The sequence below is a fragment of the Paenarthrobacter sp. NPDC092416 genome, assembly GCF_044755025.1.
GTDB lineage: Bacteria > Actinomycetota > Actinomycetes > Actinomycetales > Micrococcaceae > Arthrobacter.
The window spans coordinates 57,672-115,342 of sequence record NZ_JBIVQG010000011.1 but is presented as its reverse complement, the minus strand read 5'-3'; the positions used below and the strand labels follow the sequence as shown (position 1 = coordinate 115,342).

Annotated in this window: 51 protein-coding genes (2 of these 51 cut by a window edge); 20 read left to right on the top strand and 31 right to left on the bottom strand. The window is 62.4% G+C overall.

Going from position 1 to position 57,671, the window contains the following annotated elements:
* The 3 genes in view from cydD to ACIQC5_RS18550 are tightly spaced (at most 27 nt apart) and all read right to left on the bottom strand, a layout consistent with a single transcriptional unit that may run on beyond the window.
* On the bottom strand, positions 1-425 hold the beginning of the coding sequence (cydD, locus tag ACIQC5_RS18560; RefSeq protein ID WP_400285702.1) for a thiol reductant ABC exporter subunit CydD. Its footprint begins 3,049 nt before the window's first position; only the first 425 of its 3,474 coding nucleotides appear in the window; its start codon is at positions 423-425; its stop codon lies beyond the left edge, outside the window.
* Between the two features lie 7 nt (positions 426-432).
* Positions 433-1,521 carry a cytochrome d ubiquinol oxidase subunit II gene (cydB, locus tag ACIQC5_RS18555; protein ID WP_400285698.1) on the bottom strand — a complete coding sequence of 363 codons (1,089 nt, stop codon included), beginning with the start codon at positions 1,519-1,521 and terminating at the stop codon, positions 433-435.
* A gap of 27 nt (positions 1,522-1,548) precedes the next feature.
* Positions 1,549-3,147: a cytochrome ubiquinol oxidase subunit I gene (locus tag ACIQC5_RS18550; RefSeq protein WP_400285695.1), complete on the bottom strand. Its 1,599-nt coding sequence runs from the start codon at positions 3,145-3,147 to the stop codon at positions 1,549-1,551.
* Between the two features lie 280 nt (positions 3,148-3,427).
* Here ACIQC5_RS18550 and ACIQC5_RS18545 point away from each other — a divergent pair, with 280 nt between their 5' ends.
* Both ACIQC5_RS18545 and ACIQC5_RS18540 read left to right on the top strand, forming a co-directional pair.
* Positions 3,428-3,814, top strand: coding sequence for a BlaI/MecI/CopY family transcriptional regulator (locus tag ACIQC5_RS18545; RefSeq protein ID WP_018778701.1), 387 nt, complete (start codon positions 3,428-3,430; stop codon positions 3,812-3,814).
* A gap of 5 nt (positions 3,815-3,819) precedes the next feature.
* Positions 3,820-4,836, top strand: coding sequence for a M56 family metallopeptidase (locus tag ACIQC5_RS18540; protein WP_400285693.1), 1,017 nt, complete (start codon positions 3,820-3,822; stop codon positions 4,834-4,836).
* Between the two features lie 7 nt (positions 4,837-4,843).
* Here the strand turns inward: ACIQC5_RS18540 and ACIQC5_RS18535 are convergent, their stop codons facing one another.
* Positions 4,844-5,389: a Chromate resistance protein ChrB gene (locus ACIQC5_RS18535; protein WP_400285691.1), complete on the bottom strand. Its 546-nt coding sequence runs from the start codon at positions 5,387-5,389 to the stop codon at positions 4,844-4,846.
* 22 nt (positions 5,390-5,411) lie between these two features.
* Between ACIQC5_RS18535 and ACIQC5_RS18530 the strand changes: the two genes are divergently transcribed.
* Positions 5,412-6,599, top strand: coding sequence for an MFS transporter (locus ACIQC5_RS18530; RefSeq protein WP_400285688.1), 1,188 nt, complete (start codon positions 5,412-5,414; stop codon positions 6,597-6,599).
* Here ACIQC5_RS18530 and ACIQC5_RS18525 read toward each other — a convergent pair.
* A complete protein-coding gene (locus ACIQC5_RS18525; protein ID WP_400285685.1) occupies positions 6,596-8,704 on the bottom strand; it encodes a type IIA DNA topoisomerase subunit B in 2,109 nt (702 codons plus the stop codon). The two genes, ACIQC5_RS18530 and ACIQC5_RS18525, sit on opposite strands and share 4 nt — an antisense overlap.
* 268 nt (positions 8,705-8,972) lie before the next feature.
* On the opposite strand from ACIQC5_RS18525, the gene ACIQC5_RS18520 reads away from it, so the two are divergent.
* On the top strand, positions 8,973-9,194 hold the full coding sequence (locus ACIQC5_RS18520) for a hypothetical protein (RefSeq protein ID WP_400285682.1): 222 nt from the start codon (positions 8,973-8,975) through the stop codon (positions 9,192-9,194).
* Between the two features lie 207 nt (positions 9,195-9,401).
* On the opposite strand, the gene ACIQC5_RS18515 is transcribed toward ACIQC5_RS18520, so the two are convergent.
* From ACIQC5_RS18515 to ACIQC5_RS18500, 4 genes are all read right to left on the bottom strand, one after another.
* Entirely contained in the window at positions 9,402-10,712 is a 1,311-nt protein-coding gene (locus ACIQC5_RS18515) for an RNA polymerase sigma factor (protein ID WP_400285679.1), read from the bottom strand.
* Between the two features lie 263 nt (positions 10,713-10,975).
* A complete protein-coding gene (locus ACIQC5_RS18510; RefSeq protein WP_400285677.1) occupies positions 10,976-12,262 on the bottom strand; it encodes a DUF4192 domain-containing protein in 1,287 nt (428 codons plus the stop codon).
* 82 nt (positions 12,263-12,344) lie between these two features.
* On the bottom strand, positions 12,345-13,712 hold the full coding sequence (locus ACIQC5_RS18505; RefSeq protein ID WP_400285674.1) for a nitrate/nitrite transporter: 1,368 nt from the start codon (positions 13,710-13,712) through the stop codon (positions 12,345-12,347).
* 35 nt (positions 13,713-13,747) lie between these two features.
* Complete coding sequence (locus tag ACIQC5_RS18500; protein ID WP_400285670.1) at positions 13,748-14,686, bottom strand: proteasome assembly chaperone family protein; 939 nt, start codon at positions 14,684-14,686, stop codon at positions 13,748-13,750.
* Between the two features lie 322 nt (positions 14,687-15,008).
* Between ACIQC5_RS18500 and ACIQC5_RS18495 the strand changes: the two genes are divergently transcribed.
* From ACIQC5_RS18495 to ACIQC5_RS18480, 4 genes are all read left to right on the top strand, one after another.
* Positions 15,009-16,532: a leucyl aminopeptidase gene (locus ACIQC5_RS18495; protein WP_400285667.1), complete on the top strand. Its 1,524-nt coding sequence runs from the start codon at positions 15,009-15,011 to the stop codon at positions 16,530-16,532.
* Between the two features lie 297 nt (positions 16,533-16,829).
* Positions 16,830-18,212 (top strand): dihydrolipoyl dehydrogenase, encoded by a 1,383-nt coding sequence (gene lpdA, locus ACIQC5_RS18490; protein WP_400285664.1) that lies wholly within the window; start codon positions 16,830-16,832, stop codon positions 18,210-18,212.
* Between the two features lie 114 nt (positions 18,213-18,326).
* The gene (gene sucB / locus ACIQC5_RS18485) at positions 18,327-20,060 is read left to right on the top strand and encodes a 2-oxoglutarate dehydrogenase, E2 component, dihydrolipoamide succinyltransferase (RefSeq protein ID WP_400285661.1); all 1,734 of its coding nucleotides are present in this window, start codon (positions 18,327-18,329) and stop codon (positions 20,058-20,060) included.
* Positions 20,061-20,217: 157 nt separating this feature from the next.
* Positions 20,218-20,571, top strand: coding sequence for a hypothetical protein (locus tag ACIQC5_RS18480; RefSeq protein ID WP_400285659.1), 354 nt, complete (start codon positions 20,218-20,220; stop codon positions 20,569-20,571).
* 28 nt (positions 20,572-20,599) lie between these two features.
* Here the strand turns inward: ACIQC5_RS18480 and ACIQC5_RS18475 are convergent, their stop codons facing one another.
* The gene (locus tag ACIQC5_RS18475; protein ID WP_400285656.1) at positions 20,600-20,989 is read right to left on the bottom strand and encodes a VOC family protein; all 390 of its coding nucleotides are present in this window, start codon (positions 20,987-20,989) and stop codon (positions 20,600-20,602) included.
* Positions 20,990-21,124: 135 nt separating this feature from the next.
* Here ACIQC5_RS18475 and ACIQC5_RS18470 point away from each other — a divergent pair, with 135 nt between their 5' ends.
* Positions 21,125-21,553, top strand: a complete 429-nt coding sequence (locus tag ACIQC5_RS18470) for an OsmC family protein (RefSeq protein WP_159709070.1) — start codon at positions 21,125-21,127, stop codon at positions 21,551-21,553.
* Positions 21,554-21,657: 104 nt separating this feature from the next.
* On the opposite strand, the gene ACIQC5_RS18465 is transcribed toward ACIQC5_RS18470, so the two are convergent.
* Positions 21,658-25,173, bottom strand: coding sequence for a S41 family peptidase (locus ACIQC5_RS18465; RefSeq protein ID WP_400285653.1), 3,516 nt, complete (start codon positions 25,171-25,173; stop codon positions 21,658-21,660).
* 85 nt (positions 25,174-25,258) lie between these two features.
* On the opposite strand from ACIQC5_RS18465, the gene ACIQC5_RS18460 reads away from it, so the two are divergent.
* Entirely contained in the window at positions 25,259-26,158 is a 900-nt protein-coding gene (locus ACIQC5_RS18460; RefSeq protein WP_400285650.1) for a TIGR01777 family oxidoreductase, read from the top strand.
* Here the strand turns inward: ACIQC5_RS18460 and ACIQC5_RS18455 are convergent.
* Positions 26,155-27,759, bottom strand: a complete 1,605-nt coding sequence (locus ACIQC5_RS18455; protein WP_400285647.1) for a serine/threonine-protein kinase — start codon at positions 27,757-27,759, stop codon at positions 26,155-26,157. The two genes, ACIQC5_RS18460 and ACIQC5_RS18455, sit on opposite strands and share 4 nt — an antisense overlap.
* Before the next feature lie 145 nt (positions 27,760-27,904).
* Between ACIQC5_RS18455 and lipB the strand changes: the two genes are divergently transcribed.
* From lipB to ACIQC5_RS18440, 3 genes are all read left to right on the top strand, one after another.
* Entirely contained in the window at positions 27,905-28,573 is a 669-nt protein-coding gene (gene lipB / locus ACIQC5_RS18450; protein WP_400285644.1) for a lipoyl(octanoyl) transferase LipB, read from the top strand.
* The gene (gene lipA, locus ACIQC5_RS18445) at positions 28,570-29,577 is read left to right on the top strand and encodes a lipoyl synthase (protein ID WP_400285642.1); all 1,008 of its coding nucleotides are present in this window, start codon (positions 28,570-28,572) and stop codon (positions 29,575-29,577) included. Before lipB ends, lipA begins: the two co-directional genes overlap by 4 nt.
* Positions 29,578-29,665: 88 nt before the next feature.
* Positions 29,666-30,427 carry a DUF4191 domain-containing protein gene (locus ACIQC5_RS18440; RefSeq protein WP_400285639.1) on the top strand — a complete coding sequence of 254 codons (762 nt, stop codon included), beginning with the start codon at positions 29,666-29,668 and terminating at the stop codon, positions 30,425-30,427.
* Between the two features lie 89 nt (positions 30,428-30,516).
* On the opposite strand, the gene ACIQC5_RS18435 is transcribed toward ACIQC5_RS18440, so the two are convergent.
* Entirely contained in the window at positions 30,517-30,954 is a 438-nt protein-coding gene (locus tag ACIQC5_RS18435; protein ID WP_400285636.1) for an RDD family protein, read from the bottom strand.
* A gap of 324 nt (positions 30,955-31,278) precedes the next feature.
* Here ACIQC5_RS18435 and glnA (ACIQC5_RS18430) point away from each other — a divergent pair, with 324 nt between their 5' ends.
* The gene (glnA, locus tag ACIQC5_RS18430) at positions 31,279-32,703 is read left to right on the top strand and encodes a type I glutamate--ammonia ligase (RefSeq protein ID WP_400285633.1); all 1,425 of its coding nucleotides are present in this window, start codon (positions 31,279-31,281) and stop codon (positions 32,701-32,703) included.
* Positions 32,704-33,323: 620 nt separating this feature from the next.
* On the opposite strand, the gene ACIQC5_RS18425 is transcribed toward glnA (ACIQC5_RS18430), so the two are convergent.
* Positions 33,324-33,539 carry an AsnC family protein gene (locus ACIQC5_RS18425; protein ID WP_400285631.1) on the bottom strand — a complete coding sequence of 72 codons (216 nt, stop codon included), beginning with the start codon at positions 33,537-33,539 and terminating at the stop codon, positions 33,324-33,326.
* Positions 33,540-33,597: 58 nt separating this feature from the next.
* Positions 33,598-34,116: a GNAT family N-acetyltransferase gene (locus ACIQC5_RS18420; RefSeq protein WP_400285628.1), complete on the bottom strand. Its 519-nt coding sequence runs from the start codon at positions 34,114-34,116 to the stop codon at positions 33,598-33,600.
* A gap of 112 nt (positions 34,117-34,228) precedes the next feature.
* Between ACIQC5_RS18420 and ACIQC5_RS18415 the strand changes: the two genes are divergently transcribed.
* Positions 34,229-35,734 carry an arylsulfatase gene (locus ACIQC5_RS18415; RefSeq protein WP_400285625.1) on the top strand — a complete coding sequence of 502 codons (1,506 nt, stop codon included), beginning with the start codon at positions 34,229-34,231 and terminating at the stop codon, positions 35,732-35,734.
* Between the two features lie 26 nt (positions 35,735-35,760).
* On the opposite strand, the gene ACIQC5_RS18410 is transcribed toward ACIQC5_RS18415, so the two are convergent.
* Positions 35,761-38,772 (bottom strand): bifunctional [glutamine synthetase] adenylyltransferase/[glutamine synthetase]-adenylyl-L-tyrosine phosphorylase, encoded by a 3,012-nt coding sequence (locus ACIQC5_RS18410; RefSeq protein ID WP_400285622.1) that lies wholly within the window; start codon positions 38,770-38,772, stop codon positions 35,761-35,763.
* Between the two features lie 9 nt (positions 38,773-38,781).
* Complete coding sequence (gene glnA / locus ACIQC5_RS18405) at positions 38,782-40,122, bottom strand: type I glutamate--ammonia ligase (protein ID WP_400285619.1); 1,341 nt, start codon at positions 40,120-40,122, stop codon at positions 38,782-38,784.
* Between the two features lie 189 nt (positions 40,123-40,311).
* Here glnA (ACIQC5_RS18405) and panB point away from each other — a divergent pair, with 189 nt between their 5' ends.
* Complete coding sequence (gene panB, locus ACIQC5_RS18400; protein WP_400285615.1) at positions 40,312-41,217, top strand: 3-methyl-2-oxobutanoate hydroxymethyltransferase; 906 nt, start codon at positions 40,312-40,314, stop codon at positions 41,215-41,217.
* A 26-nt stretch (positions 41,218-41,243) separates the two neighbouring features.
* Here panB and ACIQC5_RS18395 read toward each other — a convergent pair whose 3' ends face one another.
* Entirely contained in the window at positions 41,244-41,408 is a 165-nt protein-coding gene (locus ACIQC5_RS18395) for an SPOR domain-containing protein (RefSeq protein ID WP_400285612.1), read from the bottom strand.
* A 108-nt stretch (positions 41,409-41,516) separates the two neighbouring features.
* Between ACIQC5_RS18395 and map the strand changes: the two genes are divergently transcribed.
* The 3 genes from map to ACIQC5_RS18380 all read left to right on the top strand — a co-directional run bounded on the left by map (position 41,517) and on the right by ACIQC5_RS18380 (position 44,043).
* Positions 41,517-42,395: a type I methionyl aminopeptidase gene (gene map / locus ACIQC5_RS18390; protein WP_400285609.1), complete on the top strand. Its 879-nt coding sequence runs from the start codon at positions 41,517-41,519 to the stop codon at positions 42,393-42,395.
* Between the two features lie 72 nt (positions 42,396-42,467).
* The gene (gene ppgK / locus ACIQC5_RS18385; RefSeq protein ID WP_400285841.1) at positions 42,468-43,271 is read left to right on the top strand and encodes a polyphosphate--glucose phosphotransferase; all 804 of its coding nucleotides are present in this window, start codon (positions 42,468-42,470) and stop codon (positions 43,269-43,271) included.
* 10 nt (positions 43,272-43,281) lie between these two features.
* Positions 43,282-44,043, top strand: a complete 762-nt coding sequence (locus tag ACIQC5_RS18380; RefSeq protein WP_400285606.1) for an SDR family oxidoreductase — start codon at positions 43,282-43,284, stop codon at positions 44,041-44,043.
* A 63-nt stretch (positions 44,044-44,106) separates the two neighbouring features.
* On the opposite strand, the gene nrdR is transcribed toward ACIQC5_RS18380, so the two are convergent.
* The 3 genes from nrdR to ACIQC5_RS18365 form a co-directional block, all read right to left on the bottom strand.
* Complete coding sequence (gene nrdR, locus ACIQC5_RS18375) at positions 44,107-44,610, bottom strand: transcriptional regulator NrdR (RefSeq protein WP_400285603.1); 504 nt, start codon at positions 44,608-44,610, stop codon at positions 44,107-44,109.
* A gap of 166 nt (positions 44,611-44,776) precedes the next feature.
* The gene (gene hisD / locus ACIQC5_RS18370) at positions 44,777-46,150 is read right to left on the bottom strand and encodes a histidinol dehydrogenase (protein ID WP_400285600.1); all 1,374 of its coding nucleotides are present in this window, start codon (positions 46,148-46,150) and stop codon (positions 44,777-44,779) included.
* Between the two features lie 4 nt (positions 46,151-46,154).
* Positions 46,155-46,688: a hypothetical protein gene (locus ACIQC5_RS18365; RefSeq protein ID WP_400285597.1), complete on the bottom strand. Its 534-nt coding sequence runs from the start codon at positions 46,686-46,688 to the stop codon at positions 46,155-46,157.
* Positions 46,689-46,798: 110 nt separating this feature from the next.
* Here ACIQC5_RS18365 and ACIQC5_RS18360 point away from each other — a divergent pair, with 110 nt between their 5' ends.
* The gene (locus ACIQC5_RS18360) at positions 46,799-47,299 is read left to right on the top strand and encodes a flavin reductase family protein (protein WP_400285594.1); all 501 of its coding nucleotides are present in this window, start codon (positions 46,799-46,801) and stop codon (positions 47,297-47,299) included.
* A gap of 63 nt (positions 47,300-47,362) precedes the next feature.
* Here the strand turns inward: ACIQC5_RS18360 and dnaE are convergent, their stop codons facing one another.
* The 10 genes from dnaE to ACIQC5_RS18310 all read right to left on the bottom strand — a co-directional run.
* Positions 47,363-50,920 (bottom strand): DNA polymerase III subunit alpha, encoded by a 3,558-nt coding sequence (dnaE, locus tag ACIQC5_RS18355; protein WP_400285592.1) that lies wholly within the window; start codon positions 50,918-50,920, stop codon positions 47,363-47,365.
* Positions 50,921-50,954: 34 nt separating this feature from the next.
* Entirely contained in the window at positions 50,955-51,881 is a 927-nt protein-coding gene (locus tag ACIQC5_RS18350) for an RluA family pseudouridine synthase (RefSeq protein WP_400285589.1), read from the bottom strand.
* Positions 51,874-52,482 (bottom strand): signal peptidase II, encoded by a 609-nt coding sequence (lspA, locus tag ACIQC5_RS18345; protein ID WP_400285586.1) that lies wholly within the window; start codon positions 52,480-52,482, stop codon positions 51,874-51,876. The genes ACIQC5_RS18350 and lspA overlap by 8 nt, the downstream gene beginning before the upstream one ends.
* Before the next feature lie 96 nt (positions 52,483-52,578).
* Positions 52,579-53,274 (bottom strand): DivIVA domain-containing protein, encoded by a 696-nt coding sequence (locus ACIQC5_RS18340; RefSeq protein ID WP_400285583.1) that lies wholly within the window; start codon positions 53,272-53,274, stop codon positions 52,579-52,581.
* A gap of 159 nt (positions 53,275-53,433) precedes the next feature.
* Entirely contained in the window at positions 53,434-53,721 is a 288-nt protein-coding gene (locus ACIQC5_RS18335; RefSeq protein WP_400285580.1) for a YggT family protein, read from the bottom strand.
* Between the two features lie 108 nt (positions 53,722-53,829).
* Complete coding sequence (locus tag ACIQC5_RS18330) at positions 53,830-54,363, bottom strand: cell division protein SepF (RefSeq protein WP_400285577.1); 534 nt, start codon at positions 54,361-54,363, stop codon at positions 53,830-53,832.
* An 86-nt stretch (positions 54,364-54,449) separates the two neighbouring features.
* On the bottom strand, positions 54,450-55,205 hold the full coding sequence (locus tag ACIQC5_RS18325) for a YggS family pyridoxal phosphate-dependent enzyme (protein ID WP_400285574.1): 756 nt from the start codon (positions 55,203-55,205) through the stop codon (positions 54,450-54,452).
* Positions 55,198-55,911 (bottom strand): polyphenol oxidase family protein, encoded by a 714-nt coding sequence (locus ACIQC5_RS18320; protein WP_400285571.1) that lies wholly within the window; start codon positions 55,909-55,911, stop codon positions 55,198-55,200. The genes ACIQC5_RS18325 and ACIQC5_RS18320 overlap by 8 nt, the downstream gene beginning before the upstream one ends.
* Positions 55,912-55,938: 27 nt before the next feature.
* Entirely contained in the window at positions 55,939-57,150 is a 1,212-nt protein-coding gene (ftsZ, locus tag ACIQC5_RS18315) for a cell division protein FtsZ (protein ID WP_400285568.1), read from the bottom strand.
* Between the two features lie 217 nt (positions 57,151-57,367).
* Positions 57,368-57,671 carry the end of a cell division protein FtsQ/DivIB gene (locus ACIQC5_RS18310; protein ID WP_400285565.1) on the bottom strand. The gene runs 599 nt beyond the window's last position, so only the last 304 of its 903 coding nucleotides appear in the window; its start codon lies beyond the right edge, outside the window; its stop codon occupies positions 57,368-57,370.

Below are 57,671 nucleotides of genomic sequence, written 5' to 3'. Positions count from 1 at the left end.
AACAGCGGGACAGTGGCACAATTGACCAGCGCCGGCAGGTACAGCGTGTAGTAGTCGTCCAACGCGTCCAGGCCCCGCGTCGCAAGGATCGCCAGACCGCCCTCGCTCATCCCTTTGACGTGAGAGGCGCCTCCGTCAGCCAGTGACCGGTGCAGCAGCCGTGCGCGCAGCTCTTCCTTGACCCCTAAGGCAGCGCGTCGGGATGCTGTCCCTTGGCCCCACACCGTCAGGGAGCGCAGCACGGCGCCCACCGCACCCCAAACCAGTCCACTGCCCCAGTCTGCGTCACCCGCAGCCAAGCCGGCCAGCATCGTGGCCACCGCCTGCCCCATCAGCACCAGCGAAAGTGCCTTGAGTGCTGACAGGAGACCGAGGACGTAAAGCGCGGAACGCGTGGCCGGGCCGGCAGGGAACACGGGTTTCATGGAGTAGCTAGGCTCCCGGGGTTAGTGGCGGGTTGTTGGACGGTCCGTTGTCCTTGCCAACCAGGACCTTGGCGGCGATGGCTGGAAGGAACCCGTGGGCAGGCGGAATGTGAGCGGCACTGACCCTGCGCCGGAAGACCCAGTAGGTCCATGCCTGGTACGCGATCACCAGCGGCAGGCCCACCGAAGCAACGATGCTCATCAAGCCCAGCGTGTAATCGGAGGAGGAGGCGTTGGAGATCGTCAGGTTGAACGAAGGGTCCAGGGTAGACGGAATAACTACCGGGAATGCCGCACCGAAGATGGCCGCGGTAGCGCAAACCACGAAGCCGCCCAGGGCGCCAAACGCACGGCCCTCCGCGCCCGTCCTGGCCAACTGCCATGCCAGGGCCACTGCTGCGACACCTGCGGCCACCAGCACCCACGTCCAGGGTTTTCCGCTGAGGAACTGTACAGACACCATCCAGCCGAGCATCGGCAGGACGGCTACGGGCAGGAGACGCACGAACCAGCGCCGCGCCCGGTGCCGCACATCGCCGTCGGTCTTCAAGGCCAGGAAGGCAAGGGCATGGACCAACGCGAAAGCGACTACGCCGAAGCCACCCAGCAGGGCGTAACCGCTGAACCATGAGAACGGTCCGCCACTGCGGTCGCCGTTGGCATCAAGCGGCAGGCCCGTAGTGGTGAGGGCCAAAGCCGCACCGATGCCGAACGCGGCTACAAAAGAACCGATGGCGATGGCCCAGTCCCAGCCGTTGCGCCAGCGCTCCGTGTCAACCTTGCCCCGATACTCAAAAGCTACTGCCCGGAAGATCAGGGCCACCAAGACCAGCAGCAGCGGGAGGTAGAGCGCCGAAAACAAGGACGCGTACCAGAGCGGGAAGGCCGCGAAGGTGGCACCGGCAGCGGTGAGCAGCCAGACTTCATTGCCGTCCCACACGGGCCCAATGGTGTTCAGCAGTACGCGCCGGTCCGTGTTGTCCCGTGCGAACAGCTTCATGAGCATGCCGACTCCAAGGTCGAACCCCTCAAGGAAGAGGTACCCGGTCCACAGCACGGCGATGGCCACGAACCAGATGGTTGGCAATAGTTCCATTTTCGGTTCCCCTGCTTCTAATAGGTTCTAGTAGGCGAAGGCCAGGACGTCGTCGCCGGATTTGTCCGGTCCTGGCGTGCCGTCGTCGTTCTTGCCGTTTTTGTCATGCTTTTTGCCGTGGGAAAGCTCAGGCATGGCCGATGCGACGCCACCCCGGATGTACTTGACCAGCAGTTTGACTTCCACCACCAGCAGCAGTGCGTAGATGGCTGTCAGGACCACCAGCGAGGTCATGAGCTCACCGGCACTCACCCCTGGTGACACGGCCGCCGCAGTGAACATGAAGACCTGGTCGACGCCGTTCATGTCGGGGTTGGGGGCCACAACGAACGGCTGACGGCCCATCTCGGTGAAGATCCACCCGGCCGCATTCGCACCGAAGGGCGCAAGGATTCCAAAGACCGCCAAGCGCATGAGCCACTTGGACTCCGGAACAACGCCCTTGCGGGTGACCCAAAGGGCCAGGAGCGCGGCGAAGGCTGCGATGCCGCCAAAACCGATCATCATGCGGAAGCCCCAGTAGGTCACTTCCATGACGGGAACGTACTGGATTTCCTGGCCGGCGCGGTCGCCATAGAGGGGGTTGTCAGGGAGGTGCGTGCCGTACTTTTCCTTGTATTCGCCGAGGAGGCTGTTCACGCCTTTTACCTCGGTGGTGAAATCGCCCTTCGCGAGGAACGACAGGATTCCGGGCACTTCGATGACGGCGACGATGTCATCACAGTTCTTGGCGCCCAGGTTGCCAACGCTAAGCACTGAGAAGCCTGTGCCGTCATGGCAGGCGGCTTCCGCGGCGGCCATCTTCATGGGCTGTTGTTCGAACATCAGCTTGCCTTGCAGGTCACCGGTGAGTGCCGTTCCGGCAAAGGAAATCATCGCCACGACGGCACCGATGCGCAGGGACCGGATCCACACCTTGTAGTCGGCTTTGTCGCGGCCGGGAATCGCTGCCTCGCCCGGAACCATACGGCCATCCTTGCCGACGACGTCGATTCCATCGTGCCGGCGGCGCCACAGGTGGTACCACGCGATGCCCAGGAGGAACGCGCCAGCAACTCCCAGTGCGCCAAAGAGGGTGTGGGGCACGGCCACAAGGGCAGTGTTGTTGGTAAAGACGGCCCAGGCGTCAGTCATCACCGGGCGGCCATCAACCATTTCGACGCCCACAGGGTGCTGCATCCAGGAGTTGGCCACAATGATGAAGTAGGCCGAGAACACGGAGCCGATCACGGCGATCCACAGACAGGCCAAGTGGACTCCGCGCTTGAGTTGCTTCCAGCCGAAAATCCAGAGACCCAAGAACGTGGACTCCACGAAGAACGCCAGCAACGCTTCGAGTGCCAGCGGCGCGCCGAAAACATCGCCCACGAACCGGCTGTACTCGCTCCATGCCATTCCGAACTGGAACTCCTGCACGATGCCGGTAGCCACGCCCATGATGAAGTTGATGAGGAACAGTTTTCCCCAGAACTTGGTCATGCGGAGGTACTCGGGCTTTCCCGTGCGATACCAGATCGTTTGGATGACTGCCACCACCAGGCCCAAGCCAATAGTGAGCGGCACCATCATGAAGTGGTAGACCGTGGTGATTCCAAATTGCCAGCGTGCGATTTCCAGGGCGTCCATGGCTGTCCTTTGTCCGGCGGACCGAATGCGGCGTAACTTTTTTTCTACGTCACGTAGAAAACTACTCTTCTACACAGTGTAGAACAAAACGGCAGATACCTTTCCCCATTCTTCAAGTGGCGTTACACACCCGCAAGGCCCAACCGCGGCTACGGCGCGCCGAGAGTTCTACTTCACGTAGAATGGAGGACCGAAAAGCGGTAGATTGATGATGGAATATTGGATCGTCGCCCCCGACCGGCACTAACACCCGGCGGGAGCGGAAGGTAGGGACGTATCAATGGCAAGTCTTGGGGAACTGGAACGGGCAGTGATGGATCTGCTCTGGGCAGGCCAGGAGGCTGCAACTGCCAACACACTGCGTGATTTGCTGGCGCAGGATTCCCAGGCCGGCGACGGCACAGCCGGACACCAGGGCAAGGATCTGGCCGTCACCACGGTACTGACAGTCCTGTCGCGCCTGGAGAAGAAGGGGCTGGTGGAACGCGAACGCGGAACCCGCCCGCACCGCTACCAGGCCGTCTCGAGCCGCGCGGACCACACTGCCGAGCTCATGCATGAGGTATTGGGATCAGCTCCCGACCGCGAAGCCGTCTTGGCCCGCTTCATCGGTTCTGTCACGGAAAGCGAAGCCGCAACACTGCGCAAACTGCTCGGCTACAATTAGCCACTATGTTCTGGACCTCATACTTCCTGGCGGTCCTTGCATTGATACTGGCTTGGCCGGTACCCGTCCTTCTGTCCCGAGCCCAATGGCCCGCGCGCTCGCCCTTCACCGCCATGGTGCTGTGGCAGGCGATCGCCCTCGCAGGTGGCTTGTCCATGATCGGCGCCATGCTCGTCTATGGCCTCGAACCGGTGGGCGACAACCTCATCGCCGGCCTCAAGGCCCTGGCAGGAATGGTACTCTACAACGAGCCGACCACCGCATTGGGCTTTTGGCACCTCTTCGCGCTCTCCGCTGCGGCGCTGCTGACAGCGCACCTCGTGTTTACCCTGCTCCTGACCTACGTCAAGATCGAACGGCAGCGTAGCCGCCACCGCGAATTGCTCGCCTTGCTCGCCTCACCCTCCGACGACGGCCCTGGCACGGTGGTGATCAATCACGAGTCCCCGGTGGCGTACTGCCTGCCCGGCGGCGCGCGATCAGTCACTGTCCTCTCGGACGGCCTCATGGAAGCCCTCGAACCAGACGAGCTCCGGGCAGTTCTGATCCACGAAAATGCTCACCTGTCGCAGCGCCATGACCTGTTGCTTTGGGCCTTCGCTGCATGGCGGCAGGCCCTGCCATGGTTCCCCACTACACGCCTGGCGCAAACCGCCGTCAACTCCCTTATCGAAATGCTGGCCGATGACGTCGCCCTCCGAACCGAGAGCAAGGGCACGCTGATCAAGGCCATCGCGATCGTTGCCAGCGGCTCGTCAAGTCCGGGACTCGGCGCAGCGGCGTCCAGCGTCTCAGCCCTCAGCGGGGCGGCACTCAGTGGGGCGGGTGCCGTCGTCGAGGCTAACACGGTCAGCGCAACCGGCGGCGCCGATTCACCGCGCACGACGGCGTCACGCGTCAGTCGGTTGCTCTCGCCGAAGCCGCCACTCACCAAGGCAATGCGGGTCCTCGTACTGGCGGCCTCCGCGTTGTTACTGGCGGTGCCCACTGCCCTGCTGATCGTTCCGGGACTGCTGGGCTGACGCTTCCCTAAAGCAGGGTCGCGTCGTAGACCTCGGCTGCGTACTCTTCGAGCACTTCTGCGCACCGCGCCAAGTGCTCCGCCGCCGCTTGAGCCTGGGCGAGGTGAAGGACGTCCCGCGACTTCAGCTCCCGGTACCAGCGACGCAAGCGCTCCAGGCTCTGCTCTTCTTCTTCGAGTTCGGCAAAAGTGAACTTTTTCCGCGAGATCTCCTTGGCAATTTCCTGCTCGAACTTGCCACAGTCCGCCATGAACTCGGCCCACTCCTCGGTCCTTGCTGCCACGAAGGCTTCTCGAAAAGTCACCGCACCGTCGCCGCGCGGCGAGGCATCCACCGCAGTCCACGCGCCGGATCCCCTGGCAACGAGCACCCGCGCTCGCTCCAAACCTTCCTCGAAGGCAGGGTGGGCCGGCACGATCCAAGTACCCGGAGAGAGGGGCACAGCACCAGTTCGGCGCAACTCGCGCCACACTGCAACACGGTGCCGGGAGGGCTGCGAGGGCACTTGGACCAAGACCAGGACCCACCCCAAATGCTCATCAATCACATCCATCAATGTAGCAGCTGTTACATTGATGGATGTGAACCACCCAGAGTCCCCCACGCCTCATGTCGACAAGCACCGTTGGCCGCTCTATGCCGCCGGCTTCACCACCGCCTTCGGCGCTCACGCAGTCGCAGCGGGCCTCGGAGCAGAAAGCTCGGATATTGGGTTGACCCTGCTGGGGCTCGGCGTCCTCTTGGCGCTCTATGACGTCGCGGAGGTCTTTCTCAAGCCGGTCTTCGGCGCACTGAGTGACCGGATCGGACCAAAGCCAGTGATCGTGAGTGGCCTGCTTGCGTTCGCTGCCGCCTCGTTGCTGGGACTCTGGGCTGAGCAGCCGCTCATGCTGGCCGCCGCGCGCTTGGGTCAAGGCATGGCTGCGTCAGCCTTCTCCCCCGCCTCCTCCGCAACCGTGGCGCGCATGTCAGGCAAAAACACCGGACGCTATTTTGGCCGCTACGGGTCGTGGAAAGGCCTCGGGTACGCGATCGGTCCGCTGCTGGGCGCGATTGCGATCATCGCCGGCGGCTTCGCTATCCTGTTTGCCGTGCTCGCCGTGCTCGGTTTGGTTGTGGCCGCGTGGGTTGCCATCTCCGTGCCACGGTTGGCCCCTCTCCCGCGGCCGCGGTACACACTGATGGACGTGTGGCGCCAAAGCACCCAACGCTCATTCCTGGGCCCCACCGTGGTGCTCGCCGCCAGCACGGGAGCCCTCGGAGCTGCCGTCGGGTTCCTTCCGGCGTTGGCCGCCAGGGAGAATGCAGGCACGTTGGGAAGCGTCGCCGTGGTGACCGTGCTGGCCCTCGCGTCCTCCCTGATTCAGCCGCAGATTGGCAGATTGCGTGATGCGGGAGCCATCTCCGACCGGCCCGGGATGGTGGCCGGTCTCCTGTCCATCGCAGTTGGCGCGCTCATGGCCGGTCTCGTCCCCGGCGTTGTAGCTGTCTATGCCTCGGCCGTGCTTATCGGCATGGGAATTGGCGTAGCCACACCCCTGGCGTTCGCCCATTTGGCCGATTCGACCCCTGCCGAGCGACTGGGACGGACCATGGGCTCCGCCGAGCTCGGACGTGAACTTGGCGATGCAGGCGGACCATTGCTGGTGGGTGGCGTCGCCGTTGCGGCCGGACTACCGTGGGGCCTCGGCGCCCTCGCCCTGGTGGTGGGGGCGGCGGCCTTCGCGGCGCCCTGGTCGATGCAACCCGTGGAGCGTCGCTAGGCGTCGATCCGTTCGCGGTCCAGCGTTGCGGCACCGGCGATGATGAACTCCTTGCGGGGGGCAACATCCGAACCCATGAGGAGGTCAAAGACTTCCTCGGCACGCTGGGCACTCTCGATGCCCACCTTGCGCAGGGTGCGGTGGCGGGGGTCCATGGTGGTTTCGGCGAGCTGTTGGGCATCCATTTCACCAAGGCCCTTGTAGCGCTGGATCGGTTCCTTGTAGCGCTTTCCTTCCTTGGCGAGGTTTGCCAAGAGAACGTGGAGCTCGGCCTCTGAGTAGGTATAGATCATCTCGTTGGCCTTCTGGCCAGGGTTGATGACCTCCACTCGATGCAATGGCGGTACTGCTGCGAAGACGCGCCCGGCTTCCACCATGGGCCGCATGTAACGGAAGAAGAGCGTTAGCAGCAATGTCCGGATATGGGCACCATCAACGTCGGCGTCGGTCATGAGGATGACCTTGCCGTACCGCGCAGCATCGATGTCAAAGCTTCGTCCGGAACCGGCACCGACCACCTGGATGAGAGCAGCGCACTCGGCATTGGATAGCATGTCCCCCACCGAGGCCTTCTGGACATTCAGGATCTTGCCGCGAATCGGCAGCAGAGCCTGGAAATCGGAGGAGCGGGCCAACTTGGCAGTACCCAACGCCGAGTCACCTTCAACGATGAAGAGTTCGGACCGTGCGACGTCATCGGTGCGGCAATCGGCAAGCTTGGTAGGCATCGAGGATGTCTCCAACGCGTTCTTTCGGCGCTGCGTTTCCTTGTGCACGCGTGCCGAAATGCGCGACTTCATCTCGCTGACGATCTTTTCCAGCAAGAGCGCAGACTGGGCTTTGTCGTTCCGGTTGGCCGAACTCAGCCGGTCGGTGATTTCCTTCTCCACCACTTTGGCAACAATGGCGCGGACGGCCGATGTGCCCAGAATTTCCTTGGTCTGGCCTTCAAACTGCGGTTCCGCGAGACGTACCGTCAGGACCGCGGTCAGGCCGGCCAGGACGTCGTCCTTCTCGATCTTGTCATTGCCCGCTTTGAGCTTGCGCGCATTCGTTTCCACGGCCTTGCGGAAGGTCTTCAGCAAAGCAGCCTCGAAGCCGGACTGGTGCGTGCCGCCCTTGGGCGTAGCAATGATGTTGACGAAGCTTCGCATGGTGGTTTCGTAGCCGATTCCCCAGCGCAGGGCGATGTCCACCTCGCAGTCGCGTTCGACTTCAGCAATCTTGCTGTGCCCGTTTTCGTCCAGTACTGGAACGGTCTCCTTGAACTTCCCCGAGCCGTGGAGCCTCCACACGTCCGTTACTCCGGAATCGGCAGCGAGGAATTCGACGAACTCCGAAATGCCGCCGTCGTGGTGGAAAACCTCTTCGTGAGAGCCGTTCTCGCCCGGGGTGCCGGCGAGCCTGCGGTCATCGCGCACCGTGATCTTCAGGCCAGGGACAAGGAAGGAGGTCTGACGGGCCCGGGCAGCCAGGTCATCGTAGGAGAATTTGGCGTCAGGGGTGAAGATCTGGCGGTCCGCCCAGTAGCGGACACGGGTACCTGTCACTCCCCTTTTGGCCTTGCCGACAACGTCCAATACGGAGTCTTCAACGAAGGGCTCAAACGTGGCGTTGGGTCCCGGCTTCGCTCCGGCATCCACGAAGCGGCCGGGCTCCCCACGGCGGAATGACATCTGATACGTCTTGCTGCCACGGTCGACCTGGACATCCAGGCGGCTGGACAAGGCATTGACCACGGAGGCACCCACGCCATGGAGGCCGCCTGACGCCGTGTATGAACCGCCGCCGAACTTGCCGCCAGCGTGGAGCTTGGTGAAGACGACCTCGACGCCGGAGAGCCCGGTCTTCGGCTCGACGTCCACGGGGATACCACGGCCGTCGTCGTGAATTTCAACGGAATTGTCCGCGTGCAGGATGACCTTGATGTCATGCCCGAACCCGGCCAGGGCCTCATCCACGGCGTTGTCGATGATTTCCCACAGGCAATGCATCAGACCCCGGGAGTCGGTGGAACCGATGTACATGCCCGGGCGCTTGCGTACGGCTTCCAGCCCTTCAAGGACAGACAGGTGCCGGGCGTTGTATTCAGAACTCGGTGCCACTCGCGGTGCGCTCCTTCGGGGTATATCTCAAGGGTGTTTCCAGCAGTGTTCGGCTGTGCCATTTCCGTGGCGAATTCAAGGCAAACACTGCCCATACTAGGCTAGCGGCAGTACCCTGCCCGCGCCGGTTGCCACTCCAAGGCGCGGGTTTCCGGCGACGTTACGTTACGCACATGTGATACGCGGACAGCGAAAGTGATCCATCCTTGCCATGGTTCTGCTCCGAATACTGGTTATATGGATGTACAGAACTACTAAGGAGGCCGACATGACAACAGCAGTTGCAGACCGCACGCTCAACGCAGCTGACCGGTGCGATCGTTGCGGGGCTCAGGCGTATGTGCGCGTTGTACTCGAAACCTCCGGCGGTGAGCTGCTCTTCTGCGGCCACCACGCACGTGCAGTTGAGGCCACGCTCCGGCCGCTGACCTCCGACTGGCACGATGAGACCGAGCGCCTCAACGAGAAGGCACCCGTCCCTGTCGACTAGTCAGGACGGCCGCCCAAGACTGGGCACCACCACTTCGAGCAGCCAACAGGGCCCCTCCCACCGGGAGGGGCCCTGTTGCGTTTGCCGCCGAGCCTTACGCACGGCGCACCGGCGCAAACCCAGCACGGCGCAAACGCAGAACGGCCCAGCCGGATCATCCGACGGGGCCGTTCTCCGCCGTACGGGGAAATCGCCGTGCAGGAAATCCTAGTCCAGGTAGTCCCGCAGAACCTGTGAGCGGGACGGGTGCCGCAACTTGGACATGGTCTTGGATTCGATCTGGCGGATGCGCTCACGCGTCACACCGTAGACCTTGCCGATTTCGTCTAAAGTCTTCGGCTGTCCATCGGTCAAACCGAAGCGCATGGCCACCACTCCCGCCTCGCGTTCGGACAAGGTGTCCAGAACGGAGTGCAGCTGCTCCTGCAGGAGCGTGAAGCTCACGGCGTCAGCCGGAACTACGGCTTCGGAGTCCTCGATCAGGTCACCGAACTCGGAGTCTCCGTCTTCACCAAGAGGTGTGTGCAGAGAGATGGGCTCGCGGCCATACTTCTGGACCTCGACAACCTTTTCAGGCGTCATGTCCAGTTCCAGGGCCAGCTCTTCCGGCGTAGGTTCACGGCCAAGGTCCTGCAGCATCTGCCGCTGGACGCGGGCCAGCTTGTTGATGACTTCAACCATGTGCACGGGAATACGGATGGTACGGGCTTGGTCGGCCATGGCGCGCGTGATGGCCTGACGGATCCACCACGTGGCGTAGGTGGAGAACTTGAAGCCCTTGGTGTAGTCGAACTTCTCCACCGCGCGGATCAAGCCGAGGTTGCCTTCCTGGATGAGGTCCAGGAAGAGCATGCCACGGCCGGTGTAGCGCTTGGCCAAAGAAACGACGAGTCGCAGGTTTGCTTCCAGCAGGTGGTTCTTGGCCCGCTTGCCGTCGTGGATAACGAATTCAAGTTCGCGCTTGAGCTTCGGATCCATGGAACCGTCGTCAGCGTTGATCTTTTCTTCAGCGAAGAGGCCGGCCTCGATCCGAAGGGCGAGGTCAACTTCCTGCTCGGCATTCAGCAGGGCAACCTTGCCGATCTGCTTCAGGTAGTCCTTGACGGGGTCCGCGGTGGCACCGGCCGACATGACCTGCTGGACGGGGGCGTCGTCATCATCGGCGTCCGAGTAGACAAACCCTGAACCTGTGGTTGCGGGCTTGTCCTTGGCTGCGACCGCGCCTTCCTCGGTGTCGTCGTCGCTGACTTCGACTTCCTCAGCAGCTGCGGGGTCGAAGTCTTCGTCTTCGACATCCGCTTCATCGGTGTCATCAGTGGACGCGTTCGCGGCTTCGGCCGCGGCCTTTGCGCCGGGCTTGGGTCCGCGCTTCTTCGGTGCCGGCTTATCAGAGTCACCCTCTGAAGCCTTGCCGGCAGCACGTGTCGCCGCACGCTTTGCCGATGTGGCCGCCTTCTTTTCTTCGGCGGACAGTTCGGCCTGGGCGGCGGGTTCCTTCTCGACGGAAGACGGAGTCACAGAAAACCTTTCTAGCGGCGGTCTGTGGAATCACCATGCGGGCAACACCACTATGACCCTGTCAAGTCCGCGATCAATTTCAAATGCGATCGCCGCCCGCAGAGTCACTATGTAGAACTCCCGACGCCGCTGTAATGTTCCCGATTTCCGGGGCATTGCAGGCATTCAAACGCGGACCCAACCGGGTCTCGGCATCCATTGTCTCACGGTTTTCCGATTCACACGCCTGTTCAAGTGCAAAGCTACGCAATCCACCCTTGTAGCTATGTGATCAACCCCTTGGGTCCACGCCAGGCGGACTCCGGCCTCCGCGCCCACCCACAGAGTTTGCCCTGGCCCATGACGTCGATCAGTAGCTCGGCCAGGCGATACCCCGGAAGTGCCAAGCGTGCCCGCTGCAGGAAGGCGTGGGCATAGGACCCGCTGCCCTTGCACCAGGAGATCCATCCCTGGAGGGTGAGCGACGCCGCCGCCGCTTCCCCGACCTCACCGTCCACGCACAGCTTGCCGAGCACCGTCTGGAGGGCATCGACGCGGGGCCAGTCGGGAATGTGTGGGCTCATCCCCAGAAAGACATCTCCGTAAGTGAAGATGTCCCCGGCCCCACCAGGCGCGTCATATGTCTTACCGCCATCAGCGGGAGCATCCTCTGGATCCACGTCGGCGCACACGAAATCTGGAACGGAAAAGGAAGGTGGGCCTTCCCTGGGATCGTTGCCGGAGGCCTCAGTGAAGAGGCCAAAGACTGCTGCGCCCCGCGTGGCCGACTCAACTCCGGCAGCGGCCATGACCACAACCGCATCCCGCCAGACGGAAACGCCGAGTGATGCCCGGAGGAACCCAGCGAATTCAGCTCCGCAGCCATCAACGGCATTGACGTCCACTACTGTCCCGTCTATAGCCCGTTTCCAGGCATCCAGCACGACCATCAGGCAACCTTGGTCAGACCAGGCGTCGGCCATTTCGAGGGCAAAACGTGCCTCAGCTTCCAAGACTGCGGGATCTGGAACGGGGTGGGGGCTGCCCTCCGTAGCAGGAACCGGATCGCGTGGCGACCTGCCAAAGCTGCTCCCCCTGAACACCATTTCGGCGCTGAGGGGGCTGTTCTGGATCATTTCCACCGGCAAGCCGGGAAACGGGCAGCAAGCCCCGTCGGGGCAAAAGGCACTTCTCCAGTACTTGGAGCCAATGAGCCAAGCGTCCCTTACCGCGAGGTCGGCGGCGTCGAGGGCCTCCTGAAGGGCGACCAACAACGGCAAGGTCTTCTCTCCTACCGTTGCGTCCTCCCAGCCCCTGTCCGTGTACACGGCGAGGACCACGCCGTCGGCCGCGTCATCCTCCAACAGGTAGCTGCGAACGTGCGCAGCGAACCGTGAGAGGACCCGTTTTGATCTTGTATCCGGCAGATCCACCCGCAGTGTGGCGCCCAGTACCTTCCCCTGCATGGTGATGGCTACAAGGCTGTCTGTGGGCCAATAGCCCAGCACGTGCGGGATATAGCCCAGAATGTCTTCAGGTTGGTGGAGGGAGAGCATTTCGTTTGTGGTCATGCCTCAAGCTTGGGCAACACCATCCCGCGCGCACAGACACGAAAGTGCCTATGTGGATAACCCCCCGGATACCCGGGGGATGCTAGCGCCTGCCGGGCTGGTTTCCGGCGGCTTCGGCACGGCCGGCACGCCGCCGTTCGATCCGCTCGCGACGCTGCCTGGCAAGCGTCGCCACCAACGGAGGAACGTGGATCCCCTGCGCAGCCATCTGGCGCCGGACCTTGCGGCGCGTCAGCAGAATCAGCACAGTCCCCAGCCCGAGCAACACGAACTGAACACTCAACGCGATTCGGAACGGAGCCAGCCCATACAGCTCGCCACCTGAGAAACCGCTGGCGTTCAGGAGATCCAACACCAGCCCGATGAGGTAAATGGCCACCAACGCTGCGATGAATCCACCTACGTTGACGATTCCCGTAGCCGTACCGATCCGGTGTGAAGGATTGAACGTACGGGCAAAGTCGAAGCCGATCATGGAACCCGGACCGCCGATGGCCAGCACGATCACCAGAATCACCAGTAGCCACAACGGTGCGCGTGTGGGAAGAACAAGCACGGCAGCCCAAGCCAGCGCCGTCGCCAGCGTGATCAACAGGACCATGGCTGACCGGCGCATGGGGTGCTTTGACACAAAGCGCCCAAAGCCGGGGCCGGAAACAACGGCCGTGGCGACGAACAGTGCCATGAGGCCCGAGACGGTACCGGCGTCCAAGCCTTGCGCCGAGAGCAGGAACGGGTATCCCCACGTCATGGCAAAGAGGTTTCCACTGAATTGCACCGTGAAGTGGCTCCAGAGCCCCAAGCGGGTACCCGGCTGCTTCCACGCCCGGGCCAGCGATACACCAGTGGCCCGCAAGCCCTGCCCCGTTTGCCGCGGCGGATGTCCCGGCGGGGCGTCCCGCAGCAGCACAAGCACCAGCACGACGGCCAGCACCGACATGGCGGCCAGCGTCAGGAAAGCCGGCGTCCAGCCCGCACTATGCAAGAGCAAGGCAAAGGGAACGACACTGAAGAGTTGGCCCAGCTGTCCACACATACCCGTCAGTTGCGTCACGAGGGGTACTTTGGCCGGCGCAAACCACAGTGGGACCAAGCGGATGACCGAGATGAATGTCATGGCATCGCCGGCGCCGACCATGACCCTGCCGAGCACACCGCCAGGCACGCTGTCCGCGTAAGCCAATTGCAATTGCCCCAAGCCCATCAACACGGCGCCGCCGGCCACCATGGCCCTCGAACCGAACCGGTCCACCAACACACCCACGGGAATCTGGAGCCCTGCATAGACCAGCAGTTGAAGGACGGTGAAGAAGGAGATGGCAGCAGCACTTGCGTTGAAGCGCTCCGTTGCCTCAAGCCCGGCAACGCCAAACGAAGTACGTTGCGCGACCGCCACCAGATAGGCGAACACGCCGATCGTCCAGATGAGCCAAGCGCGGGGAGCATTCACTCCTCAATTATGCCTGCCACCCATTCAAAGCTGATTTATTGAGGCGAGTCTTTACGCGCAAGATATGCCTCGACGGCGGCACCGATGTCCTCGGCATTGGGGAGTTCGTCGTTCTCATCGGCGAGCAATGAACGGCGGACCACACCTTCTGATTTCTCGTCATAGCGGGACTCGAGGTTGGCGACCACCGCTTGGACCTCTTCCGAAGATTCGATCTGCTCGGCGATCTGGCGGCCTACATCCCGTCCGGCCTCGCGCAGCCTGTCGGTGGGCAGCATGAGCGACGTCGCGGCACCGAGGTACTCCAGCCCCGCCACGGCGGCCGGAGGGTATTCGGCTTCCGATAGATAGTGCGGAACATGAATGACGTAGCCGGCCACATGACGTTCCGCTTCAGTGAGTCGAAGCTCAAGGATGTGCCCGATTGCAGCTGGAACCTCCACCGTGGGCTTCCAACTGGATATCCCTTCAATGAGTTCCGGCCGGTTTCCATGCACCGTCACACCTACCGGCCTCGTATGCGGAACGGGCATGGGGATCGAATGGATCCAGGTCACCAGGTTCACGTCGAGCTTTTCCACGATCCCCACGACGGCACGCGAGAAGCGTTCCCACTGGAGGTCCGGCTCGAACCCGGCCAGCAGCAGGAAGGGCTGGCCGAGACCGTCTTTGAGCCTGTACAGAGCAAGCTTCGGTGCCTGATAGTCCTGCAGATGGTCTTCGACAAAGCTGATGTGCGGACGACGCGATCTGTAGTCGATCAGCTGGTCGGCATCGAACACTGCCACGACCTCGGCGTCGAGATCTTCGAGCAGTTCGGCGTTGATCTGCCGGACAACGTGGCCGGCGTCGGCAAATCCTGTGAACCCCATGACCATGTTGAGTCCGCGCAGTTCGGGACTGTGGAAGATTTCGATGTTGCTCGCATAGAGCGACTCGGGGTCCAGGAGTGAGCCGGATATCCGTTCAAACACGGCATGTACCTTTCGCGGTGGCAAAGTTCGGGGGTCCCGTCCGGTGGCGTGCACGGCGTCCCAAGACGCAATGACATGGTTCAGGAACTCTATTTATTGTTACAACGCTGCACCCACGGCCCACATTCCTGCCCCTGATGTGCCGCAGCTCTCATTTAATTGCTGACAGCGGCCATCGAGAGACTACGATCGAAACGGGCCGCCCCGGCGGCCCTAGAGACCAAGGCCGCCGTCGCAAGAGGACGTCGGGCGCGTACCCGGGGCAGGGCGCCAAACATGCGGCCCCGCCATGCAATGCAGAGAGAAGTGAGGAACAATCCTCGTGGTCAAGACTACTGACATCACCCTCGGCGTCATCGCCAAGGACCTGAAAAAGTCCCCCAGCGACGCCCTCGTCATCGGAGTGGCCCAAGGCACGGACGGGCCGGTGCTGCTCGCAAACCCGTTGAGCGCCAAGGCTGCCGAATCCGTATCGGGCACCTTGGAACTCCTCGGTGTCACGGGCGCGGCCGACCAGGCCCACCGCCTGCCGGGCCTCCCGGAAACGGGCTCGGGACTCCTGGTCCTTGCCGGCGTTGGAAAACTGTCCGACGGCGGCAACCTCACCGAAGAGGCGCTGCGCCGCGCGGCAGGATCTGCAGTCCGGCAGTTGGCCGGCCTGTCCTCAGTGACGCTGGCACTGCCTGCGACCACCGTGGCCGACGTCGCCGCTATCGCCGAAGGCGCAGCTTTTGGGTCGTACTCCTACACGGAGCACCGTTCAAGCAAGGACGGGCTCAAGACGCCTGTGGCCAAGGCAACCATCTTCACGTCAGTCGACGCCAAGGAGGCCCAGCCCGCACTTGACCGCGCCGCACTGTTGGGCCGGGCAGTCAACGCCACGCGCACGCTGGTGAACCAGCCGCCGAGCCACCTTTACCCCGAATCTTTCGCCGAGGCAGCCAAAGAGCTGTCAAAGGGCCTTCCGGTGAAGGTCACCGTGTGGGATGAAAAGCGGCTTGAAAAGGAAGGCTTCGGCGGGATTCTTGGTGTTGGCAAGGGCTCAACCCGCCAGCCCCGACTGGTGAAGGTCGAATACGCGCCGGCCAAGGCCACCAGGAAGATCGCACTCGTGGGCAAGGGCATCACCTTCGACACCGGTGGTATCTCCATCAAGCCCGCGCTCGGCATGGGCGACATGAAGAGCGACATGGCCGGTGCCGCCGTCGTTCTTAACACAGTGCTGGCCATCGCCGCGCTGGGTTTGCCGATCAAGGTGACCGCATGGCTCTGCATCGCGGAGAACATGCCGTCCGGAGCCGCCCAGCGGCCCGCGGATGTGCTCACGATCTACGGCGGCAAGACAGTCGAGGTCCTCAACACCGACGCCGAAGGCCGCCTGGTCATGGCCGACGGCCTGGTCGCGGCCAGCCTCGAGAAGCCTGACGCCATCATCGATGTCGCCACGCTGACCGGTGCCCAGCTGATCGCCCTGGGACTGCGCACTGCAGGTGTCATGGGCTCGGATTCCGTAACCTCCGCACTGAAGTCGGCTGCCGACCGGGCAGGCGAACTCGTCTGGCCAATGCCGCTTCCCGAGGAACTGCGCACCAGCCTGGACTCCCAGGTAGCAGACATCGCAAATATCGGTGAGCGCAACGGCGGCATGATGACCGCGGCCGTCTTCCTCCGCGAGTTTGTCGGCAAGGACGGTGATGGCCAGCAGATTCCGTGGGCCCACGTTGACATTGCCGGCCCATCATTCAACAACGGCAGCCCCTACGGCTACACGCCCAAGCAGGGCACCGGATGCACCGTCCGCACCCTGGTTGCCTACGCGGAAGACCTCCTGGCGGCTTCCAACTAAGCGCCACTTGGCTGCTCCATCTCCGGGGCTGCGCGGGCGTGGCGGATCCCTCCGGAACGCCCGCACATCCCCGGAATTATGCGGCGTGTAGCGCTGTGTCACAAGGGAACGTGAGTCTCGACACAAGCGCTCCACAAACGCCCGCCCAGGGTGGAGCATGGGTAGGTGGTTCGCTAAGGTGAACTCGATAGTCACAAATGCAAGAGAACTTACGTGCTGGCATAATCACGGCAGAACAAGTTCCAAGACCAGATGACGCGTTGTCCCGTGTCATCATTCACGCGAGGGAGCGTTTTAGTGGCCGATCAGGCAACTGCGCAAGAATTCGACATCCTGGTACTCGGTGGCGGCAGCGGCGGCTACGCCACGGCCCTGCGGGCCGTACAGCTTGGGTTCACCGTTGGCCTTGTAGAAAAGGCAAAGCTCGGCGGAACCTGCCTGCACAACGGCTGTATCCCCACCAAGGCACTCCTGCACTCGGCAGAATTGGCCGACCATGCACGCGATTCCGCCAAGTACGGCGTGAACGTCACACTCGACAGCATCGACATGTCAGCTGTGAACGCGTACAAGGACGGCATCATCGCCGGCAAGTTCAAGGGCCTCCAGGGTCTCATCAAGTCCAAGGGCATCACCGTTATCGAGGGTGAAGGCAAGCTCCAGGGCAACAACACCATCGTCGTGAACGGCACCGCGTACACGGGCAAGAACATTGTCCTGGCAACAGGTTCGTACTCCCGGTCCCTTCCGGGCCTTGAAATCGGCGGCAAGGTCATCACCTCCGACGAAGCCCTCACCATGGACTACATCCCGAAGAGTGCCATCGTCCTTGGCGGCGGCGTGATCGGCGTCGAGTTCGCGTCTGTTTGGAAGTCCTTCGGCGTGGACGTCACCATCATCGAAGGACTTCCTTCCTTGGTTCCCAATGAGGACGCTTCGATCGTCAAGAACCTTGAGCGTGCGTTCAAGAAGCGCGGCATCAAGTTCAGCACCGGCATTTTCTTCCAGGGCGTGGAACAGAACGACGACGGCGTCAAGGTCACCCTGGTAGACGGCAAGACGTTCGAAGCCGACCTCCTCCTTGTAGCAGTTGGCCGCGGCCCTGTCACCGCCAACCTCGGTTTCGAAGAAGCCGGCGTCACGATTGACCGCGGTTTCGTCATCACCAACGAGCGCCTCCACACAGGTGTCGGCAACATCTACGCGGTGGGCGACATCGTCCCCGGCGTTCAGCTGGCACACCGCGGCTACCAGCAGGGCATCTTCGTCGCCGAAGAAATCGCCGGTTTGAACCCCGCCATTGTCGAGGACGTCAACATTCCCAAGGTCACCTTCTGCGAGCCTGAAATCGCAACGGTCGGCTACACGGAAAAGGCCGCCAAAGAGAAGTTCGGCGACGACCAGGTTGAGACCCAGGAATACAACCTGGCCGGCAACGGCAAGAGCTCCATTCTTGGTACTGGTGGCATCGTCAAGCTCGTTCGCCAGAAGGACGGCCCCGTGGTCGGCATTCACATGATCGGTTCCCGTATGGGTGAGCAGATCGGTGAAGCGCAGCTCATCGTGAACTGGGAAGCCTACCCGGAGGACGTGGCCCAGCTGGTGCACGCCCACCCCACCCAGAACGAAACTCTGGGCGAAGCCCACCTCGCCCTCGCGGGCAAGCCGCTCCACGGCTAAGTCTTTACCCAAGACAAACGGGTCGGGTGCACGCGGCGGAATCCGCCGGATGCACCCGACCCGGACCAGCAGAATTCATCCGCACAAAAGATCAATAAGGAGAACGGGGACGACATGTCTGAATCCGTTAACTTGCCCGCCCTCGGTGAGAGTGTCACCGAAGGAACCGTCACACGCTGGCTCAAGCAGGTTGGTGACCGGGTAGAGATCGACGAGCCGCTGCTCGAGGTTTCCACCGACAAAGTAGACACCGAAATCCCTTCTCCGATCGCAGGCGTCATCGAAGAGATCCTCGTCGCCGAAGACGAGACCGCAGAGGTTGGCGCCCCGCTCGTCCGCATCGGCGACGGCTCAGGCTCGGCAACTCCGGCCGCTGAGGCAGCACCTGCCGAAGCTGCACCGGCTCCGGTTGAAGAGGCCCCCGCCGAAGCTGCACCGGCTCCGGTTGAAGAGGCCCCCGCAGCTCCCGCTGCCGAAGCACCCGCTGCCGGCGGCGAAGGCCACGAAGTAACCCTCCCCGCCCTCGGCGAGAGCGTCACCGAAGGTACGGTCACCCGCTGGCTCAAGGCCATCGGCGACACCGTTGAGGTTGACGAGCCCCTGCTCGAAGTTTCCACCGACAAGGTCGACACCGAAATTCCGTCCCCGGTTGCAGGCACCTTGCAGGAAATCCGCGTCAACGAAGACGAAACGGCAGAGGTCGGTTCAGTACTGGCCGTCATTGGCTCCGGTGCTGCAGCCCCGGCTCCGGCAGCTCCGGCTGCCGAAGCACCGGCTGCACCCGCCGCTCCGGCACCCGCCGCTTCGGCACCGGCAGCTGCTCCAGCCCCTGCAGCCGCTCCGGCACCGGCAGCCGCACCGGCACCGGCAGCCGCACCTGCCCCCGCGCCCTCGGAAGCGTCGGTTTCTTCCGAGTCCGGCTACGTCACTCCGTTGGTCCGTAAACTGGCCAACCAGCACGGCGTCGACATCGCTGCGGTATCAGGTACCGGCGTCGGCGGACGTATCCGCAAGCAGGACGTGCTCGCTGCCGCGGACGCCAAGAAGGCTGCTGCAGCACCCGCTGCTGCCGCTCCCGCCGCCGCACCGGCTCCGAAGGCCGCAGCACCCGTGGTTGCTTCTTCGCTGCGCGGCACCACGGAGAAGGCTCCGCGTATCCGTCAGGTCATCGCCCGCCGCATGCGGGAATCGCTTGAGGTTTCCACGCAGCTGACCCAGGTCCACGAGGTGGACATGACCAAGATCGCCAAGCTCCGCCTCAAGGCCAAGAACTCGTTCCAGGCCCAGAACGGCGTCAAGCTGACGTTCCTGCCGTTCATCGCCAAGGCCGTGGCTGAAGCCCTCAAGCAGCACCCCAAACTCAACGCTGCTTACGACGAAGCCAAGCAGGAGATCACGTACCACAACGCCGAACACCTGGCGATCGCCGTCGATACCGACAAGGGCCTCTTGGTTCCGGTCATCTCCGACGCCGGCAACCTCAACCTGGCTGGCCTCGCCGGTAAGATCGCCGACGTCGCAGGCCGCACGCGTGATGGCAAGATCGGCCCGGACGAACTGTCCGGCGGCACCTTCAGCATCACCAACATCGGTTCTGTTGGCGCTCTCTTCGACACCCCCATCATCAACCAGCCCCAGGTAGGTATCCTGGGCACCGGCGCAATCGTGAAGCGCGCTGTTGTGGTTGCTGATGAAAATGGTGATGACTCGATCGCCATCCGCTCCATGATGTACCTGTCGCTGACCTACGATCACCGCCTGGTTGACGGCGCGGACGCAGGCCGCTTCCTGCAGACCCTCAAGGCCCGCCTTGAGGAAGGTGCCTTCGAAGCAGACCTCGGTCTGTAACACCCAGCGTTCGTAGACATCGTCTCAAAAGTTTGGCGGGGCAGGATCCGGGGTAACCCGGAACCTGCCCCGCCTCTTTCGTTCCCAGGGAAACGCTTCGACAGAGGTCCGCGTGGTTTTGCTACGGGACGTAGAAGCTACTGGCTAAGCTGGAGCCATGAGTATTCTCTTTAGCATTCTGGTGTTCTTGCACATTGTCGGAGCAGCCATGATCGTGGGCTACTGGATCGCCACCATCAAGGAGCCCACCGTCCACCCCCGGCAGCGGGACGGCGCCTTCCTGCAGCTCCTCACCGGTATTGCCATGATGGGTCTCCTGCCGCTGATGCCCGATGCCGATCCCAACTACTTCAAGCTCGGCATCAAGTTCGCCATCGGCGCGGCCGTTGCAGTCTTGGCCGTGATTGGCTCCCGCAAGGTCAAGAAGGGTGAGCCTGTCTCCACCGGCCTTGCCCACGGCGTCGGTGGCTTGGCCCTGGTGAACATCGCGATCGCCACCATCTGGAACTAATCCCCGAAGGGTCGGTCACTGCCGGGAATCAGTCCTGGGCAATGCAGAACTCGTTGCCTTCAGGATCCTGCATGACGTCCCAATGAAAATCGCCAATGTCCTGTCCCTCGACGAACACGGCACCCAACCCCTCGGCCCTGACCTTCAGTGCCGAGGGGTCGTCGTCGTGGATGTCCAGGTGAAGGCGCCTCCGACCCTCCGTTGGGGCACCCACTTGTTGGAAGGCCAGTTGCGGCTGTCCGGGTGCTGAGGCACGGAGCCAGATGAAACCCTCATGCTCCGCGACGACCGGAAGGCCAAGGAGCTCAGACCAGAATTGCGCCAACCCGGCGGCATCCTTGGCGTTGAACATAATGGATGCAATCCGGGGTCCAGGGACACGGGCCGGCGCGGCATTTTCGTGATTTTCGGTAACCATCCGGTCAGTCTAGGGGTCACAATCCACTGACAGCGGAATGGCTGTGCAGCGCGGACGTGAAGTCCCTAGGATTGATCCCGGTGGCAACCGCCGTTGGGCTGGTTGCCGATTCACAAAGACCCCAGAGGAGTGGACATGGCAGCAACACGCACCGCACACACAGTTTGGAACGGCAACCTGATTGAGGGCGCCGGAAACACGACCCTGGACAGCTCGGGCCTCGGCACGTTCGACGTCACCTGGAAGGCCCGTACCGAGCAGTCCGGCGGCAAGACCAGCCCCGAAGAGTTGATTGCAGCAGCCCACTCCGCGTGCTTCTCCATGGCGTTCAGCCACGCTCTCGCGGGCGAGGGATTCACCGCCGAGGAAGTTCACACCAAGGCCGATGTAACCTTCGTCCCGGGCACCGGTATCACCGGCAGCCACCTCACCATGACCGCCAAGGTCCCGGGCCTGTCGGAAGAAGACTTCCGCCGCATCTCCGAAGACGCCAAGACAGGCTGCCCTGTTTCGGGTGCCTTGGCCAGCATCGAGATCACCCTCGACGCAACGCTCGCTGCCTAGTTCAGGCATCACTCCGGAGCATCTCCGGACCGAGCCAGACCCGCAGTAAAAAGAGCCCCGCTGCTTCCTCTCGAGAGGAAGCAGCGGGGCTCTTTGGCATCTTCTTAGTGTTGCTGCGGCCGGGCGGGAAGCGGTGCCGGACGCACCTTGCGGTATCCCTCACGCAACGGAGGCCTGTCGGTAGGCAGCTCCTGGATCATTTCCTTGAGTGCGCCAATGCCGTATTCCAGCTGTGGGTCCGTGCCTGCAGCGTAGGCGTGCGGAGGGAAGACAACTTCAATGTCCGGCTCCACGCCGCGGTTCTCCACATCCCAGCCGATACCGCCAGCAAACCACGTGGCGTAGCGTGGCTGGGTCACCCCGGTGCCATCAGCCAGGGCGAAACGGTTGTCGATGCCCACAACGCCGCCCCAGGTCCTGGTACCAATGACGGGCCCGATGCCCCTCAACTTGGAAACCTGGGTGATGATGTCGCCGTCGGAACCGGCAAATTCGTCAGCCAGAATAATCACCGGACCCCGTGGAGCATGGTGCGGATACGTCCGCGGTTTCTCCCCGCGCGGCATGCTCCAGCCGGTGACCTTCCGGCCAATCAGCTCGGCGACAAGTTGCGAGGTGTGGCCCCCACGGTTACGCCGGACGTCCACGATCAAGCCGTCCAAAGCCGTCTCAGTGTCCAGGTCACGATGCAGTTGTGCCCAGCCATTGGCCATCATGTCAGGCACGTGCAGGTAGCCGAACTTTCCACCTGATGCTTCGCGAACGGTCCGACGGTTCGCATGTACCCAGTCCTGGTAGCGGAGGCGCTCCTCGTCACGGATGGGCACCACCGCAACGCGTCGCTGGACCCCTGCGGCGTCGCCGTGGTTTGCACCGTTGAGCAAGGTCAGTTCCACGGTTCGTCCAGCGGCGCCCACCAACTGCATGGCTGGTGTCAGCGCAGCAGAAAGTTCGACGCCATCGATCGCCAACAGGACGTCGCCTACCTTTGCATCCGCGCCTGGACGGGTCAGTGGCGAGGTGGCCAGCGGGTCGGACGACTCCCCCGCAAGGATGCGGGTAATCTCCCACCCGGCCTTTCCGAGTTGCAGTTCGGCGCCAAGCCGGCCTTGCCCGTTCCGCCCCTGCTCTGTCACGGCAGCTGGCCGGACGTACGCGTGCGAGGTACCGAGTTCGCCGTGGATTTCCCAGAGAAGGTCCACGAGGTCGTCGTGGGAACCCAGACGGTCAACGATCGGACGGTACCTCTTGTAAACGGAATCCCAATCCTGGCCGGCCATGTCGGCGGTCCAGAAGAAGTCACGTTGCAGCCGCCATGCTTCGTCGAAAGCTTGGCCCCAAGCAGCCACTGGGTCCAGGGTCACACGGATCCGGTTGAGGTCAACCTTCACCTGCTCGCCCGATTCCTCATCCACCTTGCTGTCCGCGGGCACGGAGGTTATCTGCTTCTCGAGCGTGAAGACAATGCGCTTACGGTCTGCGGACAGCCGGTAGCTGTCCACAGCTGCCACCAACGTTGATTGCTTTCGCTTGGCGAGGTCGTAACGCACCAGTGACGGCGCGGTCTTCTTGTCCTGAAGCGTTCCCTTGCCTTCGCCGGTAACACCTGACAGTTCTGTATCGAGCCACAAAAGGGCACCATCCGCTGCGGACAAGTCCGAGTAATTGCCCTGAGGCACGGGCACAGCGATAACGCGGTGGGCCAGACCCTCCGCATCCACGCGCACGGCCGGGACGTCGCCGTCGTCGTCCTTTGCTTTAGTGGTGGCCGGTTCCGCAAGCGTGTCCACGGACGGGCCAAAGGGCGACGGCGTGTCCGCAGCCAGCGCGACGAGATACGGCTTGATGGGGCTAGGGAAGGAGAGATCGAATGAGTGTCCGTCGTAGACGGGGTCGAAACTCCGGTTGGACAGGAATGCCAGGAATTTGCCGTCCGGCGTAAACTGCGGCGATTCGTCACAGAAACGGCCGTCGGTAACGTCAATGATTCCCAGATCCGGCTCTGCCGGGCGAATCAGGCGCAGCTTGCTGCGGGATCCGAACGAGGTGACGGGTTCTGACCATGCGAGCCACTGTGAATCGGCTGACCAAGCCAGTTGCTCGATGCTGCCCTCACCAACGCTGACGAGTCCGCTCAGTCCACCCCCGGTGGTGTCCGCGACGAACACATCTCCGAACGCCGTTCCGACAGCGAGCCAGCGGCCGTCCGGGCTGGGCAGCAGCGCGCTGGTCCTGGCCGGCGCCGGGAAGTCGATGCGGATCTCGCTGGATTCATCGGTTGCCGGTGTGCTCGCTGGGGCAATGGTGCCTCCGGCCGTATCCGCCGATGGTTCTGCTATGCCTGCCTCGCCAGAAGCGGCCGAACCCTGCCCCGAAGCTGCCGGCTGCACAGCAGCAATCGTCGTGACTGCGTTTGCCGGGTTCCCCGAAATCAATGAGGCCGATACCGGTTTAGGCAGACCAGCAGATTCAATGGGCGCCGGAGAAGACTCCACAGCCTTCGGAAGTTCAATATTTCCCCTGAGGCGAGGTGCGATCCGCTTGATGTAGATGGCCTCAACTCCCCCGTGGTCTGCCACATAGGCGATCCGCCCGTCCGTCAGCGGCCGCGGAAGACGTGCCCTGACGCCCGGGGTCGCTTCCACCACGCGCGAGGGTCCGTCCTTGTGCCGAAGCCAATGGATCGTGCCGTGCGACTCCACAGCACTGGCGGTTCCGGAAGTGTTCGGGAAAACGTCGCCCAAATGCGCAGCTGATTTCAAAGGTGCCGGCCGGCGTGCCGGTGACGCCGAGCCCAGGGCGATGTCCAGCTTGATTGCCTCGGCATCAGCATCGAGCGATGGCAGCATCCACAGTTCGCCCGCAGATTCGAAAACAATTCTCTTGCCATCCGAGCTTGCATGCCGGACGTAGAAGTCCTCGTGGTCGGTGTGGCGACGCACGTCCGTGCCGTCAGGCAGCACGGAATACAGGTTTCCATAGCCTTCATGATCAGACAGAAAGGCAATGCGGCCCTGGACCCAGAGCGGGTCTGTCAGGTTTCCGTCGATCTCAGGGATCAGCCGCTCAAACTCACCGTTGCCGTCCGCATCGATCCACAACTTTCCGGCGGTGCCACCTCTATAGCGCTTCCACCACGCCGGTTCCCGTGACAGAACAGTGGCCAGGACAACCGGCTTCTCGTCGCCGATTTCCGGACCGAAAGCCACTGCCTCGACGGGCCCGAAGGGAAGTTCGACGGCGGAACCTCCGTCGAGCGGGAGGCTGTAGGCGTGCGTATGGCGGCTCTCCGCCTGCTGGAAGGCGCTCGTGACCAGAACATGACCCGCGGGAGTGAACCCCTTGACCCGCGTGGTGCTGTGACCGAAGTAACTCAGCTGCCGGTATCCACCGCCGTCGACCTCTACTGTCACGACCTCCGGAGAGGTTCCGACAACAGCTGTCCAAACAAGTCGCTTGCCATCGGGAGTGAACCGGGGGTTTCTTGCCGGCAGTTGCTGGGAGGAAACCCGCCAGGCGCGACCGCCCGAGATGGGGGCGATCCAGATGTCGTCTTCGGCCACGAACGTGACCAGTTCGCCGTGCACATGCGGGAAGCGGAGGTAGCTGGAGGAGGTCATTGTTCGATCATAGTCAAGAGGCAGGCGCGCTCCGTTGCTTCACCGCGCGTTTCGGCCACCCGCGATGGCCGTGGTGAGATGGGTCATGAGAATCGTGATGTCCGGAGCTTCAGGAATGATCGGAACGGCCTTGTCGGCCCATCTCGCTACCCAAGGCGACGAACTCATTCGCCTTGTCCGGAGGCCCGCCAGGAACACCGGTGAAAGGACCTGGGATCCGGCAGCCGGACTGCTCGACGAATCCGTCCTGGACGGAGCCGACGCTGTGGTCAACCTCTCCGGGGCCGGGATCGGAGACCGACCTTGGACCAAGCGCCGTATCAAGGTGCTTCGGGACTCACGACTACAGGCGACGAAGACACTGACCGATGCCATGGGGCGCCTCTCCGGCCCGCCGGCAACCTTCCTGAACCAGTCAGCCTCAGGGTATTACGGCGCGTCCCGCAACGATGTCCTTCGCGAGGACTCGGGTGCGGGCGGCGGGGTCCTGGGCGGGCTGTGCGTCGAATGGGAACATATGGCGCGGACTGCCCCCTCAACGGTGCGGGTGATCTCACCCCGGACCGGCGTGGTGCTCAGCCCCACCGGAGGCGCCCTGGGTCCACTTCTTCCCCTCCTGAAGCTCGGCTTGGGCGGGCCATTCGGAAATGGACGCCAGTACTGGCCCTGGATCACCCTCGCTGATGAAGCGGCAGCCCTTGCATTCCTCCTCAAGTCCGGGCTGGAGGGACCTGTCAATGTCTGCGCACCCGAGAGTGCGGACGTCAACACGATCGTCGCGCGGCTCGCGAAAGCCTTCCACCGACCCGCCTGGTGCCGCGTCCCGCGTCCCGCGCTCCGGCTCGTTCTTGGTCACCTGGCAGACGAACTCGTGCTGGCCAACCAGCGTATGGAGCCCACCCGGCTGGCCGAAGCAGGCTTTCAATGGCAGCACCCTTCCCTGTCCGACGCCATGCCTTGGCTGACCCGCGCATCAAGAGTTTAGGTGCCGGGACCAAGAATCTCGGAGATCCGCCATCCTCCGTCCGAGCGGAGGACAACGAGCCGAAGTTCTTGTGCCTGGCCGGCTCCCCTGGTCCCCAGAACCGTTCCGGACCGGCTGACTTCTTCGAAGCCCGAGGTCGTCGCTGTGACTGCCACCACGGCACGTTCATCCTCAGTCGCAGCGCCTTCTGAGGTTGCAGCTTCCGTCGTCGCCTCAGTCGCCACGTCACTGAGCGTCGTGACCAGACCCTGAAGCCTCACTTCATCCTTCTGCAATTGCTGCATCAAATGGGCATCGGCAGCCTGGGCAGGCGAATCCGGAGCGTTGACCCGGGTCAGGAGCCTCGGTCGATGACTTGCCAACGCGATGTCCCGCAACTCGGACAATGCCTTGACTGCCACCTCAGGGTCTTCGGATTGAAGACGCACAGCGAGTTCCTCCGGGATCCTGTCCTGCTCCCGGAGAAGCGCCCTGCCACTTTTGACCTGGGAAACTGCTTCGCTCGACGTTTGAATTGCATGCCACGACGTCCAGCCGAGCACCCCCACTACCACTGCGGCGCCTACGAACACAGTGGTGCGCTTGGGGCTGGCGGACCGGATCGCGGTCCGGAAAAGCGACAAGCCACGCGAAGCTCCGCGGCGACGCACGCGGCCACCGGCTTCGCGCCGGGTGAGCAATTCCGGCAGTACTGAACGGTGAACGGCTCCGGACAGGTCCACTGGCTCAGGTGCCGCACTGCGATAGATGGCCGTCCCAAGTTCCTTTGCGGAAGGCCTCGCCGCAGGATCCGGATTCAGGCCGGCCTCAAGAGCGGCCGCGAGTCCAGGAGGAACCTCAGCCACAAGGAGGGAGAGAGGCGGACGCCGAGGAGCCGGCGCAGGGGTCGTCCCCGTCAAGCAGTACCACCCCAATGCAGCCAGTGCGTAGACATCGCGTTCGGGGCGGAGGGTCAAGTCCCCCACTCCCATCGAGCTTCGATCAACGGTGTCAACAAAACCCGGCGTCCCGGCGTCGAACCCGGCAGGGGTTTCACCCACTAACTTCGCGAGCCCAAGATCAGCCAGAAGCGGCTTCCCAAGAGCTGTGAAGAGCACGTTGCCCGGGGAGACGTCCGCGTGCACCAATCCATTCGCGTGCAGGTAGGCCAGCGTCTGGGCAATCGGAGTCAGAACGGTCAGAGCCTCGCCGACGCCCAACGCACCCCGCGCACCCACCAAGTTTCCCAAGGAGCCGCCAGCCGCATAGTCCATGACCAGTCCCACCGAGCCTGTTGCCGCACCATCCAGCTGAACCACATCGTGGACCCGGACCAGGTGTTCGTGTTTCAGGCCGGAGAGAATCCGGACTTCACGCATGAGCTCCGCCCTGCCAAGGCCGCCAGCCTGGCATGCACTTGGCGAACCAGGTTCATAAGGCGCACCGGGTTCAGCTTCAGCGGGACTAGTGGTCCCAGTGAGGCATTTGACGGCAAACAGCAGCCCATCCTTGTCCCGGCTGGTGAGCCAAACACTCGAACTGGCGCCCGTTCCGAGAAGACGGGAGACTGAATATCCGGGAATGACGGGAGCGGCGGCTACGAGGTTTTCCGGTTTGTCCATGTCCAAGATCTACCGGATTCAGCGATTTCGCGCAGAAGTTATCCACAGGCATGACTTGAGACGGATCAAAGCAATGCGTCGGATACGACTGAGAGGTTCACCACAAAATCATGGCCAGTGCCACGCTGGGTCTAAGCTTGAACCCATGACTCTTGAGTTTTCACAACTGGGTCTTGCCCCGGATTTTGTTGATTACATGCAGGGCTGGGACCTGCAGCGCGAAATCCACAACAAAGTTGTTGCCGGCGAGAAAAACAGCACCGTACTGATCTTGGAGCACGCTGCCGTCTATACGGCAGGCAAGCTCACCGAGGATCACGAGCGGCCGTTCGACGGCACTCCCGTGGTCCCCGTGGACCGCGGTGGCAAACTGACGTGGCACGGCCCCGGGCAACTCATTGCCTATCCCATCCTGAAACTCAAAAACCGGGCCGGCATCCGCGACTACGTCGAACGCCTCGAGGCCACCATGATCGCCGTCATGACGGACTACGGCATCAAGGCAGTCACGGTTAAGGGCCGGGCCGGCGTCTGGGTCCTCGCCGATGACAAAGGTCCGGACCGTAAGATCGCAGCCATTGGCATCCGCGTCCTGGATGGCGTCACCATGCACGGTGTCGCCATCAACTGCAGCAACGACCTCGCGCCCTACGCACAGATCATCGCCTGCGGAATCACTGACGCCAGCGTCACCACCATGTCGCTGGAAACCGGCCGGACCATCAACCCGGCCGACATCGTTGACCGCTTCGTGGAAGAATTCCGCAAGCATGAAGAAGCCCTCGTTTCCACCCCTGAAGGAGCACTCCAGTGACCTTGGCACCTGAAGGCCGTAAGTTGCTGCGCGTTGAGCAGCGCAACTCGGCGGTCCCGGTTGAACGCAAGCCCGAGTGGATCAAGGCCAAGGTCCAGATGGGTCCGGAATTCGTCCAGCTCAAGAACCTGGTGAAGAAGGAAGGCCTGCACACGGTCTGCGAAGAGGCCGGGTGCCCGAACATTTTCGAGTGCTGGGAAGACAAGGAAGCGACGTTCCTGATCGGCGGTTCCGAGTGCACCCGGCGCTGTGATTTCTGCCAGATCGATACCGGCAAGCCGTCCCCGGTGGACATGTTCGAACCCACCAAGGTGGCCCGCAGTGTCCAGGCCATGCAGTTGCGCTACGCCACCGTGACCGGGGTGGCCCGTGACGACCTCGCCGATGAGGGTGTCTGGTTGTACGCCGAGACGGTCCGCAAGATCCACGAACTGAACCCGGGCACCGGGGTGGAGTTGCTGATCCCGGACTTCTCCGGCAAACCCGAACACATCAAGGCGATCTGCGATGCCAAGCCCGAGGTGTTCGCGCACAACGTCGAGACCGTGCCGAGGATCTTCAAGCGGATCCGTCCGGCGTTCCGGTACGAGAGGTCCCTGGATGTCATCACCCAGGGCCGGGACTTAGGCATGGTGACCAAGTCCAACCTGATCCTGGGCATGGGCGAGACCCGGGAGGAAATCTCCGAAGCACTCCGGGACCTGCACGAGGCCGGCTGTGACCTGATCACGATCACCCAGTACCTGCGCCCCTCCGAACGGCACCTGCCCGTGGACCGGTGGGTCAAGCCGCAGGAGTTCGTGGACCACCAGAAAGAAGCCGAGGAAATCGGCTTCCTCGGCGTCATGTCCGGGCCGTTGGTCCGGTCCTCGTACCGGGCGGGGCGTTTGTGGGCCACCGCGATGCGCAAGAAGGGCTGGGAAATCCCGGCCGAACTGGCCCACATCGAGTCCTCCGGCACCACCCGCCAGGAAGCCTCCACCATCCTGGCAGCCCATCACTAGGCAGTACCAGACAGTAGTACCGAAGGACCGGATACCGTCCGTAACGGCGTCCGGTCCTTCGGCGTACATCACGTAGAATTAAGGCACTATGGCGAACTCCTCTGATTCCAGCAAATCGACCCCCTCGGCCGACGCACCCAAGCGTGGGCTGTTCCAGCGCAAGCCCAAGGAAGCGAAGGCGAAGAAGCCGAGCCAGCTGAAGCAGATCGCTGAAGTCTTCAAGATGACGCGGCGCAATGATCCCCAGGTTGTCTGGATCATGCTGCTGGCTTTCCTCGCCGTTGTGGCAGTTGCGTTCCTTATTGGCTTCTTGCTGGAGAACTGGGTCACCGGCCTGATTATCGGCATTCCGCTGGGTCTGCTCGCTGCCGTGTTCATCTTGTCGCGCCGTGCCGAGAAAGCTGCGTTTGCACAGATCGAGAACCAGCCTGGCGCCTCGGGCGCTGCTCTGGGAACGTTGCGCCGCGGCTGGGTCACACAGGACCAGCCGGTTGCTGTCAACCCGCGCACGCAGGATGCCGTCTTCATGGCCATTGGCCGGCCAGGTGTCGTGCTGGTCAGCGAAGGACCCACGCATCGGGTGAAGCCACTGGTTGATGCTGAGCGCAAGCGCTTGGCCCGGATCCTCCCGAACGTCACCATTCACGTCCTGGAAAGTGGCCGCGGCGAAGGCCAGGTCCCGCTCAGCAAACTGGCCAAGACCATGGGTAAGCTGAAGAACGAACTCACCAAGGTAGAGGTCAACGCTGTCAGCAAGCGCATCAACTCCTTGGGCAACAGGCTGCCGATCCCCAAGGGCATCGATCCTTACAAGGCCCGCCCGGACCGCAAGGCCGCACGCGGACGCTGATCTCAAACACGAAATCGCCCCTGTCTCGGAATCAGAGACAGGGGCGATTTTTTGTCGTTGGATGGTGAGGTTTGTGACCTGGCGGTCATCTACATCCGGATGAGGATGGTGTTCATGGCTTTGTCATGGATCCCACGCTGGTCAGGGTCGAAGATGACCGCGGGAATCACGAGGCAGAGGAGCAGGGTCCGAACCAGTGCTGCCAAGGGACCGGCAGGCCGTCCACCCAATCGGACCACATGGATTCCGGCGATCCTGTGGCCGATACTGTAGCCCAATGTTCCGATGAGCAGGATCTGTTCCACGGCAAAGATGCCCAAGGTTGCCCATTGGTTGCCGCCGAAGGCAAAGTTGCTGATGACCAACGCAATGGTCCAGTCGATCACGATGCCCAGGATTCGCCGTCCGGCCCGCGCCATGGAGCCCGGACCGGACTCAGGGAGGCCCAACCGTTCGCCGGGATACTTGGAAATGCCGGACGTGTCCGGGCCGCTCAGCCAGGAGCCAATGTCTTTACGATCAACCACCCTCCAAGCCTAACGGTTGGCTACGGAAGTGCCCGACGTCGGTCCTCACCTTTTGCGTGGCCCTCACCCCCGCGGGCAAAGGACTTGTTCGCCCAGTGGACCGCCATGGACTCGACACCGGAAAGCCGACTACCGTTTACACAACAGATGATTCTGTAACCTGCCGGAAACAATACTGACACCCCCGGGAAATCCCATCTCCCTAAGGTGGTATGAGTTGCTAGCCACCGCGGCAAGGGGAATTTTTTGTGTCTCCGGGCCTCCGGCATGGGCTGGCCCACGCGGCCTTCCGGGCCTGTTACTTGATATGCATAAGGAGCATAGATGTTCAAGACTGCGGACGAAGTCCTCAAGTTCATCAAAGACGAAGACGTCAAATTCGTCGATATCCGCTTCACCGACCTTCCGGGCGTCCAGCAGCACTTCAACGTGCCGGCGAAGAGCGTTGACCTCGACTTCTTTGTCAACGGCCAGCTCTTTGACGGATCTTCCATCCGCGGCTTCCAGGGCATCGCAGAGTCTGACATGCAGCTCATCCCGGACGTGACCTCGGCATTCATCGACACGTTCCGCATCGAGAAGACGCTTGCGCTGAACTTCTCCATCGTGAACCCCCGCACAGGCGACCCCTACCACCGCGACCCCCGTGGCGTTGCTGAGAAGGCCGAAGCCTACTTGGCCTCCACCGGCATTGCCGACACCGCATTCTTCGCTCCCGAGGCCGAGTTCTTCGTCTTCGACAACATCCAGTACCAGTCCTCCCCGCAGGGCAGCTTCTACAAGATCGACTCCGAAGAAGCTCACTGGAACACCGGCCGCAAGGAAGAAGGCGGAAACCTCGGTTACAAGACCCCCGTCAAGGGCGGCTACTTCCCGGTTTCCCCCACCGACAAGCAGGCTGACCTCCGCGACGCCATGTGCGTCGAGCTGGACAAGGCCGGCCTTGAGGTCGAGCGCTCCCACCACGAAGTTGGCTCTGCCGGCCAGGCTGAGATCAACTACAAGTTCACCACGCTGACGGCAGCTGCTGACGATCTCCAGAAGTTCAAGTACGTCATCAAGAACACCGCTGACGCTTGGGGCAAGTCCGTAACCTTCATGCCGAAGCCGGTCTTCGGTGACAACGGCTCGGGCATGCACTGCCACCAGTCGCTGTGGAGCAACGGCGAACCGCTGTTCTACGACGAGAAGGGCTACGCCGGTCTTTCCGACACCGCCCGCTGGTACATCGGTGGCCTGCTGAAGCACTCTTCCGCTGTCCTGGCCTTCACCAACCCGACGGTCAACTCGTACCGCCGCCTGGTCAAGGGCTTCGAAGCTCCCGTGAACATGGTTTACTCGCAGGGCAACCGCTCCGCCGGTATCCGTATTCCGATCACGGGCACCAACCCGAAGGCCAAGCGCATTGAGTTCCGCGCTCCGGACCCCTCGTCCAACCCGTACCTGGCCTTCGCCGCCCAGCTGATGGCCGGCATCGACGGCATCCGCAACCGCATCGAGCCCCCGGCTCCCATCGACAAGGACCTCTACGAGCTCCCGGCCGAGGAAGCCAAGGACATCCCCAAGGCTCCGGGCACCCTGGAAGAAGCACTTGAGGCACTGCGCGAGGACAACGAGTTCCTGCAGGCTGGCGGCGTCTTCACCCAGGACCTGATCGACACGTGGATCGACTACAAGTACGAGAACGAGATCAAGCCGCTGTCGCTGCGCCCGAACCCCTATGAGTTCGAGCTCTACTACGGCGTCTAGCCTGAACATGTGGCAGAAGCGGGCATAGTCCGCCGACAGTCCACAAGAGTCAAGACACAGCAAAGGCCGGTCACAGGTTTCATACCTGGGGCCGGCCTTTGTGGTGAATCCGATCTACTTTCAGCCATGCGGTTGAGAAACGGCCTGCACAGGACCGGGTGCCACAGTGTTGTCTACGAACATCGCAAAGCATCGGCGGCAAGCGAACTGGTCCGTTTTGGTGCGCCAGTGCGGGCCAACCTGCTCGCAGCGGAAGCACGACAGGTCAGAGAAGGCAGCACCGTCCGCATCAATGTTCACCGTCATGGCGTCGATGATACTGGGCCGGGAATCCTCTGGGAATAGGCCCTTAGCCGTTCGATGCCGGTACCCGGGCAGGTGTTCGAGCGTTGTGCTGTGCAGCGCAGTCCTCGCAGAAGACGCGTTCGGTTTCCTCCCCGCAGCACTGACAGCGGTGGACCAGGGCTGCTGGTTCAATCACATAGAGTGTCATAGACATCATGGTTCCGGGCCACGCACGAAAGAACACGAGTAGTGAGTACTCGATTCTTGGGCCGGTACTACTTGGTCCACTCAACAAAACGCCCGCGGGACATGCCAGTCAAACGCGCCTCTGCCCTCTATTGTTTGCCGTACTTCTTGTGCACAGCTTGCTTGCTGACGCCGAGGCACAGGGCTATCGCCTCCCATGACAAGCCCGCCTGTCGCGCGGACCGCACCAGCGAGGCCTCCGTCCGGCCTACCTCCTTGTGCAACTCAGCAACGGCGTACAGCGCTTCCGCCGGACCCATGCCATCCATTGATCCCACCAAGGTCTTCATTCGTTCCACCTCCATGGCGTCAACCATAGTTGACGAAGGTGTGGGCGTCAACAATGGTTGACGCTGGCGCCAACTACGTGAAGGCCCTGTGCATGATGCGCTGCGGACCCGCTGAGCCGCCAAGGTACTGACCGGAGTCAAGGAACCCCGCCTTCGCGTAGGCGTTGATACCGGCAGGGTTGCGCTCGTTAACGGAAAGTACGACGCCGGCCTGGTCGCCACCCAGGGCGACGGTCAGCTTTCGCGCTTCATCAAAGGCCGCACGCGCTGCAAGCGACCCCAGCCCCCTGCCTTGGTACCTGGTGTCGATGAGGAAACCCCTCAAGAGCCAAGCGGAGCCGGCCTCAGGCCATCCTGCAAGCGTGGCAGCCCCAGACTGCAAGGTGAGAACACCCACGGCAACCCCGTCGGATTCAATCACGTACGGCAAGCGCGACTCCTCTTCGAGCCCCACCAGCATCATGCGCAGAGGGTCGCCAACGAAGTCACGCTGCTGTTCGGTTACCGCCATCGCCGCAACTGCACCCAGATGGACGGCACGGGCGTCGTCGTCGACCTTTTGCAGCGGGATAAGCCAAGCATTTGCAAGCACTTGATGATCTTATCCGACGGAAACAATGCGTTCCACGTCACAATCGCGCAAAAAGTGATGCCCCGCTATTAGGGTTGAGCCAACAGTTTCCAACCCCCTTGAGGACTCCCCCATGACCCAGCCGAACGTCATCCTGATCTGTGTCGATGAGTGGCGGGGCGACTGCCTCTCCGCCGATGGCCACCCCTACGTGGAAACACCCCATCTTGACGAACTGGCACGCAACGGCGTTCGCTTCTCAAAAGGCTACTCAGCTACACCCACGTGCGTTCCTGCCCGGGTCGCGCTGTTCACAGGACAGTCGCAAGAGCGGCACGGCCGCGTGGGCTACAACGACGGCGTGCCATTTCACGAAGCCCACCCCGTGACTGTCCAGGGCGAGTTCAGGAAGGCCGGATATCACACTCAGGCCATCGGGAAAATGCATGTCTGGCCTGAGCGCTCAAGGCTTGGCTTCGACGACGTCATCCTCCATGACGGATACCTCCACCACTCCCGCCGCGAACACAAACAGCAGTTCGCCATGTTCGATGACTACGTCCCATGGCTGCGGCGGCAGCCTGGCGTCAGCCCCGATGCCGAGTACTTCGATCATGGCGTCAACTGCAATTCCGTGGTCGCCCGCCCCTGGGACAAGCCGGAGAACCTGCACCCCACACACTGGATCGGTACTCAAGCCATCGAATGGATGCAACGCCGCGACCCAGTGAAGCCCTTCTTCCTCTACCTGTCCTTCCACCGTCCGCACCCGCCGTATGACCCGCCGTCGTGGGCGTTCGAGCAGTACCTCAACATTCCTGCCTACAAGCCGGTAGAGGGCAACTGGGAACACCACTGGGATGAGCATCGGCAGGACGGCGACTACCAGGCCAGCAACGGCAGGCTACCAGACCACGTGGTGCACCGGGCCAGGGCGGGATACTACGGCCTCATGGCCCAGATTGACCTCCAAATCAACCGCATCAAGGAATCGCTGCTCGACTTCGGCCTGCACCAGGACACCGTCATTGCGTTCACCAGTGACCACGGCGAGATGATGGGCGATCACCACATGTTCCGTAAGGCCGTCCCGTACGAAGGCTCGGCACGCATTCCGTTCATCATTGCCAACGCGCCGTCCGCGCCAGTGGCCGCCCGTGGCGCAGTGTTGGACCACGTGGTCGAGCTCCGCGACATCATGCCGACACTCCTGGACCTGGCGGGATTGCCCATCCCCGATTCTGTGGACGGGAAGTCCCTGGCACACTTGGTCGAAGGACAGGGCGACGAACCGGTCCGTGACCTCCTGCATGGCGAACACGTTTACTGGGGACAGAACCTGCACTGGCTTACCGACGGACGCCACAAGTACATCTGGGGTTCCGGGAAGGGTACGGAACAATTGTTCAACCTCGACGACGACCCGGACGAACGTACGAATCTGGCCGACGACGACGCGTACGCGGGCGAAGTGCAGCGGTGGCGGCAACTGATGGTGGATGCGCTTCGGAACCGCGAGGAAGGCTACGTGGTGGACGACGTCCTGGTCCCGGGCGCCCCGGTGGTCACCATGCTCCGGCATGTCCGTGAGCGGCTGCAGCCCATTTCGAGCGGGTCCGCCGAGCACCAGAAGACGTAGTTGCCCGGCCGACCCGCTAACCGGGCCTAGTAGCCGTAGAACTCTTTCTCAAATACTGCCCGTGCCTGGCGGCTGAGGCGTAGGTAGTCTTCCTCGAAGTCCGCCGCTGTCCCCGGGGCGTAGCCGCACCATCGGGCCACTGCCTCAAGGTCCCTGCGCGACGATGGCAGGACATCCGAACCCCGTCCGGTCACAATCACGTTGGCCGAGCGAATGCGGCTTGCCAGCTTCCACGCTTTCCGCAGCAAATCGGCGTCGTCCTTGCCAATCAGCTCCAGCGCCTCTGCAGCGGCCAAGGCTTCCAGTGTGGAACTGGTCCGCAACTCCGGGTTCTTGCCGGCATGCTGAAGTTGGAGCAATTGCACCAGCCATTCGACGTCGCTGAGTCCACCGCGGCCGAGCTTGACCTGCCGGGCGGGATCTGCGCCGCGCGGAAGTCGTTCAGACTCCACGCGGGCCTTGATTCGGCGAATTTCCCGGACGTCCTGTTCGGCGAGCTCGTCCGGGTAACGGATGGGATCGATGAGCCGGACGAAGTCCGTGGCCAATTGGTCGGAACCGGCCATGGGACGTGCACGAAGCAACGCCTGTGCCTCCCAGATGAGCGACCATCGACGATAGTACTCTGCGTACGAATCCAAGGACCGGACCATGGCGCCGTTCTTGCCTTCGGGTCTCAAGTCAGCGTCCACAGCGAGTACGCGCTCGGCCATGATCGCCGGCTTGAGCGGCTGGGTGAGCAGGCTGGAGACGCGGCCAACGATCGCCGTCGCCTGTTCCTGGGCTTCCGCGTCCGTAAAACCCGGCAGGGCACGGTGGACGTACATGACATCGGCGTCCGAACCGTAACCGATTTCACGGCCCCCCTGGCGTCCCATCGCCACAACCAGCACTTCGGTCTTCAACGGCCCGGCGGAAGCAGTCATGTTTTCCGCTACATGCAGGGCGCCAAGTACAGCAGCACGGTCCGTGTCAGCCAAGGCAAGCCCCACAGCTTCCTGGTCCAACAGGCCCGAACTGTCAGCGATGGCGGTCCGAAGGATCTCGCGCCGCCGGATGAGCCGGATGAGCCGCATGGCGCTCTCTGGATCCTCATGCCGCGACAGTTTGGATTGGATTTCCTGCCATTGCGCTTCGAAACCGATCGGCGCCAGGTCCTTGTCGCTGCCCAGCCACGCCACGGATTCAGGGGAGACTTCCAACAGATCGGAGATCAGCCGTGAATTGGCCAGCACGTGGCACAAACGCTCGGCCGCTGCTTGCGAATCCCGCAACATACCCAAGTACCAGTGCGTGGTGCCCAGCGCTTCACTCACGCGACGGAAAGCAAGCAGTCCGGCGTCCGGGTCCACTCCTTCAGCCAGCCAGCCCAAGAGAATCGGCAGGAGTTGACGCTGCAAAGCGGCCCGCCGGCTCACGCCGGCCGTCAAAGCTTCGATGTGCCGCATAGCCCCCTGCGGGTCCAAGTAGCCGAGCGCGGCCAGACGGCCCTGGGCAGCCTCAGGACTGAGTTTGGCGTCTTCGGTACTCAACTTTGCAGCAGTATTGAGCAGTGGGCGGTAGAAGATGCGATCATGCAGTTCGCGCACGGAGCGTTTGGTCTTCTGCCAGGTTCCAATGAGCTGGTCCGGATGCGGCCGCTCCAAGGCGAACGGCCCCAGGACGGCTTTGGCCAGGAATCGTTGGGCGTCCTCGGCAACGGGCATAAGGTGGGTTCGGCGCAGCTGGAAAAGCTGGATCCGGTGCTCCAATAAGCGGAGGTACCGGTACGCGCCGTCGAAAGCCGCTGCGTCGGCACGACCGATGTATCCGCCCGCAGACAGCGCCGCAATTGCCGACGTCGTATCCCGGCACCTCAGCGACTCATCCGACCTGCCATGCACAAGCTGCAGCAACTGAACGGTGAATTCGACGTCGCGCAATCCGCCACGGCCCAGTTTGATTTGGCGCTGCTCTTCGGCGGCCGGTATATGGTCGGTAACCCTGCGCCGCATGGCTTGAACGGATTCCACGAAGCCATCGCGACCCGCGGACGCCCACACGAGTGGTTGGACGGCCTCTTCATAGCGCTGGCCCAGTTCCCTGTCGCCCGCAATGGTCCGGGCCTTCAGCAGGGCTTGGAATTCCCAGCTTTCGGCCCAGCGTGCGTAGTAGCTCAGATGCGAAGCGAGGGTCCTGACCAGCGGGCCGGACTTGCCCTCCGGCCGGAGGTTGGCGTCAACTTCCCACAGCCCGGGCTCCGGAGCCGAGGACCAGATTGCCCTGGAGATGCCGGAAGCCAAAGCGGTTCCGATGGTCGCCGCACGGGCGTCTTCCAGCTCGCCCGCTTCAATGACATAAATGACGTCGACGTCGGAAATGTAGTTCAGCTCCCGGGCGCCGCATTTGCCCATGCCAATGACGGCGAGTCCGACGTCGGCAATCTCTGCAGCGTCGAACTGCGTTGCCACTTCAGCCCGGGCGACAGCCAGGGCTCCCTCAATGGCAGCGCCGGCAAGGTCGGCCAGCTCTGCACCAACGGCCGGCATGAAATCCTGCGGCGACGCGGCGCACAAGTCCTTGATGGCCAATTCCGTAAGGCCGCGGCGATAGGCCGCCCGCAACGCGGCATACGCGGGAAGGCCTGTCATGCCCGCCACCGGACGCTGCGCACCCGGTTCAGCCTTCACGGAGCGCAGCAGCCGGGACCGGAGGTCCTCACTGCGGGCGGGAAGCGGCTCCGGACTGACGCGGACATCGAAGACGTCCAAATGCTCCGGACGACGAATGAGGAACTCCCCCAGAGCCTCTGACGCACCCAGCAGGCGGTACAGAGGTTCGCTGGTGTCAGCGTCGGCCCCGGCCAGTTCTTTCAGGCCAGGGTTCTTCTCGATCAAGCGGACGAGCGACTGCAGGGCCGTGTCCGGGCTGGCAGCGATGGACAACCCCGCGAACAGGGCGTCCTGCTCGATCCCTTCCAGTTCCGGGGCAGCGAGAAACCGCTCGCCCTTCTCCAAGTCACTGAATCCGGCCGAAATGAGCTGACGTGCAAGGCTCACAGGCCCCGCCTACAGAATGCCGAGGTTGCGCTGCAATTCGTACGGCGTGACCTGGAGACGGTAGTCCTGCCATTCCGCGCGCTTGTTCCGCAGGAAGTGTTCGAAGACCTGCTCGCCGAGGATCTCAGCCACCAGCTCCGATTCCTCCATGGCGCGGATGGCGTCGTGCAGGCTCGCGGGCAACGGGGCATGGCCCATGGCTTTGCGCTCCGCGGTGGTCAGCGACCAGACGTCATCCTCAGCTGCTGCCGGAAGTTCGTAGCCTTCTTCGATGCCCTTGAGGCCTGCGCCAAGCAGGACGGCGTAAGCCAAGTAGGGGTTCGTGGCAGAGTCAATGCCACGGTATTCGATGCGCGCGGACTGGCCCTTGCCCGGCTTGTACAGCGGAACACGAACCAGCGCCGAACGGTTGTTGTGCCCCCAACTCAAGTAGCTGGGCGCCTCGCCGCCGCCCCAAAGACGCTTGTAGGAGTTCACGAACTGGTTGGTCACGGCCGTGAATTCCGGAGCGTGCTTGAGTATGCCGGCGATGAACTGACGTGCAGTCTTGGACAGCTGGAACTCGGCACCGGCCTCGAAGAAGGCATTGGTATCGCCCTCGAACAAGGAGAAGTGGGTATGCATACCGGAGCCCGGGTGGTCCGTGAAGGGCTTGGGCATGAAGGTTGCATAGGTGCCCTGCTGCAGCGCAACTTCCTTGATGACTGTGCGGAACGTCATGATGTTGTCCGCGGTCTGCAAGGCGTCGGCGTAACGGAGGTCGATCTCGTTTTGGCCGGGTCCGCCTTCGTGGTGGCTGAACTCCACCGAGATGCCCACCGATTCCAGCATGGTCACGGCCGTACGGCGGAAGTCCTGCGCAACGCCACCGGGAACGTGGTCAAAGTAGCCACCCTCATCTACCGGAACGGGAGCACCGTTGGGGCCCAGGTCCTTGGACTTGAGCAGGTAGAACTCGATTTCGGGGTGGGTGTAGCAGGTGAAGCCCATGTCCGCGGCCTTGGCGAGCGTCCGCTTCAGGACGTTGCGGGGGTCGGCAGAGGACGGTTCGCCGTCGGGCGTCAGAATGTCGCAGAACATTCTGGACGTCTGTTCGGTTTCACCACGCCACGGCAGAATCTGGAACGTGGAAGGGTCCGGCTGGGCCAGCATGTCCGACTCGAACACACGGGCCAGACCCTCGATGGCCGAACCATCAAAGCCCAGGCCTTCCTCGAACGCACCTTCAACTTCAGCCGGCGCGAGCGCCACAGATTTGAGCGAACCCACGACGTCGGTGAACCACAAGCGTACGAAGCGCACGTCACGCTCTTCGATCGTCCGCAGAACGAACTCTTGCTGGCGGTCCATAGGGCCTCTTTTCCGATTCGGTATCCACACCGCGGAATCCTTGGATTGAAGCCACGGCAGCTCAGCCTTCACTCTACTAAGACTTCCGCCCGAATGCCGCCGCAGTAGCTGCGCGTAACACAGCGTTTACAAACGGTGACGCTCAGCACACTGGTGGCAGGCGTCGTCGGCACGGCTTAGGCTCTACCCATGGCCCCGAGCAATCTTCCTGAGTCCACCACGCCCGCCGAAGTCCCCGCGCCCTATGGAACCGGCCCAGCGACTGCGTCCCAGGCGTCACCCGCGGCAGGCAAGAAGCCCTTGGGCAGGGTGCGTATCCATCACCTTCAGCAAGCCAAGGACAACGGTGAGCGCTTCGCCATGCTCACGGCGTACGAGCAATACACCGCTGAAATCTTTGACCAGGCCGGGATCGAAGTCCTGCTGGTGGGTGACTCCGCCTCGAACAACGTGTTCGGCAATGAAACCAGCCTCCCCGTCACCGTCGATGAACTGCTGCCACTGAGCCGGGCCGTGAGCCGTTCAGCCAAGCGGGCACTGATCGTCGCCGACCTCCCCTTTGGCAGCTACGAAGTCTCGGCGGAACAAGCGGTCGCCACCGGCGTGCGGTTCCTCAAGGAGGGCCTCGTTCACGCAGTAAAAATCGAGGGCGGCGCCTATTACGCAGACACCGTCAAAGCGATGGTGCAGGCCGGGATTCCCGTCATGGCCCATATTGGCTTCACGCCGCAGAGTGAACATTCATTGGGCGGCTACCGGGTCCAGGGCCGCGGTGATGACGCCAAACGCTTGATCGACGACGCCGTAGCGTTGCAGGAAGCCGGGGCGTTCAGCGTCCTCATGGAGATGGTTCCTGCAGAGACGGCCGCGGCGATCGATGCCGCGTTGCGCGTCCCGACCATCGGCATCGGCGCCGGCAACACCACCACCGGCCAGGTCTTGGTCTGGCAGGACATGGCGGGCTTGCGCGGCGGCAAGATGGCCAAGTTCGTGAAGCAGTATGCGGATCTGCGGACCACGCTCAGCGCTGCCGCTGCCGCCTATGCAGAAGAAGTACGCTCCGGCCAGTTCCCCGGACCGGAGCATTCCTTCTAACCCTGTGTCCTGCAGGGCGGTCGGGCCTAGTCGTCGTCCTGCGCGTCCCAGGCCTCGTTGCGTTGCTGAACCTTCTCAAGAGCGTGCTCGGCCTCTTCCCTGGTTTTGTAGGGGCCAATCAGCTGGGTCCAGTCGGACATGGCGTCCTCTTCGATCTCGTGTGTCTTGACGTTGTACCAATACTCCGTCACGTCTCCTCCTCGATCATCGTGCCCTCTGACGCGTAACGTTGGCGGGGTCTCAGGGACCGGGCCACAGTTTGTTACTTACGTCTCTTGCGTGCCTTATATGATCAATCTATGCCTTCTCTCGCTTCGACTGCACCCATCGGCACGCTCACCCCGGGAACCATCAGCCCTGAACGGCCTGTCCCGGCGTCGATCCCCCGCCCGGAGTACGTCGGCAAGAAGGCGCCCACCAAGTTCACCGGGTCCGAGGTGAAGTCGCCGGAGACCGTTGAGAAGATCCGGGTTGCCGGCAGGATCGCAGCGCAGGCCATCGTCGAGGTTGGCAAGCACATCGAACCTGGCGTAACGACGGATCAGTTGGACAAGATCGGCCACGAGTTCCTTCTGGACCACAACGCCTACCCGTCCACGCTGGGCTACCGAGGCTTCCCGAAGTCCCTTTGCTCCTCCCTCAACGAGGTCATCTGCCACGGCATTCCGGATTCAACCGTGGTTCAGGATGGCGACATCCTGAACATTGACATCACCGCTTTCATCGACGGCGTGCACGGTGATACCAACTACACTTTCCTGGTTGGCGACGTGGACGAAGAGTCCCGTTTGCTGGTTGAGCGTACGCAGGAGTCGCTCAACCGCGCCATCAAGGCCGTGGCCCCGGGCCGCGAAATCAACGTAATCGGCCGTGCCATTCAGTCCTACGCCAAACGCTTCGGCTATGGCGTGGTGCGCGACTTTACTGGCCATGGTGTTGGCGAGGCGTTCCATACAGGCCTCATCATCCCGCATTACGACGCAGCCCCGGCGTACAACACCGTGATCGAGGCAGGCATGGTCTTCACCATCGAACCCATGCTGACGCTCGGCACCATCGAATGGGACATGTGGGCCGACGACTGGACGGTCGTCACCAGGGACCACAAGCGAACGGCCCAATTCGAACACACGTTGCTGGTCACTGAGACCGGCGCGGAAATCCTTACCCTTCCCTGAGCTCTTCGGAAGGTTTACCGCAGCCGCGGCGGCTGCGCCATGCCCACCCCTCCTGCCATGATCGGAAATGCATTGTCCAAGAAGGATGAGAAGACCCACAAGAACGCACCGTTGATCGGTATCGACATCGGCGGCACCGGCATCAAGGGCGGCATCGTCGACCTGAAGAAGGGCAAGCTGATCGGCGACCGCTTCCGAGTGCCTACGCCCCAGCCCGCAACGCCGGAAGCCGTCGCTGAGGTCGTCGCCCAAATCGTCGAGGAACTCTCCAGCCGTCCCGACGCTCCGGCCGAAGGTTCGCCGGTGGGTGTCACGTTCCCTGGAATCATCCAGCACGGTGTGGTGAACTCTGCGGCCAACGTGGACAAGTCATGGTTGGGCACAGACATCGACAAGAAGTTTACGGAACGCCTGGGCCGCCCGGTTGAGGTCATCAACGACGCCGACGCCGCCGGTCTTGCCGAAGCACGCTACGGCGCCGGTGAAGGCGTGGACGGGACCGTCCTGGTCATCACCTTGGGTACCGGCATCGGCTCGGCCTTCATTTTCAACGGGCAGCTGGTGCCGAACGCTGAACTCGGCCACCTCGAGGTCGACGGATTCGACGCCGAGACCAAGGCTTCCGCCGTGGCACGCGAACGCGATGGCCTGAGCTGGGACGAGTACGGTGTCCTCCTCAACCGGTACCTCCAGCACGTTGAGTTCCTCTTCTCTCCGGAACTGTTCATTGTGGGTGGCGGCATCTCCAAGCGATCCGACGAGTACTTCCCGCACTTGGAGCTGAGGACCAAGATCGTCACTGCTGAACTGAAGAACGACGCCGGCATCGTCGGTGCCGCCCTTGAGGTCGCCTTGCACCACAAGCTGGCAAAGTAGCGGGCACTCCGTGACGAACGACGCCGCACCTGGAATTGCGATTGTCACCGGCGCCAGCCGGGGCATCGGTGCTGCGGTCGCGCAGGCCGCAGCACGGTCCGGGTACGGCGTCGTCGTCAACTACTCTGCGGATGCCGACGGCGCCGGCGCCGTAGTAGCGGAGATCATGGCGGAAGGCGGGACGGCCGTGGCCGTTCGGGCCGACGTCAGCCAGCCAGCCGACGTCGTATGCCTGTTCGAGGCGGCGGCAAAGCTGGGTCCCATCACGGCGGTCATCAACAACGCGGCAATTACTGGCAACCTGATCGGCACCCTGGCCGATGTGCCGGTTGAGACCGTGCAGCGGGTTGTGGATGTCAACGTGGCCGGGATGATGTACATGTGCCAGGAAGCCGTCCGAAGGTTATCAACCAGCAGCGGCGGCGGCGGGGGCTCAATCGTCAACATCTCCTCCACTGCCACCAAAGCAGGCTCGCCGGGCACCTGGGTCCACTATGCCGCGACGAAGGGGGCCGTTGACGTCCTTACAGTTGGCCTGGCAGCCGAAGTGGCGAAGCAGGGCATCCGGGTCAATGCCGTGGCGCCCGGCAGCACCAACACCGGGCTGCATGCGGCGGCCGGAATGCCTGACCGCGTTGCACGGCTGAACCCCACGATTCCGATGGGCAGGGGCGCCGAGCCCGAAGAGATTGCTGCCGCCGTACTGTGGCTGTTGTCCGGTGACGCCGGGTACATCACAGGAGCCATTCTCCCGGTGTCGGGCGGGCGTTAGCCCAACAGGCGAAGGATGATGCCGGTGGTGGCTGCGGCTTCCCCTCCACTGCCACCACCGGAGCTAGAGTTGGCTCTTTTCAGAACCCTTGGCATCCTTGGCGCCGTTCTTCGCATGCGCTTCTGCCTCGTGTCGAAGAAGCGAGATGGCGGATTCAAAGTCTTCCAGTGATTCAAAGGCCTGGTACACGCTGGCGAATCGCAGGTAAGCGACCTCATCAAGTTTCCGCAACGGTCCGAGGATGGCCAGCCCGACCTCATGGGCATCGATCTCCGCAGCACCGGAGGAACGGATGTTCTCTTCGACTTCCTGGGCCAGCATGGCGAGGTCGTCTTCGGTGACAGGCCGTCCTTGGCATGCTTTCCGGACGCCACTGATGACCTTGATCCGACTGAATGGCTCACCCACGCCTGACCGCTTGATCACGGACAGGCTGGTTGTCTCCACGGTGGTGAAGCGTCGGCCACACTCCGGGCACTGCCGGCGGCGTCGAATGGACGAACCGTCGTCGGCCATGCGGCTGTCGACGACGCGCGAGTCAGGATTCCGGCAGAACGGACAATACACGCTGGGCCTCCCCTGATCAGCTCCGGCCCAACACAGCGTCGGCTGGACGCCGGAAACGCAAAAGGTGCCGGAAGTTTCGCTTCCGGCACCAGTTTACGTTCGTTCACACCCTAATGACAAGCGTGTAATTACTACATGTAGTGGTGGGTACCCGTATATGTAGTGGTTAGCTGCCTTCCACAAAGCGAATCTTGACCGCATCGCCGTGTCCCGGAAGGTCCTCCGCGCCGGACAAGCTGACGATGTGCCCGCTGACCTGCCCCAGTGCCTCACGACTGTAATTGATGACCTGCACCGCACGAAGGAACGTGGTGACGTTGAGACCAGACGAGAAAGCCGCCGTACCACTGGTGGGCAGGACGTGGTTGGAACCCGCGCAGTAATCGCCCAGGCTCACCGGGCTGTAGTCCCCTACGAAAATCGCCCCTGCGTTGCGGATACGCGCGGCAACCGCCGGCGCGTCCGCCGTCATGATCTCCAAGTGCTCAGCGGCGTAGGCGTTGCATACAGCGATGCCCTGTTCGAGGCTGTCCACCAGGACCACACCGGACTGCGGACCTGACAGTGCCTCAAGGACTCGGGCGCTGTGTTTGGTAGCTGCCGCTTGCCGGGCCAGTTCGAGTACGACGGCGTCCGCCAAGTCCGCTGAGTCAGTCACCAGGACCGACGCTGCTTTGGGGTCGTGCTCGGCTTGGCTGATCAGGTCAGCGGCAACCAACGCGGGACGGGCCGTCGCATCCGCAAGAATGGCGATCTCGGTGGTTCCCGCCTCGGAATCAATGCCCACGACGCCCTTGACGAGCCGCTTGGCAGTTGCCACGAAAATGTTGCCTGGGCCCGTCACAACGTCCACAGGCTCGATCGGAAGTTCATCGCCTGAGCCAGGGACGCCGTACGCAAAGGAAACGATCGCCTGGGCGCCTCCGATTGCGTAAACCTCATCGATTCCCAGGAGTGACGCCGCGGCCAGGATAGTGGGGTGCGGCAGCCCGCCGAAATTCTTCTGCGGCGGCGAAGCCAAAGCAATGGACTCGACTCCTGCGGCAACTGCGGGCACCACGTTCATGATCACCGAGGAAGCCAGTGGAGCCAAGCCGCCGGGGACATAGAGCCCGACGCGTCCAACGGGAATCCAGTTCTGGCTGACAAGGGCGCCATCGGCCAACGCGACATCCACATTTGCGGGTCGCTGCTGCTCGGCGAACTGCTTGGCGCGGCTGATGGACTCTTCCAGGGCGGCGCGCACCCCGGGATCAAGTTCAGCCAGTGCTTTCGCGAGGGCCTCCGCCGGAACACGGGGGTGGGACTGTTCCACGCCATCGAAGTTCCTGGCCAATTCAGAAAGGGCGTCAAAACCACGGCTGCGCACTGCCGAGATGATGTCCAGGACCTTTTGCTCCGCTTCAGCCAACGTCTGATGCTGCGCCCGGGGTACCGCGGCGCGCAATTCCGCCAGCGAAAGGTTGCGGCCCCGGAAATCGATGCTGCGGAATTCCAAGGGCAAGGTGGCAGGGACAGTTGTATCCGAAGAAGTGGTCACCCGGCTATTTTACGGGTTTCCGCGAGAGAACCCCGAACAGGGCCAACACAAAGGTGACGAACGCTGTAGCTCCCGGCCACAACAGGAGCACGGCAAAGGACCGGAGCGTAAAGCCATACTCAAGACCGAGGGCGGGATCGGGTGCGGCGCCCCACAACAGTGCAGCAAGCAGTCCGGTGAGCCAGGCCATCACGCCGCCCACCGCGCCCCCAACGAGCGCAAACCCAAGCCGCCGGCCGGCGCCCGGCCCTTGAAGTTTCCCGTCCAGCATGACGCCGGTAAAGCACCCGGAGACGAGCATCATTCCAGCAAGCACCAGATCCCGCGGCAACCAGGAATCAGGATTGGCGGCATTTGCAAGGTCCGGGTTCCCGGAGACCAGGTTGAGGCCACCCGGGGCCAACACCCACCAGACCACGCCAAGGAGAACACCGGACGCTGCAGGAAGCGCCAACCACAGCACCTCACGGGAACGCCATGGCCTGCTGTGCGGAGCCGGTGTGATCCCAGCGGGGACGTGCAAAGTGGACTCGGTCATGCAACACACATTAACAAAGCTTCACGCGCGCTCAACAACTAGGGCCCACTGCCCGGGAGGCATACCCTGAGGGAATAGACGTGCGGAAATACCTCAGGAGACTCAACACCGTGGCAAGCGAAAAGGCCGGCTTCGAGCAGACATTCAAAGAAATGTTCCGGCGGCATGCCGCTGGCGTGGCCATCATCACGGCCAACCTTAACGGCAAGCCTTTCGGCTTTACGGCCACCTCCGTGGCTTCGTTATCCGCCGAACCGCCCCGGTTCACCTTCAACATGGCCCGAAGCTCCAGCTCCTGGCCGGCGGTCGCCAACGCCGAATACATCGGCGTCCACATGCTTGGCCTGGAAAACCAGGCCCTGGCCGACCGCTTTGCCCGGACCCGTGATCGCTTCGAAGGTGATCACTGGGAGCCCGGACCTCACGATGTCCCCATCCTCAAGGACGTTTCGGGGTGGCTGGTGGGGAAAATCCAGATGCGCCTGTCGTTTGAAAACAACGCAGTGGTAGTGGTCGAGGTCATCGACGGACAAGTGGGCGACGACGGTACTCCCCTGCTCTACCATGGTGGCGGTTACAGCCAGCCGGCGCCGCTCGACTACGAAATCTAGCCCAGCGGGCGCCTGACCTGAGAGTCAGGTTGGCTGGTCCACTGCCCTGGCTGGTCCACTGCCCTAGTTGTCCAGGCAGGCAGGTCCCAGGAGCACCTTCAGATCGCCGAAGAGCGATGGACTCGGGTTCACGCGCATGTGGACGGGCAGTCCCATGACCTCGACCTTGGTATCCCCCATGAGCTTGAGACGCACTTCGGAGTTCCCCCGGTGCGTGCGCAACACATCACGGAGATCGGTGACCACCGCTTCGGTTGCCTTGAACGTGGGAATCGTGATCACCACCGGCCCGTTAACGCTTTCGCTGAGGTCCGGCACAGAGAGTTCCATGCAGTTCAACGTCACGGCGCCGTCATCCCTGCGCTGCAAGCGGCCCTTGACCACCACAATCAGGTCTTCAGCAAGGACGGACGCAATAGGTCCATAGACCTGGCCGAAGAACATCACTTCCATCGAAGCGCCCAGATCCTCGATCTCTGCCCGGGCATAGGCGTTGCCACTGGCTTTGGCGATTCTGCGGCTCAGTGAAGTGATCATGCCCGCGATGGTGACGATCGCGCCGTCGTGCGGTCCGTCCTCCGCGATGATCGAGGTGATCGACATTTCGGCGTGCTGGCTGAGCACGCCCTCCAAACCCTGCAATGGATGGTCTGAGACGTACAGGCCAAGCATGTCCCGTTCAAAGGAAAGCTTGTCCTTCTTCTCCCACTCCGGAAGATCGGGAATCTCCGTGGTAAGAGACGCCTCTGGTTCCTGGTCCTCGAATCCGGCAAAGAGGTCGAACTGGCCGATTGCCTCGTTGCGCTTGAGCGTAATGACCGAGTCGATCGCTTCTTCATGAATCATGGCCAAGGCGCGGCGGTGGTGACCCAGGGAGTCGAAGGCACCGGCCTTGATCAAGGATTCAATGGTGCGCTTGTTGCACACAACGGCAGGTACCTTCATCAGGAAGTCCTTGAAGGAGGTGTAGCTGCCTTCACTGGTCCGGGCCGCCACCATGGCTTCAACCACGTTGACGCCGACGTTGCGGATGGCGCCCATGCCGAAGCGAATGTCCTGGCCCACTGGCGTGAAGTTCAACGAGGATTCGTTGACGTCCGGCGGCAACACCGTAATGCCCATGCGGCGGCACTCATTGAGGTAAATGGCGGACTTGTCCTTGTCGTCACCAACGGACGTGAGCAAGGCGGCCATGTATTCGGGCGCATAGTGCGCCTTCAGGTAAGCCGTCCAGTAGGAGATCACGCCGTAAGCGGCGGAGTGCGCTTTGTTGAAGGCGTAGTCGGAGAACGGGAGCAGGATGTCCCAGAGTGTCTTGACGGCAGCCATGGAATAGCCGTTGTCCTGCATGCCCTGGGAGAAGCCGGCGAACTGCTTGTCCAGCTCGGACTTCTTTTTCTTGCCCATGGCGCGGCGGAGGATGTCTGCCTGGCCCAGCGAATAGCCCGCCAGCTTCTGCGCCACGGCCATGACCTGCTCTTGGTACACGATCAGGCCAAAGGTGCCGCCAAGGATTTCCTTGAGCGGTTCTTCCAGCTCCGGGTGGATGGGGATGACTTCCTGGATCTTGTTCTTGCGCAAGGCATAGTCAGTGTGGGCGTTGGCGCCCATGGGGCCGGGGCGGTACAAAGCCAACACGGCCGAGATGTCTTCGAAGTTGTCAGGCTTCATGAGCTTGAGCAGGGACCGCATGGGACCGCCGTCGAGCTGGAACACCCCCAAGGTATCGCCACGCGCCAACAGCTCATACGACGCGACGTCGTCAAGTTCCAGGTTTTCGAGGTCGAGGTCCACGCCCCGGTTCATTTTGATGTTTTCCAGGGCATCCGAAATGATCGTCAGGTTTCGGAGGCCCAGGAAGTCCATCTTGATCAGGCCGAGGCCTTCGGACGTCGGGTAGTCGAACTGCGTGATGACCTGGCCGTCCTGGAAGCGGCGCATGATCGGAATGACGTCGATGATCGGGTCAGAGGACATGATGACACCGGCGGCGTGCACACCCCATTGCCGCTTCAGACCCTCGATGCCGAGCGCCGTTTCAAAGACCTTGGCCGCCTCCGGATCCGTGGCGATGAGCTGCCGGAAATCCCCTGCCTCGCTGTATCGCTTGGCCTCAGGATTCTGGATGTCGGCCAGCGGGATGTCCTTGGCCATAACGGCCGGCGGGAGCGCCTTGGTGAGTGTCTCGCCCATGCTGAATGGGTAGCCCAGCACACGTGAGGAGTCCTTGAGGGCCTGCTTGGTCTTGATGGTGCCGTAGGTGACGATCATCGCCACTCGCTCGTCACCGTACTTCTTGGTGACGTAGTCGATCACCTCGGATCGACGCCGGTCATCGAAGTCGACGTCGAAGTCGGGCATGGAGACGCGGTCCGGGTTGAGGAAGCGCTCGAAGATCAGGCCGTGGCGGAGCGGATCGAGGTCGGTGATGCGCATGGCATACGCCACCATGGAGCCTGCACCCGAACCACGGCCCGGTCCCACGCGGATACCGTTGTTCTTGGCCCAGTTAATAAAGTCGGCGACCACCAGGAAGTAGCCCGGGAAGCCCATGGAAGTAATGACCCCGAGCTCATAATCGGCTTGCTTGCGGACGTTGTCCGGGATGCCTTGTGGATACCGGTACTGAAGGCCCGTGTCGACTTCCTTGACCAGCCAGGACGTCTCGTCTTCGCCGGGAGGGCAAGGGAACCGGGGCATGTAGTTGGCGCCCGTGTTGAACGACACTTCGCAGCGTTCGGCGATGAGCAGCGTGTTGTCGCACGCGTCCGGGTGGTCGCGGAAGAGTTCACGCATTTCCTGCGGGGACTTGAGGTAGTAGCCGCTGCCGGAGAACGCGAAGCGGGAACCGCCGTTGTCATATGTGGGCTCAAGGAGCGTAGAGCCGGATTGAATGGCCAGGAGGGCCTCGTGGGCCTTGGCGTCGTGCTCGTGCGTGTAGTGGAGATCGTTCGTTGCAACCAGCGGGAGGTTCAGGTCTTTTGCCAACCTCAGGAGGTCGCCCGTAACCCTTCGCTCAATATCCAGTCCATGGTCCATGAGCTCGCAGAAATAGTTTTCTGCGCCGAAGATGTCACGGAACTCGGCAGCAGCCTCCACAGCCTCGCGGTATTGGCCGAGCCGAAGCTTGGTCTGGACCTCTCCGGAAGGGCAACCCGTCGTGGCAATCAAGCCTTCCGAGTACGTGTTGAGAAGTTCTCGGTCCAGCCGCGGCCACTTTCCGAACACGGAATCCAGCGACGCAATGGAGGAGGCCCGGAACAGGTTTCGCATGCCCACGTTGTTGTAGCTCAACAGGGTCATGTGGGTGTAGGAGCCACCGCCTGAGACGTCGTCCTTGCGCTGGTTCTCATCGCCCCAGCGCACACGCTCTTTGTCTCCGCGGGCCGTTCCGGGAGTGACATAGGCTTCAACACCGATGATCGGTTTGATGCCCTTGTCCGTGGCCTTCCGCCAGAAGTCGAACGCCCCGAACAAGTAGCCGTGGTCCGTAGTGGCCAGGGCAGGCATCCCCAGGCGTTCAGTTTCGTCGAACAACTCGCCCAAACGGGCAGCCCCATCCAGCATGGAGTACTCGGTGTGGGTGTGCAGGTGGACGAACGAATCATTGCTGGAAGTCACCCGGACAGTCTACCGGGAGCCGCTGACGTTCGAGCTAGGCGCTGCCGCTGGCCAGCAGGTCCAGCGCGTACTGCAGGTCCGCTGGATAGTCGCTGGTCACTTCCACCCAATCCCCGCTGCGGGGGTGGGCAAAGCCAAGTTGCCGGGCGTGCAGCCATTGCCGGGTCAGCCCGAGGTTGGCCGCGAGCCGCGGGTCCGCACCGTAAGTAAGGTCACCAGCACAGGGGTGGCGCAGGGCCGAGAAGTGCACGCGGATTTGGTGCGTTCGGCCGGTTTCCAAGTGGACCTCCACCAGTGTGGCCTTGCCGAAGGCTTCCAAGACCTCGTAATGGGTCACGGAAGGCCGCCCGTCTTCAATGACAGCGAAGCGCCAATCGTGGCCCGGGTGGCGTCCGATCGGGGCGTCGATGGTGCCCTCAAGGGGATCCGGCAGACCCTGGACCACTGCGTGGTACACCTTGTCTACTGTTCGCTCCTTGAAGGCGCGCTTGAGCACTGTATAGGCGTGCTCTGTCTTCGCGACCACCATGACGCCGGAGGTACCGACGTCGAGCCTGTGGACAATGCCCGCGCGTTCAGGTGCACCCGAAGTCGAAATCCTGTAGCCGGCGCCAGCGAGGCCACCCACCACCGTGGGTCCCACCCAGCCCGGCGAAGGGTGCGCGGCAACTCCCACTGGCTTGTCGATGACAACGAAATCCTCGTCATCCAGCAGGATCTTCAGGCCTTCCACAACTTCCTCCACGACTTCAAGGGGATCCCGACGCTCCGGGACAATAATGTCCAACACGGCGCCGGCAACGAGTTTCGCAGATTTGCCCACCGCTGCACCGCCGGTGGTGACATTTCCTTCGGCGATCAGCAATGCGGCAGCTGAACGCGAGATGTCCAACAGCTTTGCCAGGCCTGCATCGGCACGGACGCCGGCGAGGTCCTCCGGGACGCGAACTGATTCACTCACTTGCTGCCTCCTCGGAGTCGCCCTTGACGGGCTTCGAGTTGCTGCCCTGCTTGCTTTGAGCGACCTGGCGCGAGCCGTCGAGGCCAATACCGCGGAGTGTCAGGAGGCAAATAATCACGACGCCGGACACCACAGCCGAGTCAGCGATGTTGAAGATCGCGAAATTCGGAAGCTGGATGAAGTCCACCACGTGACCCATGGCAAACGAAGGCTCACGGAACAGCCGGTCGGTCAGGTTTCCCAGCGCACCGCCGAAAAGCAGCCCAAGCGACAAAGCCCACCATGCCGAACCGAGGCGCCTCAGTTGGAACAGAATGGCCACGGAAACACCGGCCATGATGATGGTGAAGATCCAGGTGACATTCTCACCGATGGAAAAGGCTGCGCCAGAGTTCCGGATGTAATACCAGTGCAGCAGGGGCGGCAACACAGGAATGCGCTCACCCTCTGTCATGGTGCTGGTAACCCAGAGCTTGGTCAGCTGGTCAAAGGCATAAGCAAACACAGCCAATCCGGCAAAGAGCCACAGCATGGCAGGGCGCCACGTGTGGCGGACAATGGGTGCCGGCTGGGTTGCGCCGTCGGTGAGGTCGTCGGTCATAGTGCTTTCATTCGGAAACGTAGCGGGCTGCTGCGGGCCTTAACAGCAAAAGCCGGTGGCCGAGGAGTCCTCAGCCACCGGCTTTCAGAATACTTGCTAAACGTCGGCGGTTGCTTCGCCGACCTCAGGGGCAGCGACGGAACCACGGGCGTCGAGGTCGCGCAGCTGGCCTTCGATGTAGGCCTTCAGGCGAGAGCGGTAGTCGCGCTCGAAGCCACGGAGCTGCTCAACCTTACGCTCGAGAACGGAGCGCTGCTGCTCGAGGGCACCAAGGATCTTGCGGGACTTCTCCTGGGCATCGTTGACGAGGCTTGAGGCCTCGATCTGTGCCTCGGCGATGATCTTTTCCTTCTGCTGCGCGCCATCAGAGACGTGCTTGTCGTGCATCTGCTGGGCCATGGCCAGCAGGCCGGCAGCTGATTCAGCGGAAGGAGTAACACCCGAAGCTGCGGCGGGAGCCGGAGCAGCTGCAGCAGCTGCTGCCTTTTCGGCTTCCTTCTTCTTGGCAGCTTCAGCGGCCTTGGCCTCGGCTTCCGCCTTTGCCTCGGCTTCCTTGTCAACCTTGACCGGAGCAGGAACCTTCTCGACAACCGGAGCCGGAGCGGCAGCCGCCGGGACAGCCGAACCGGCCTCGCCGAGCTTCTTGCGAAGTTCGTCGTTCTCCTGGTTCAGGCGGCGCAGTTCCACCACGATCTCGTCGAGGAAGTCATCCACCTCGTCTTGGTCATAGCCTTCGCGGAACTTGGTCGGCTGAAAGCGCTTGTTGACAACGTCTTCTGGCGTCAAAGCCATCTGGTCACCTCGTTGGTCTAGTTAGTCAGTAGGCCTTCCGGCCGTTCAAAACTACGGTACCTAAATATCATCTGGTTCCTCCAATTCAACACCATCGTGTTGATTTGGAGAATTTGCGGCCTTTGGACTATCCATGGCGGTCCAGCAGCCGCGGGGCAACTACGCCAGGTTGAAGGTCACGGCCATGGCGATGCTGACTACAACTATCAGGATCAGGAAGCCCAAATCCAAGGAAATCCCACCCAACTGAAGAGGCGGAATGAGGCGACGCAGCCTGCTGAGCGGCGGGTCGGTCACCGAATAGACGACGTGGGCTGTTACCAACGCAACACCCCGCGGCCTCCACTGACGGGCAAACATCTGTACCCATTCAAAGATCAGCCTGATGATCAGAGCAATGAAAAACAGCAACAACACAATATAGATAAGGCCGAAAACAATGCCCACGAGTTAGCTCAGATCTCCCACTTGTTCCGGAATGCCGATCGGTCCCTACTATTGCAACACAGATGCCAGGCGGGGTGACCCGCCTGGCATCTGCCAATAAGGCTGTTCTCAGCTCTGGTTGAAGAAGCTGGCCTGCGTTTCGCTGGCCTTCTTGTCGTCGCCGATGACTTCGACATAGGAAGGAGACAGCAGGAAGACTTTGTTGGTGACCCGCTCGATGCTGCCATGGAGGCCAAAGACCAGACCGGCAGAGAAGTCGACGAGCCGCTTGGCGTCAGCCTCACCCATGTCCGTCACGTTCATGATGACGGGGATGCCGTCACGGAAGCTCTCACCAATGACTTTGGCGTCATTGTATGAACGCGGATGGACAGTGGTGATCTGCCTCAGGCCAGAGGCATCTTCGCGGCTGGAAGCCGCACGCTTGATAGGTGTCACGGGGGCGCGGTATTCCTCTTCGGCGTCAACAGTGGGCAATTCACGGACAATTTCACGGACGGGTGCAGGAGCACGGCGTTCTTCGCGCTCCTGGGCCTGGTGACGCTCGTCGTCCTGGTGCGCTACGGCATGCTCAGATTCGTAGTGTTCATCGCCGTCGGCGAGCCCAAGATAGATCATTGTCTTGCGCAGAGCGCCAGCCATGGTGCACTCCTATCGTGTCTGCAGTAGGCGGGCCGCCATGACTTGACATTCTTGGAACTCCGGCCCGTCATTCCAATACTTTGACGCTACCCCACGGCCGGACGCGAACCGAGAATATCGGAGCCAATTCTCAGGTGTGTCGCCCCGAATTTGACGGCCGCTTCCAAGTCCTGGCTCATCCCCGCAGAGATGCCAACAGCGTCGGGGTGGATCATTCGAACCGCGTCGGAGATGGCAGCCAGCTTCGCGAAGGCTGCCTCCGGATCCGCACCGAGAGGCGCGACGGCCATCAAGCCGGCAAACTTCAGGCCCACAGCCGCCTCGATGTGATCCGCCAGCACCTCGACGTCAGCGGGACCCGCCCCACCACGGTGGGCGCCGGCGTTGTCGTCGAGGCCAACCTGGATAAAGCACTCAAGATCGCCACGCCCGGTCGCATCCTGTTCGCGCGCAATCGCCTTTGCGAGGGCGTCAACCACCTGGATCCGGTCGATGGATTGCACGGAGTACGCGTACTTGGCCACGGACTTGGCTTTGTTGCTCTGGAGCTGGCCAATGAAGTGCCATCGAACGTCAAGGTCGGCCAGATCGGCCGACTTCGCAGCAGCTTCCTGATCCCGGTTTTCGCCGAGGTCCGCCACGCCAAGGGCCGCGAGCCTCCGGACGTCCGCAGCAGGATGGAATTTAGTGACCACAATGAGCCGGGGTTCGTCTGAACGACCAGCGGCCTTGGTTGCTGCCGCAATCCGATGACGGACTAATTCCAACCGCCCCGCAAGTTCGGCCCTCCGGGCATCGGCCAAAGAACCTTCCACGGGAAGGTCCTGTCCGGGGTCAGTCATGCGTCCACACCAAACCTGCAAATCGACCGGTCCGGGAATCCCGCCGGTAGGAGAAAAGAGAATCGTTTTCCAGGGTGCACTCCCCTGAATACTCCACGGTGACGTCGAGTTCGGCCAGTTGAGCGCGCACACCGGCTGGAAGGTCCAAGGCCGGGGTCCCCCAGGTGGTGGAAGACCACATAGCCGGCACCAGGGCAGAGACGTCGGCCCGGAGCTGCTCAGGAACTTCGTAGCACGCGCCACAGATGGAAGGTCCCAGCCAGGCACTGATGTTCGAGGCACCGTAATGGCGCATTTGCACGACGGCGGCGGGCACTACCGCCGAAGCCACACCAGGTCGCCCGGCATGGGCGACGGCCACCACGGGAGTACCGTCCGCGTTATCGCCGACGAGCACCACCGGAACACAGTCGGCCACCATGACGGACAACGGCTGGACCTCGGCAAACGAAGGCGTGACGGCGGAAACCATGGCGTCGGCCGTAGGACCCCGCCCGAAGCTTCCTATGAACTCCACTGCGTTCCCGTGCACCTGGTCCATGTACTGGAAACACCGCCGACCAAGGCCCGCGGCCGCCTCCACCTGGGCACGACGATTCAAGACGTCGTCCGGATTGTCCCCCACGTGGAGAGCCAGATTGCCGGCATCTGCATCGGTGAAGGCAACCGATACACCCGGCCGAACTTCATTCCGCCACCAAAACACCAGCTGCTGACTCTCCCGGACGTTGTTTTACTTCAGGAAGTCGGGGACGTCGAGATCGTCCGAGCGGCTGCCCGAAAGGTCCGGTTCCACGACAGCCGGGAGGTCGACGTCGAAGCCGGAGTCCGCCGGGAGTGCCGAAGGACGCTGCTGGCCCCAGTTGCTCAAGCCCGAAGCGCCAATGCCTGCCGTGGCGTGCTGCGGCGCGGCACTGGTCGGCGCAGCTGCGGGTGCGGCCGGTCGCTCAGCCGGAGCCTGGGCCGGACGGGACTGGTCCATGGACGGAGAGGTGGCTTTGACGTCATCGAAACCTGCAGCAATGACCGTCACGCGGGCTTCGTCGCCCAGGGCGTCGTCGATGACGGCACCGAAGATGATGTTGGCCTCGGGGTGGGCAACTTCCTGGACGAGGCGGGCCGCTTCGTTGATTTCAAACAGGCCCAGGTCAGAGCCACCCTGGATGGACAGCAGGACCCCGTGGGCGCCATCGATGGAAGCTTCGAGCAACGGTGAAGCGATAGCCAATTCGGCGGCCTTGACCGCGCGGTCTTCGCCTCGGGCGGAGCCGATACCCATGAGAGCCGAACCAGCGCCCTGCATCACGGACTTGACGTCGGCGAAGTCGAGGTTGATCAGGCCGGGCGTGGTGATCAGGTCGGTGATGCCCTGGACGCCGGACAGGAGGACTTGGTCAGCGGAACGGAAAGCGTCCAGGACGGAGACGTTGCGATCGCTGATGGAAAGGAGACGGTCGTTGGGGATGACGATAAGGGTATCGACTTCGTCGCGCAAGGCGTCGATGCCGGCTTCTGCCGAGCCAGCACGACGGCGGCCTTCGAAGGTGAAGGGGCGTGTGACCACACCAATGGTCAGAGCACCCAATGAGCGTGCGATGCGCGCGACCACAGGGGCGCCGCCGGTACCGGTGCCGCCGCCCTCGCCTGCGGTGACGAAGACCATGTCCGCGCCGCGGAGAACTTCTTCGATCTCATCGGCGTGGTCTTCAGCGGCCTGCTTGCCGACCTCTGGGTTGGCGCCGGCGCCAAGGCCGCGCGTGAGCTCGCGTCCGACGTCGAGCTTGACGTCGGCGTCGCTCATGAGCAGCGCCTGCGCGTCGGTGTTGATGGCAATGAACTCGACGCCGCGGAGGCCGACCTCGATCATTCGGTTGACTGCATTCACGCCACCGCCGCCGATGCCGACGACCTTGATGACGGCCAAGTAATTCTGCGGTGCTGCCACGTTTCGTGCCCCTTGCTTGTGTCCTATAGCGAAACTGATCGAGTCCAACTTGAATCCTTGGACCTTAACCCTCTAGTTGAAGGTTATAGTTATGTCAAGTAACTCTAGTGCGACGGTATTTCCTATGCTTCGCACATGCAATGACCGCCTGCGCGTGTCGCCTGATTGTCGCGAAAGAAGGCCATCGCCGGCCGTCTGTTACTTGGTGTTGTTGTACTTACTTCGTAAATGGATGCCGTGGCACGCTGACGTCATAGACGCTCACGGGCACCTTTGGATCCGGCGGCATTTTCAGCAGTGCTTCCAGTGCCTTTGCCTTCAGTTCCCTGTCCGCCGCATTGCCCCACACTACCGTCTTTCCGTCCGTCAATTTTAGCTCGACTGCATCCACGGATTTGGCAGAGGCTGTTGACATCCGGGCCAGGACATCCGCTGGCAGTGTATTCAGGACGGCCGCGATTGCCTTGAACAGTTCCGTGTTGGCAGCCCCAGCGCCAGCGTCGATCAACGGCAGCGGCACC

What these genes read in the sequence shown, in the direction of transcription:
- cydB (WP_400285698.1), bottom strand. Translation starts at nt 1,521, where the DNA reads ATGGAACTATTGCCAACCATCTGGTTCGTGGCCATCGCCGTGCTGTGG.
- ACIQC5_RS18550 (WP_400285695.1), bottom strand. Translation starts at nt 3,147, where the DNA reads ATGGACGCCCTGGAAATCGCACGCTGGCAATTTGGAATCACCACGGTC.
- ACIQC5_RS18545 (WP_018778701.1), top strand. Translation starts at nt 3,428, where the DNA reads ATGGCAAGTCTTGGGGAACTGGAACGGGCAGTGATGGATCTGCTCTGG.
- ACIQC5_RS18540 (WP_400285693.1), top strand. Translation starts at nt 3,820, where the DNA reads ATGTTCTGGACCTCATACTTCCTGGCGGTCCTTGCATTGATACTGGCT.
- ACIQC5_RS18535 (WP_400285691.1), bottom strand. Translation starts at nt 5,389, where the DNA reads ATGGATGTGATTGATGAGCATTTGGGGTGGGTCCTGGTCTTGGTCCAA.
- ACIQC5_RS18530 (WP_400285688.1), top strand. Translation starts at nt 5,412, where the DNA reads ATGGATGTGAACCACCCAGAGTCCCCCACGCCTCATGTCGACAAGCAC.
- ACIQC5_RS18520 (WP_400285682.1), top strand. Translation starts at nt 8,973, where the DNA reads ATGACAACAGCAGTTGCAGACCGCACGCTCAACGCAGCTGACCGGTGC.
- ACIQC5_RS18510 (WP_400285677.1), bottom strand. Translation starts at nt 12,262, where the DNA reads ATGACCACAAACGAAATGCTCTCCCTCCACCAACCTGAAGACATTCTG.
- sucB (WP_400285661.1), top strand. Translation starts at nt 18,327, where the DNA reads ATGTCTGAATCCGTTAACTTGCCCGCCCTCGGTGAGAGTGTCACCGAA.
- ACIQC5_RS18480 (WP_400285659.1), top strand. Translation starts at nt 20,218, where the DNA reads ATGAGTATTCTCTTTAGCATTCTGGTGTTCTTGCACATTGTCGGAGCA.
- ACIQC5_RS18475 (WP_400285656.1), bottom strand. Translation starts at nt 20,989, where the DNA reads ATGGTTACCGAAAATCACGAAAATGCCGCGCCGGCCCGTGTCCCTGGA.
- ACIQC5_RS18470 (WP_159709070.1), top strand. Translation starts at nt 21,125, where the DNA reads ATGGCAGCAACACGCACCGCACACACAGTTTGGAACGGCAACCTGATT.
- ACIQC5_RS18465 (WP_400285653.1), bottom strand. Translation starts at nt 25,173, where the DNA reads ATGACCTCCTCCAGCTACCTCCGCTTCCCGCATGTGCACGGCGAACTG.
- ACIQC5_RS18460 (WP_400285650.1), top strand. Translation starts at nt 25,259, where the DNA reads ATGAGAATCGTGATGTCCGGAGCTTCAGGAATGATCGGAACGGCCTTG.
- ACIQC5_RS18455 (WP_400285647.1), bottom strand. Translation starts at nt 27,759, where the DNA reads ATGGACAAACCGGAAAACCTCGTAGCCGCCGCTCCCGTCATTCCCGGA.
- lipB (WP_400285644.1), top strand. Translation starts at nt 27,905, where the DNA reads ATGACTCTTGAGTTTTCACAACTGGGTCTTGCCCCGGATTTTGTTGAT.
- ACIQC5_RS18440 (WP_400285639.1), top strand. Translation starts at nt 29,666, where the DNA reads ATGGCGAACTCCTCTGATTCCAGCAAATCGACCCCCTCGGCCGACGCA.
- glnA (WP_400285633.1), top strand. Translation starts at nt 31,279, where the DNA reads ATGTTCAAGACTGCGGACGAAGTCCTCAAGTTCATCAAAGACGAAGAC.
- ACIQC5_RS18425 (WP_400285631.1), bottom strand. Translation starts at nt 33,539, where the DNA reads ATGGAGGTGGAACGAATGAAGACCTTGGTGGGATCAATGGATGGCATG.
- ACIQC5_RS18415 (WP_400285625.1), top strand. Translation starts at nt 34,229, where the DNA reads ATGACCCAGCCGAACGTCATCCTGATCTGTGTCGATGAGTGGCGGGGC.
- glnA (WP_400285619.1), bottom strand. Translation starts at nt 40,122, where the DNA reads ATGGACCGCCAGCAAGAGTTCGTTCTGCGGACGATCGAAGAGCGTGAC.
- panB (WP_400285615.1), top strand. Translation starts at nt 40,312, where the DNA reads ATGGCCCCGAGCAATCTTCCTGAGTCCACCACGCCCGCCGAAGTCCCC.
- map (WP_400285609.1), top strand. Translation starts at nt 41,517, where the DNA reads ATGCCTTCTCTCGCTTCGACTGCACCCATCGGCACGCTCACCCCGGGA.
- ACIQC5_RS18365 (WP_400285597.1), bottom strand. Translation starts at nt 46,688, where the DNA reads ATGACCGAGTCCACTTTGCACGTCCCCGCTGGGATCACACCGGCTCCG.
- lspA (WP_400285586.1), bottom strand. Translation starts at nt 52,482, where the DNA reads ATGACCGACGACCTCACCGACGGCGCAACCCAGCCGGCACCCATTGTC.
- ACIQC5_RS18340 (WP_400285583.1), bottom strand. Translation starts at nt 53,274, where the DNA reads ATGGCTTTGACGCCAGAAGACGTTGTCAACAAGCGCTTTCAGCCGACC.
- ACIQC5_RS18330 (WP_400285577.1), bottom strand. Translation starts at nt 54,363, where the DNA reads ATGGCTGGCGCTCTGCGCAAGACAATGATCTATCTTGGGCTCGCCGAC.
- ACIQC5_RS18325 (WP_400285574.1), bottom strand. Translation starts at nt 55,205, where the DNA reads ATGACTGACCCCGGACAGGACCTTCCCGTGGAAGGTTCTTTGGCCGAT.